At 71.6% G+C, this 57,060-nt stretch carries 46 protein-coding genes, 2 tRNA genes and 1 riboswitch (1 of these 49 only partly in view); of the genes, 27 read left to right on the plus strand and 21 right to left on the minus strand.

All coding sequences use genetic code 11. The features are described from left to right. Positions 1–159: 159 nt before the first annotated feature. The 6 genes from ABT070_RS31320 to ABT070_RS31345 form a co-directional block, all read right to left on the minus strand. Positions 160–582, minus strand: a complete 423-nt coding sequence (locus ABT070_RS31320; protein WP_351765696.1) for a hypothetical protein — start codon at positions 580–582, stop codon at positions 160–162. 270 nt (positions 583–852) lie between these two features. Then, a complete protein-coding gene (pth, locus tag ABT070_RS31325) occupies positions 853–1,455 on the minus strand; it encodes an aminoacyl-tRNA hydrolase (protein ID WP_351765489.1) in 603 nt (200 codons plus the stop codon). A gap of 71 nt (positions 1,456–1,526) precedes the next feature. Further along, positions 1,527–2,111 (minus strand): 50S ribosomal protein L25/general stress protein Ctc, encoded by a 585-nt coding sequence (locus tag ABT070_RS31330; protein ID WP_351765491.1) that lies wholly within the window; start codon positions 2,109–2,111, stop codon positions 1,527–1,529. Between the two features lie 178 nt (positions 2,112–2,289). Then, positions 2,290–3,264 (minus strand): ribose-phosphate diphosphokinase, encoded by a 975-nt coding sequence (locus ABT070_RS31335; RefSeq protein ID WP_020128448.1) that lies wholly within the window; start codon positions 3,262–3,264, stop codon positions 2,290–2,292. A gap of 135 nt (positions 3,265–3,399) precedes the next feature. After that, positions 3,400–4,848 (minus strand): bifunctional UDP-N-acetylglucosamine diphosphorylase/glucosamine-1-phosphate N-acetyltransferase GlmU, encoded by a 1,449-nt coding sequence (glmU, locus tag ABT070_RS31340; protein ID WP_351765493.1) that lies wholly within the window; start codon positions 4,846–4,848, stop codon positions 3,400–3,402. 112 nt (positions 4,849–4,960) lie between these two features. Beyond that, positions 4,961–5,035, minus strand: a tRNA-Gln gene (locus ABT070_RS31345). A 329-nt stretch (positions 5,036–5,364) separates the two neighbouring features. Between ABT070_RS31345 and ABT070_RS31350 the strand changes: the two genes are divergently transcribed. Then, entirely contained in the window at positions 5,365–6,651 is a 1,287-nt protein-coding gene (locus ABT070_RS31350; protein ID WP_351765495.1) for a sensor histidine kinase, read from the plus strand. Between the two features lie 42 nt (positions 6,652–6,693). Here the strand turns inward: ABT070_RS31350 and ABT070_RS31355 are convergent, their stop codons facing one another. Together ABT070_RS31355 and ABT070_RS31360 are read right to left on the minus strand one after the other, a co-directional pair. Further along, a complete protein-coding gene (locus tag ABT070_RS31355; protein WP_351765497.1) occupies positions 6,694–7,188 on the minus strand; it encodes an SUKH-3 domain-containing protein in 495 nt (164 codons plus the stop codon). A gap of 85 nt (positions 7,189–7,273) precedes the next feature. After that, complete coding sequence (locus ABT070_RS31360; RefSeq protein WP_351765499.1) at positions 7,274–7,873, minus strand: YwqJ-related putative deaminase; 600 nt, start codon at positions 7,871–7,873, stop codon at positions 7,274–7,276. Positions 7,874–8,180: 307 nt separating this feature from the next. Between ABT070_RS31360 and ABT070_RS31365 the strand changes: the two genes are divergently transcribed. From ABT070_RS31365 to ABT070_RS31375, 3 genes are all read left to right on the plus strand, one after another. Continuing rightward, positions 8,181–9,221, plus strand: a complete 1,041-nt coding sequence (locus tag ABT070_RS31365; protein WP_351765501.1) for an SMI1/KNR4 family protein — start codon at positions 8,181–8,183, stop codon at positions 9,219–9,221. A gap of 8 nt (positions 9,222–9,229) precedes the next feature. Further along, a complete protein-coding gene (locus tag ABT070_RS31370; RefSeq protein ID WP_351765698.1) occupies positions 9,230–12,259 on the plus strand; it encodes an SUKH-4 family immunity protein in 3,030 nt (1,009 codons plus the stop codon). Between the two features lie 197 nt (positions 12,260–12,456). After that, positions 12,457–13,341 (plus strand): coiled-coil domain-containing protein, encoded by an 885-nt coding sequence (locus ABT070_RS31375; RefSeq protein ID WP_351765504.1) that lies wholly within the window; start codon positions 12,457–12,459, stop codon positions 13,339–13,341. A gap of 182 nt (positions 13,342–13,523) precedes the next feature. Here the strand turns inward: ABT070_RS31375 and ABT070_RS31380 are convergent, their stop codons facing one another. Then, the gene (locus ABT070_RS31380) at positions 13,524–14,399 is read right to left on the minus strand and encodes an LLM class flavin-dependent oxidoreductase (protein WP_351765507.1); all 876 of its coding nucleotides are present in this window, start codon (positions 14,397–14,399) and stop codon (positions 13,524–13,526) included. A gap of 43 nt (positions 14,400–14,442) precedes the next feature. Then, on the minus strand, positions 14,443–15,462 hold the full coding sequence (locus tag ABT070_RS31385; protein WP_351765509.1) for an aldo/keto reductase: 1,020 nt from the start codon (positions 15,460–15,462) through the stop codon (positions 14,443–14,445). Positions 15,463–15,790: 328 nt separating this feature from the next. On the opposite strand from ABT070_RS31385, the gene ABT070_RS31390 reads away from it, so the two are divergent. Continuing rightward, positions 15,791–16,393, plus strand: coding sequence for a TetR/AcrR family transcriptional regulator (locus tag ABT070_RS31390; RefSeq protein WP_351765511.1), 603 nt, complete (start codon positions 15,791–15,793; stop codon positions 16,391–16,393). A gap of 42 nt (positions 16,394–16,435) precedes the next feature. Here the strand turns inward: ABT070_RS31390 and ABT070_RS31395 are convergent, their stop codons facing one another. The 3 genes from ABT070_RS31395 to ABT070_RS31405 form a co-directional block, all read right to left on the minus strand. Continuing rightward, positions 16,436–18,046 carry a sodium/solute symporter gene (locus ABT070_RS31395; RefSeq protein WP_351765513.1) on the minus strand — a complete coding sequence of 537 codons (1,611 nt, stop codon included), beginning with the start codon at positions 18,044–18,046 and terminating at the stop codon, positions 16,436–16,438. Further along, positions 18,043–18,471 (minus strand): DUF485 domain-containing protein, encoded by a 429-nt coding sequence (locus tag ABT070_RS31400; RefSeq protein WP_351765515.1) that lies wholly within the window; start codon positions 18,469–18,471, stop codon positions 18,043–18,045. Before ABT070_RS31400 ends, ABT070_RS31395 begins: the two co-directional genes overlap by 4 nt. Positions 18,472–18,902: 431 nt before the next feature. Beyond that, positions 18,903–20,480, minus strand: a complete 1,578-nt coding sequence (locus ABT070_RS31405) for an MFS transporter (protein ID WP_351765517.1) — start codon at positions 20,478–20,480, stop codon at positions 18,903–18,905. A 424-nt stretch (positions 20,481–20,904) separates the two neighbouring features. On the opposite strand from ABT070_RS31405, the gene ABT070_RS31410 reads away from it, so the two are divergent. The 3 genes from ABT070_RS31410 to mfd all read left to right on the plus strand — a co-directional run bounded on the left by ABT070_RS31410 (position 20,905) and on the right by mfd (position 28,204). Further along, the gene (locus tag ABT070_RS31410; RefSeq protein ID WP_171397724.1) at positions 20,905–21,693 is read left to right on the plus strand and encodes an ABC transporter ATP-binding protein; all 789 of its coding nucleotides are present in this window, start codon (positions 20,905–20,907) and stop codon (positions 21,691–21,693) included. Continuing rightward, entirely contained in the window at positions 21,690–24,269 is a 2,580-nt protein-coding gene (locus ABT070_RS31415; protein WP_351765520.1) for an ABC transporter permease, read from the plus strand. Before ABT070_RS31410 ends, ABT070_RS31415 begins: the two co-directional genes overlap by 4 nt. A gap of 377 nt (positions 24,270–24,646) precedes the next feature. Then, complete coding sequence (gene mfd / locus ABT070_RS31420) at positions 24,647–28,204, plus strand: transcription-repair coupling factor (RefSeq protein ID WP_351765522.1); 3,558 nt, start codon at positions 24,647–24,649, stop codon at positions 28,202–28,204. A 72-nt stretch (positions 28,205–28,276) separates the two neighbouring features. Here mfd and ABT070_RS31425 read toward each other — a convergent pair whose 3' ends face one another. The 3 genes from ABT070_RS31425 to ABT070_RS31435 all read right to left on the minus strand — a co-directional run bounded on the left by ABT070_RS31425 (position 28,277) and on the right by ABT070_RS31435 (position 30,165). After that, positions 28,277–28,651 carry a MerR family transcriptional regulator gene (locus ABT070_RS31425; RefSeq protein WP_351765700.1) on the minus strand — a complete coding sequence of 125 codons (375 nt, stop codon included), beginning with the start codon at positions 28,649–28,651 and terminating at the stop codon, positions 28,277–28,279. 86 nt (positions 28,652–28,737) lie between these two features. Further along, positions 28,738–29,496: an SDR family NAD(P)-dependent oxidoreductase gene (locus ABT070_RS31430; protein ID WP_351765524.1), complete on the minus strand. Its 759-nt coding sequence runs from the start codon at positions 29,494–29,496 to the stop codon at positions 28,738–28,740. Positions 29,497–29,559: 63 nt separating this feature from the next. Further along, a complete protein-coding gene (locus ABT070_RS31435; protein WP_351765526.1) occupies positions 29,560–30,165 on the minus strand; it encodes a TetR/AcrR family transcriptional regulator in 606 nt (201 codons plus the stop codon). 108 nt (positions 30,166–30,273) lie between these two features. On the opposite strand from ABT070_RS31435, the gene ABT070_RS31440 reads away from it, so the two are divergent. Then, a complete protein-coding gene (locus ABT070_RS31440) occupies positions 30,274–31,215 on the plus strand; it encodes an SCO6745 family protein (RefSeq protein ID WP_351765528.1) in 942 nt (313 codons plus the stop codon). Positions 31,216–31,375: 160 nt separating this feature from the next. Here the strand turns inward: ABT070_RS31440 and ABT070_RS31445 are convergent, their stop codons facing one another. Beyond that, entirely contained in the window at positions 31,376–31,561 is a 186-nt protein-coding gene (locus tag ABT070_RS31445) for an antitoxin (RefSeq protein ID WP_351765530.1), read from the minus strand. A 187-nt stretch (positions 31,562–31,748) separates the two neighbouring features. Here ABT070_RS31445 and ABT070_RS31450 point away from each other — a divergent pair, with 187 nt between their 5' ends. Continuing rightward, on the plus strand, positions 31,749–32,513 hold the full coding sequence (locus tag ABT070_RS31450) for an HNH endonuclease family protein (protein WP_351765532.1): 765 nt from the start codon (positions 31,749–31,751) through the stop codon (positions 32,511–32,513). A gap of 366 nt (positions 32,514–32,879) precedes the next feature. Continuing rightward, entirely contained in the window at positions 32,880–33,623 is a 744-nt protein-coding gene (locus ABT070_RS31455; protein WP_351765534.1) for a GNAT family N-acetyltransferase, read from the plus strand. Positions 33,624–33,703: 80 nt separating this feature from the next. Here ABT070_RS31455 and ABT070_RS31460 read toward each other — a convergent pair whose 3' ends face one another. Beyond that, positions 33,704–34,093: a hypothetical protein gene (locus ABT070_RS31460; RefSeq protein ID WP_351765536.1), complete on the minus strand. Its 390-nt coding sequence runs from the start codon at positions 34,091–34,093 to the stop codon at positions 33,704–33,706. Positions 34,094–34,372: 279 nt separating this feature from the next. Here ABT070_RS31460 and ABT070_RS31465 point away from each other — a divergent pair, with 279 nt between their 5' ends. From ABT070_RS31465 to ABT070_RS31525, 13 genes are all read left to right on the plus strand, one after another. Continuing rightward, on the plus strand, positions 34,373–35,203 hold the full coding sequence (locus ABT070_RS31465) for a glycoside hydrolase domain-containing protein (protein ID WP_351765538.1): 831 nt from the start codon (positions 34,373–34,375) through the stop codon (positions 35,201–35,203). A 200-nt stretch (positions 35,204–35,403) separates the two neighbouring features. Continuing rightward, on the plus strand, positions 35,404–36,048 hold the full coding sequence (locus ABT070_RS31470; RefSeq protein WP_351765539.1) for a SurA N-terminal domain-containing protein: 645 nt from the start codon (positions 35,404–35,406) through the stop codon (positions 36,046–36,048). A 79-nt stretch (positions 36,049–36,127) separates the two neighbouring features. After that, positions 36,128–37,123: a nucleoside triphosphate pyrophosphohydrolase gene (locus ABT070_RS31475; RefSeq protein ID WP_351765541.1), complete on the plus strand. Its 996-nt coding sequence runs from the start codon at positions 36,128–36,130 to the stop codon at positions 37,121–37,123. Between the two features lie 43 nt (positions 37,124–37,166). Beyond that, complete coding sequence (locus ABT070_RS31480) at positions 37,167–39,452, plus strand: tetratricopeptide repeat protein (protein ID WP_351765543.1); 2,286 nt, start codon at positions 37,167–37,169, stop codon at positions 39,450–39,452. Continuing rightward, on the plus strand, positions 39,449–40,744 hold the full coding sequence (locus ABT070_RS31485) for a cytochrome P450 family protein (protein ID WP_351765545.1): 1,296 nt from the start codon (positions 39,449–39,451) through the stop codon (positions 40,742–40,744). The genes ABT070_RS31480 and ABT070_RS31485 overlap by 4 nt, the downstream gene beginning before the upstream one ends. Positions 40,745–40,948: 204 nt before the next feature. Continuing rightward, positions 40,949–41,962, plus strand: coding sequence for a LysM peptidoglycan-binding domain-containing protein (locus ABT070_RS31490; protein ID WP_351765547.1), 1,014 nt, complete (start codon positions 40,949–40,951; stop codon positions 41,960–41,962). 204 nt (positions 41,963–42,166) lie between these two features. Beyond that, positions 42,167–42,353: riboswitch (cyclic di-AMP (ydaO/yuaA leader) on the plus strand. 3 nt (positions 42,354–42,356) lie between these two features. Further along, positions 42,357–43,067: a transglycosylase family protein gene (locus ABT070_RS31495; RefSeq protein ID WP_351765549.1), complete on the plus strand. Its 711-nt coding sequence runs from the start codon at positions 42,357–42,359 to the stop codon at positions 43,065–43,067. Between the two features lie 395 nt (positions 43,068–43,462). After that, on the plus strand, positions 43,463–44,749 hold the full coding sequence (gene eno / locus ABT070_RS31500) for a phosphopyruvate hydratase (RefSeq protein ID WP_351765551.1): 1,287 nt from the start codon (positions 43,463–43,465) through the stop codon (positions 44,747–44,749). A 118-nt stretch (positions 44,750–44,867) separates the two neighbouring features. Continuing rightward, positions 44,868–45,344 carry an FtsB family cell division protein gene (locus ABT070_RS31505; RefSeq protein ID WP_351765553.1) on the plus strand — a complete coding sequence of 159 codons (477 nt, stop codon included), beginning with the start codon at positions 44,868–44,870 and terminating at the stop codon, positions 45,342–45,344. Positions 45,345–45,366: 22 nt separating this feature from the next. Further along, positions 45,367–45,969: a DUF501 domain-containing protein gene (locus tag ABT070_RS31510; protein ID WP_351765555.1), complete on the plus strand. Its 603-nt coding sequence runs from the start codon at positions 45,367–45,369 to the stop codon at positions 45,967–45,969. Continuing rightward, a complete protein-coding gene (locus ABT070_RS31515; RefSeq protein WP_351765557.1) occupies positions 45,969–46,910 on the plus strand; it encodes a Ppx/GppA phosphatase family protein in 942 nt (313 codons plus the stop codon). The genes ABT070_RS31510 and ABT070_RS31515 overlap by 1 nt, the downstream gene beginning before the upstream one ends. Before the next feature lie 453 nt (positions 46,911–47,363). Continuing rightward, positions 47,364–48,758 carry an NAD(P)/FAD-dependent oxidoreductase gene (locus tag ABT070_RS31520; RefSeq protein ID WP_351765559.1) on the plus strand — a complete coding sequence of 465 codons (1,395 nt, stop codon included), beginning with the start codon at positions 47,364–47,366 and terminating at the stop codon, positions 48,756–48,758. Between the two features lie 266 nt (positions 48,759–49,024). After that, on the plus strand, positions 49,025–50,314 hold the full coding sequence (locus tag ABT070_RS31525) for a class I SAM-dependent methyltransferase (protein WP_351765561.1): 1,290 nt from the start codon (positions 49,025–49,027) through the stop codon (positions 50,312–50,314). A 105-nt stretch (positions 50,315–50,419) separates the two neighbouring features. On the opposite strand, the gene ABT070_RS31530 is transcribed toward ABT070_RS31525, so the two are convergent. Further along, a complete protein-coding gene (locus ABT070_RS31530) occupies positions 50,420–52,948 on the minus strand; it encodes an ABC transporter permease (protein WP_351765563.1) in 2,529 nt (842 codons plus the stop codon). A gap of 69 nt (positions 52,949–53,017) precedes the next feature. Further along, a complete protein-coding gene (locus tag ABT070_RS31535) occupies positions 53,018–53,788 on the minus strand; it encodes an ABC transporter ATP-binding protein (RefSeq protein ID WP_351765565.1) in 771 nt (256 codons plus the stop codon). A 391-nt stretch (positions 53,789–54,179) separates the two neighbouring features. Between ABT070_RS31535 and ABT070_RS31540 the strand changes: the two genes are divergently transcribed. The 3 genes from ABT070_RS31540 to ABT070_RS31550 all read left to right on the plus strand — a co-directional run bounded on the left by ABT070_RS31540 (position 54,180) and on the right by ABT070_RS31550 (position 56,742). Continuing rightward, positions 54,180–54,263: transfer RNA gene (locus tag ABT070_RS31540), tRNA-Leu, on the plus strand. 176 nt (positions 54,264–54,439) lie between these two features. Further along, positions 54,440–55,615 (plus strand): 4-hydroxybenzoate 3-monooxygenase, encoded by a 1,176-nt coding sequence (locus ABT070_RS31545; RefSeq protein ID WP_351765567.1) that lies wholly within the window; start codon positions 54,440–54,442, stop codon positions 55,613–55,615. A 233-nt stretch (positions 55,616–55,848) separates the two neighbouring features. Next, positions 55,849–56,742, plus strand: a complete 894-nt coding sequence (locus ABT070_RS31550; protein ID WP_351765569.1) for a Bax inhibitor-1/YccA family protein — start codon at positions 55,849–55,851, stop codon at positions 56,740–56,742. A 120-nt stretch (positions 56,743–56,862) separates the two neighbouring features. On the opposite strand, the gene ABT070_RS31555 is transcribed toward ABT070_RS31550, so the two are convergent. Further along, a protein-coding gene (locus ABT070_RS31555; RefSeq protein WP_020128488.1) for a DUF4287 domain-containing protein crosses the window boundary here: on the minus strand, positions 56,863–57,060 show its 3' portion. The gene runs 30 nt beyond the window's last position; 198 of the gene's 228 nt are visible here — the last part of the coding sequence; its start codon lies off the right edge, out of view — the gene reads right to left on this strand; its stop codon occupies positions 56,863–56,865.

Raw genomic sequence — 57,060 nt, forward strand, 5'->3', positions numbered from 1 at the left:
CGCGTCAGAACAGGACACGCGAGATGCAACTCATCCCAGAAGCCCTGGCTCGTCCCCGGTCCGTACGGACCGGGGCGCCCCTTCGTGCACGTCCTCACTTCGCTCACGCACACGGCTCACCCACGCCGCTCACGCACACGGCTCACTCACGCCGCTCACTCACACCGCGAAGAACGCCGCCGTCAGCAACGCGACGCCCGACCCGGCCAGCGCCCAGCCCACCCGCACCCGCCCCAGGCCACCCGCGACCACGATCGACGCCAGCAGCAGCGCCCCGCCCAGCGGCACCCACGCGTACAGGACCCCCGCCGGGCCGGACCGGACCACCTCGTCACTGCCCGGCTTGATCACCACGGTGTAGATCCCGCCCTTGCGCACGGCCACCGACTTCTCGATCTCCACGCGCGCGCGTGCCGTGGACCCGGCCGACAGCGGCGTGTACGGCCCCGCGCACGTGTCCTCGCCGCACCGCGTCACCTCGACCGTGCCCTGCTCCCGGCCCTTCGTCAGCATCACGTGCTGCGCGGACCCCCAGGAACCCCAGACCCCCGCGAACAGGATCAGCACGGCCACCGCACCCATCGCCACGACCCGCCCGAACCGCAACGCGGTCCCCGACGCCGAACCCCTGGCCGAGCCCTTGGCGGCGCCTCTGGCCGATTCCGAGCCCTTTCCCCGGGCCGAGCCGGCGCCCCCGGCCGGGGCCGCGCCTCCGGCCGGGCTCTTGGCCGGGCTCTTGGCCGAGCCCTTGCGGGCGTGACCCGGGCGGCGGTGGGACGAGGCTGCTGTGGCGGGCATGGCCGGGATCATTGGCCATGCCTGAACGGCCCGTCAACCTTGTGGGGCGACAAGTCAGGAGTTGTACGTGCTTTGCGCCCGCTCCAGCCCCTCCAGCACCAGGGCCTCCGCCGCGTCCGCCGCACGGTCCACGAAGTAGCCGAGCTCCTTGCGCTCGGCCGAGGAGAAGTCCTTCAGCACGAAGTCCGCCACCTGCATCCGCCCCGGCGGCCGCCCGATGCCGAACCGCACCCGGTGGTAGTCCGCGCCCATCACCTTCGTCATCGACTTCAGACCGTTGTGCCCGTTGTCCCCGCCGCCGAGCTTCAGCCGCAGCACGCCGTAGTCGATGTCCAGCTCGTCGTGGACCGCGACGATGTTCGCCACCGGCACCTTGTAGAAGTCCCGCAGCGCGTTCACCGGACCGCCCGACACGTTCATGAACGACATCGGCTTCGCCAGGACCACCCGCCGGCTCCCCGTCCCCGGCGGGCCCAGCCGCCCCTCGACGACCTGCGCCTGCGCCTTGCCCGCCCGCTTGAACCTCCCCCCGATCCGCTCGGCCAGCAGATCCGCGACCATGAAACCGACGTTGTGCCGGTTCATGGCGTACTCGGGGCCGGGATTGCCGAGACCCACGATCAGCCAGGGGGCATTGGCGTCGGTCGTCACGTCCATGTCTCCTTGATACGCGCAGACCGCCGCTCCCCGGAGGGAACGGCGGCCGACGGGATGAGGTGCCGGGGAAATCAGGCCTCGGTGGTCTCGGCCTCGGCGTCCGCCGGGGCCTCCTCCGCCTGGGCGGCCAGGACCTGGAGGACGACCGCGTCCTCGTCGGTCACCAGCGTGGTGCCCTTGGGCAGCGGGATGTCCTTGGCGAGGATCGCGGCGCCGGCCTCCAGGCCCGCGATGGAGACGGTGACCGACTCCGGGATGTGCGTGGCCTCGGCCTCGACGTTCAGCGTGCTCAGCACGTGCTCGAGCAGGTAGGCGCCCGGGGCCAGCTCGCCCTCGGTGTGCACGTAGACCTCGACGTTGACCTTCTCGCCGCGCTTCACGAGGAGCAGGTCGACGTGGTCCAGGAAGCCCTTGATCGCGTCGCGCTGCACGGCCTTCGGGATCGCCAGCTGGGTCTTGCCGTCGATCTCCAGGCTGAGCAGGACGTTCGGGGTGCGCAGCGCGAGCTGGAGCTCGTGGCCCGGCAGCGTGATGTGCACGGGGTCGGCACCGTGGCCGTAGACCACGGCGGGAACCTTGCTGTCACGGCGGATACGGCGGGCGGCGCCCTTGCCGAACTCGGTGCGGGTCTCGGCTGCGAGCTTGACCTCGGCCATGTTCACTCCTCGTAGAAAGGGGGGAAAGGTGGTCACCCGGCCAAACCGTCGGCCTGCTACGAAGAGCGCGTCGATAACGGACCGCCGTACACACATGTGTACGGCCTCCCTCGCCGAGCAACTGTGGCAGTTTACGCAGCGGGAAGGCCGTACAGGAAATCGATCTAGACGAGAACCGTCACTGCTCGTCGAAGAGGCTCGTCACCGAACCGTCCTCGAACACCTCGCGGACCGCGTTCGCGATCGTCGGCGCGATCGACAGGACCGTGATCTTGTCCACCTCGAGCTCACCCGGCGTCGGCAGGGTGTTGGTGAAGATGAACTCGCTGACCTTCGAGTTCTTGAGGCGGTCGGCCGCCGGACCCGACAGCACACCGTGCGTCGCCGTCACGATGACGTCCTCCGCGCCGTGCGCGAACAGCGCGTCCGCGGCGGCGCAGATCGTGCCACCCGTGTCGATCATGTCGTCGACGAGCACACAGACCCGGCCCTTGACCTCGCCCACGACCTCGTGGACGGTCACCTGGTTCGCCACGTCCTTGTCGCGCCGCTTGTGCACGATCGCCAGCGGCGCGCCCAGCCGGTCGCACCAGCGGTCGGCGACCCGCACCCGGCCCGCGTCCGGCGACACGACGGTCAGCTTGTCGCGGTCCACCTTGCTGCCCACGTAGTCGGCGAGCAGCGGCAGCGCGAAGAGGTGGTCCACCGGGCCGTCGAAGAAGCCCTGGATCTGGTCCGTGTGGAGGTCCACCGTCAGGATCCGGTGCGCGCCCGCCGTCTTCATCATGTCCGCGATCAGACGGGCCGAGATGGGCTCACGTCCGCGGTGCTTCTTGTCCTGACGGGCATAGCCGTAGAACGGCACGATCACGGTGATCGAACGGGCCGACGCGCGCTTCAGCGCGTCGATCATGATCAGCTGCTCCATGATCCATTTGTTGATCGGAGCCGTGTGGCTCTGGATCAGGAAGCAGTCCGCACCTCGCGCCGACTCCTGGTAGCGGACGTAGATCTCACCGTTGGCGAAATCGAAGGCCTTCGTCGGGACGACCCCGACACCCAGCTGGTGGGCGACCTCCTCGGCAAGCTCGGGGTGGGCGCGGCCGGAGAAGAACATCATCTTCTTCTCGCCGGTCGTCTTGATCCCGGTCACAGCACTGTCTCCTCAGAGGTGTCTCAGCTGGGGTGTCGAGAGACCTCGCCGCTGGGCGCGACGGGGCCGTCTCAGCTGGTGGGGTGCGGGTGTGCACCTATCACGGTACGCCGTGTCCGACGCGCCTGTTTCCGGTCAGCTTTCGCTTTCCGCCTGGCGGGAGGCCGTCTCGGCCGCCTTCGCCGCCGCGCTGCCCGGGCGCTTGCGGGCCACCCAACCCTCGATATTCCGCTGCTGACCACGGGCCACGGCCAGCGAACCGGGCGGCACGTCCTTCGTGATCACGGACCCGGCGGCGGTGTACGCGCCGTCCCCGACCGTGACGGGAGCCACAAACATGTTGTCCGAACCCGTGCGGACGTGCGACCCGACGGTGGTGTGGTGCTTGTCCTGTCCGTCGTAGTTCACGAACACGCTCGCCGCGCCGATGTTGGAGTACTCGCCGATCGTCGCGTCACCGACGTACGAGAGGTGCGGAATCTTCGTCCCCTCGCCGATGGAGGCGTTCTTGGTCTCGACGTACGTGCCGATCTTGCCCTTCGCCCCGAGGCGGGTGCCGGGACGGAGGTAGGCGTACGGCCCCACGGTCGCGTTCGGACCGATGCGGGCGTTGTCGGACACGGTGTTGTCGACCCGGGCCCCCGCGCCGACGTCGGTGTTCCTCAGCCGGCTGTTGGGGCCGACCTCGGCGCCCTCGCCGAGGTGCGTGCTGCCGTGCAGCTGCGTACCGGGGTGGACGACGGCGTCCTGCTCGAAGGTGACGGTGACGTCGATCCAGGTCGTCGCCGGGTCGACGACGGTCACGCCGGACAGCATCGCGGCGGTCAGCAGCCGGTCGTTGAGAATCCGGCGGGCCTCGCTGAGCTGCACCCGGTTGTTGATGCCGGCGATCTCGCGGTGGTCGGCGGCGACGGACGCGCCGACCCGGTGACCGGCCTCCCGGAGGATCCCGAGGACGTCGGTGAGGTACTCCTCACCCTGGCTGTTGTCCGTGCGGACCTTCTTCAGGGCGTCGGCGAGCAGCGGCCCGTCGAACGCGAAGACCCCGGAGTTGATCTCACGGATCGCGCGCACCGCGTCGTTCGCGTCCTTGTGCTCGACGATCGCGGTGACGGTACCGGAGGCGCCGTCCCGGACGATCCGCCCGTAGCCGGTCGCGTCCGGCACCTCGGCGGTGAGGACGGTGACGGCGTTCCCGTCCGCGTGGTGGGTGGCGGCGAGCGCCGCGAGGGTCGCGCCGGTGAGCAGCGGGGTGTCGCCGCAGACGACGACCACCGTGCCGTCGACGCCGCCACCGAGCTGCTCGAGCCCCATCCGGACGGCGTGCCCGGTGCCGTTCTGCTCTTCCTGTACGGCGGTGCGCACACCCGCGTCGACCTCGGCGAGGTGCGCCGTGACCTTCTCGCGTGCGTGTCCGACCACGACGACCAGGTTCTCGGGGTCCAACTCACGGGCCGCGGCCAGCACATGACCCACGAGGGAGCGGCCGCTGATCTCGTGCAGGACCTTCGGTATGGCGGACTTCATACGGGTGCCCTCACCCGCTGCGAGAACGACGACGGCTGCCGGGCGAATGGCGCTCACGGAAGTTGCCCTTCGGCTGTGGAGTGGGGTGGGACATCCGAAGGATACCGGGGCGTTTCTTCGACGACATGAGAGCGGGCCCTGACAGTGCTGTCAGGGCCCGATTCTGGTATGGCTCCCCCGCCAGGACTCGAACCCGGACAAATGGCACCAAAAGCCACGGTGCTGCCAATTACACCACGGGGGAATGATGACGACTCGACCAGACATTCAGTCAGGCCGTCGAGTGGCGAGTCCTACTATGCCGCACCACCGGCCCCCGATGCGACGGTGTGGGCCGGCGCTCCGGAGCGCGGTCGCCGGAGGGCAACCGTGGTGACCCCCGCCGGGGTTGGCGCGGGCCGAGGGCCGCTGCGCGACCCCGGGTGGAATCGTCGGTTCCGCCCTCGAACAGGCGTGGTTCGGCAGTTCGAGGGATACCGGTGGGTTTCGACGCTGTTCGGTTACGGAGTGTGGTGTCGGCCGGTCGGGGAAAGTCGCCGGAAAAGGCAGGGGTCGCGCCCGTAGGCTGGAGGCATGACCACGACGGGGGAAGAGGACACGGCGGCCCTGGGAGGGCCGTGGTGGTGGACCAGATGGCGGAGCGCGGCGTTCGACTGGAGCCTGGGGCTCGTGTCCGCCGTGGAGTGCGCGGTGGAGGGGATCCCGTTCGCGCGCGATGCCGGGATCCCGTCGGCGGCGGGGGTGGTGTTCGGACTGCTCGCGGGGTCGGTCCTCGTGGTGCGGCGGAAGTGGCCCATCGCGGTGGTGCTGGTGTCGATCGCGATCACACCGGCCCAGATGGGCTACCTGATGGGCATCGTGGGGCTGTACACGCTCGCCGCCTCCGAGCTGCCCCGCCGGATCATCGCCTCGCTCGCGGGGATGCAGCTGGTCGGGACGTTGATCGTGACGTTCGTGCGGGTCCGGCAGAGCATGGACCAGGGCCGTCTGACCATCGGTGACTGGTTCATCCCGTTCGCCGCCATCACGACCTCGCTGGGGCTCACCGCCCCGCCGCTGCTGCTCGGGATGTATGTCGGCGCACGGCGGCGGCTCATGGAGAGCCTGCGGGAGCGGGCGGACAGCCTCGAGCGGGAGTTGCAGTTGCTCGCGGAGCGGGCGGAGGAGCGGGCGGAGTGGGCGCGTGGCGAGGAGCGCACCCGGATCGCGCGGGAGATGCACGACGTGGTCGCGCATCGCGTGAGTCTGATGGTCGTCCATGCCGCGGCGCTGCAGGCCGTGGCGCGCAAGGACCCCGAGAAGGCGGTGCGGAACGCGGCGCTCGTGGGTGACATGGGGCGGCAGGCGCTGACCGAGCTGCGGGAGATGCTCGGGGTGCTGCGCAGCGGCGGTCCGACGGAGCGGGCGGCGTCGGTGCCGGTGGTGGCGGTGGGGGTGGCCGCCGCGGTGGTGGTGGAGGAGGGCGAGGGGCCGTGTCTGTCCGAGCTCGACGAGCTGGTGGGGCAGTCGGCGGCCGCGGGGATGGTCGTGGAACTGCTGGTGGAGGGGGACGTCCGGGCGTACGCGGCGGAGGTGGAGCAGACGGCGTACCGGGTGGTGCAGGAGGCGCTGACGAACGTCCACAAGCACGCGGCGGGCGCCAAGACGCATGTGCGGCTGGCGCATCGGGAGGGGGAGATCGCGATGCAGGTGGAGAACGGGCCGCCGCCGGAGGTGTCGGCGTTGTCGGCGGGGTTCCCGTCGGGGGGCAACGGGTTGGTCGGGATGAAGGAGCGGGTGGTGGCGCTGGGCGGAGTGTTCGTGTCGGGGCCGACGGAGGCGGGGGGTTTCCGGGTGTCGGCGGTGATACCGGCCTCGTAGCCCCCCGGGGGCGGGGGCGGGGGCGGGGGCCGTGCCGGCCGGTCAGCCGGCTGTGAGGCGGACGGGTTCGACGCCGGAGGCGAGGGCGCCGAGGGCTTGGTCGATGTCGGGGCCGAGGTACCAGTCGCCGGTGTGGTCGAGGGCGTAGACGCGGCCTTCGGCGTCGATGGCGAGGACACCCTGGGTGTCGGTCTCGGCGCCGAGGGGTGCCACGTCGGTGTCGAGGGCGCGGCCGAGGTCGACCAGGGTGCGGGCGAGATGGAGGCCGTGCAGGGGGTCGAGGTGGACGGTGGTGGGCGCGACCTGGCGGCCGGGGCCGGTGGGGGCGATGGTCAGGCCGCCGAATTCGGCCCAGGCCTCGACGGCGGCGGGGAAGACGGCGTGCCGGTGGCCGGCGGGTGAGGTGTGTTCGCGGAGCGTGTCGGCCCAGATCTCGGCCTGCTTGATGTCCCAGCGTCCGGGTTGCCAGCCGGCGGCGCGCAGGGCGGCGTCGACGGGGACGGGGAAGCGTGTGGTGGAGGTGCGGTCGGGGTGCATCGGCCCTTCGTTCGTCGAGCTGGTGGTGCGTGGCCCGGTGGGGCCGGTACGTCGTCCTGTGCGGGGGTGGCGGTGGGACGCGGTGTCAGTCGCCCGTGGTCGACGGGTCGACGATGCGGACGCCGAAGTGGGCGCTGAGCGCGGTGCAGGCGCGGCAGGGGGTCGCGAAGCTGCCGTGCAGGGGGTCGCCGTCCTCGCGGATGCGGCGGGTGGTGAGTTTGGCCTGCTTGAGCGTTCTGCGGGCCTCGCCGTTGGTCATGGGGCGGCGGGCGGCGCGTCTGCTGCGGGCGGCGTCGGCTGCGGTGATGTGCCGCGAGATGAGGAGCGCCTCGGCACAGCGCCCGGTGAAGCGGTCGCGCTGGGTGCTGGCGAGGGTGTCGAGGAACTCCTGGACGAGGTGGTGCAGGGACGGGGGCTGGTCGGCGCGGGCGGCGGTGCTGGTGAGAGTGGCGCCGCGGACGGAGAGGGCGGCGGCGACGGTGGGGAGTATGCCGTCCCGGCGGTGGCGCAGGACGGGCGCGTGCGGGGCCTCGGTGGCGGACCAGCCGATGCGGGGGTCGCCGGACGGACCGGTGTGCGGACCGGTGTGCGGGTCGCCGTTCCGGCCGGTGTCGTGAGCGGCCGTGTTGCCGGTGAACAGGTTGTCCGACCTGCCGGTGTGTGACCCTGTCTGCGTCGCGTTCATGATCGTTTTCCCCTCCCGTGCATCCCCCCGGACGTCACAGAGTGCCAAATGGCGTGGCGGGTGCGGAAGCTGGGGCGGTTCGACACGCCCGGGTTTGGGCGGGCTGTCACGGCGGGGTGACGGCTGGTCACGGAAGCGGAGGGCCGGTGACCGCTGTCGTCGTACCGCATAGGCTGTCGCCACCGTCGGCGCGCGGTTGACGCGCGTTGGAGATTGTTGGAGACAGTCGATACGGGGCGTGGTGGGTGGATCCGGAAGCGGAACCGGCCGCTGCGGGCCGTACAGAGTGCCGCAGGGGGCAACCGCCATGACGACAGGTCGGCTCGGGCTGGGGGCACCTCCCAGCCGCCAGGCTGGGGGACAAGCCGCGCCGCCGAACGCGGCCTATGCCGGGCAGGTCGTGCATTTCCCGGATCCGGTCCGGGCGGCGCGGCACCCGAGAGGCGTGCGGATGGACGAGCGGGGCTACCCCGACTTCTCGCCCTATGCGCGGGCGGCCGCGGAGATCGCGGATCCGCCGGAGGGCTTCGGCGTGGACGAGTTGCGGCTGACGGACTACGTGTCGGCGAACGCGGTGCTCTCGGCGTCGGGACACGAGCTCTGGGACACGGTGCCGAGTGTGGCGACGCCGCACGGCTGGACGTGGCACCACGTCGTGGGTTCGCGGCGGCTGGAGCTGGTCCCGGTCGAGGTGAAGGCGCTGCTGCGGCATCACGGCGGGGTGTCGTCGGCGGTGGTGGACCAGGCGAAGCGGGGCACGCGGCCGTTGCAGGAGACGCGTCCGGCGCACTTCGGGCTGCCGAAGTCCGGTGTGGCGGTGACGGAGCAGCAGGTCCAGGGCGTCGAGGAGGACCTCGGGTACCGGCTGCCGGGCCCGTACCGGTCGTTCGTGAAGGCGGCGGGCGGTTGTGCGCCGGTGGGCACGGCGCTGGACGCGGAGCTGGGGCTCCTGGTGGACCAGCCGTTCTTCACGGTGCGCGACGAGGCAGCCGTCAACGACCTCGTGTACGTGAACAAGTGTCTGCGCGACCATCTGACGAAGGACTACCTGGGCGTCGGGTTCGTGCAGGGCGGGTTGCTCGCCGTGAAGGTGCGGGGCGAGCGGGCCGGTTCGGTGTGGTTCTGCGCGTACGACGACGTCCGGGACGTGGATCCGGCGTGGTCGCCGGCGGAGCGCATGGAGCGGCTGCTGCTGCCCTGCGGTGAGGACTTCGACGCCTTCCTGTCGAGGCTGGCCGGCAATCCGCCGGAGTTGGAGACGGTGGCCAATCTGATGGTGGACGGCGGGTTCGCGCGTGCGGTGCCGGCGGCGGCCGCGTCTTCGGCCGCGTCTTCGGTGGGGGAGTGAGCTGGACGATGGTGACGTTCGCGCAGGCGCAGGAGCGCGCCGAAGAGTGGATCAACGGGGATGTGCCGGCGTATCAGCACCGTGAGGTGCGGGTGCGGGAGTTTGAGCTCGGGTTCGTGGTGTGGGCCGAGGACCGCGCGGAGGGGCCGCGTTCGGACGGCGGCGCGCAGCGGCTGGTGATCGCCCGGGACAGCGGGGAGGCCACGCTGTGGCCCGCGGTGCCGGTGGGCGAGGTGATCCGCCGGTACGAGGAGGAGTACGGCCGCACGGACGCCCCCGCCGATGCGGTGCCGGCGCCGGCGGCACGGGTGGATCTGAATCAGACGTCGTTCCTGTTGTCGCCGCCGGAGTGGTTGCAGGAGGCGGCGGACAGGCTGGGCATCGCGGATCGACGCGAGGCCGGCTCCGGGGCTGTCTCCGGGGCTGCCTCCGGGGCTGTCTCCGGGAACGGCGGGGCTCCTTCGACGCCGGGGTCCGCCTCGCCTTCAAGTGCGGGCGCGAGCGCGGGTGCGGGTGTGGGGTCCGGTTCGGGCGGTTCTGTCCCGGTCGGGGCGTCCGGAGCGCCCGGGGGCGGCGATCCCTCGCTTCCCCGGACCCAGGGCGGGGTACCGGGGAGCGCGCTGCCCGAGACGCAGGCGGGCGTGCCCACGGGCTCGGGTCCCGGTGGGCCGTCGGCGCCCGCCGCTCCCGTCGGGGCGACGCCGTGGGCGGGGACGGACACCAACGCCGACGCCGGTGACGACCGTTCCGTGTCACTGCCCGCGACCGTGTTCGCGCCGCCGCTGAGCGGCTCCGACGACGAGGCGGTACCGCCGGCGTCCGCGCCGGAGGCCAAGACGGCGCTGATCGCGGGCGGCAGCCGGCTTCCGCGGACGGCGGTCGCGCCCGCGCTCGACGCTCCGGGTACGGGCACCCCGGGGACGGGTGGCGTGGGCCCCGGTGGTGCGGGGGCGTCCGGGAACGCACCGGGCTCTCCGACCCCGCCGACTCCGCCGACTCCGCCTGGCGGTCCGGCCGGTCCGGCCGGATCTTCGTACGGCTATCCGCAGGGGCCCGGCGCAGGTGCGCCGGGGGCTCCGGGTGGTCCGGGGGCTCCGTCCTCGTCCCCGGCCTCGGCGGGCGGGCCGGGCACGCCGCCTCCGCCCGGCGGGTCTTCCCCCGGCTATCCGCAGGGCGCGGGCGCTCCGCCGCCCCCGGCCGGTCCGGGTACGCCCGCGCGGTCGCTCGCGCCGAACGCCGGTGACATCGCGGACGCCGCGACCAGCAAGGCGGCGCCGCCTCCGCGTCGCAACCGGGGTGGAGGGGCGCAGCCGCCGCCTCCGCCGAGCGCGCCGGGAACGCCGGGTGCGCGACCGGGGAACACGCCTCCGCCTCCGCCTTCCGGCCCGGGTGCGCCCGGTGCCCCGGCGGGCGGCTATGTGCCCACGCAGCTCGTGTCCGCCCTGGGTCCGGACGGGCCTTCGGGTCCGGCAGGTCCGGGCGGCCCGGGTGCGGGGGGTGCGCCACGGCCTCCGGGCGCGCCCGGTGCGCCCGGTGGACCGAACCCGCCCGGGGGCACGCCTCCCGGTGGCGTTCACCACGCCGCGACGATGCTTGCCGACCCCGGCCGGATGGGACCGGGCGCACCGCAGCCGCCGGGTCCCCTCGGTGGCCCGGGCGTGCCTCAGGTGCCCGGCGTGCCCGGTGCTCCGGGTACGCCCGGCGCCCCCGGCGCGCAGTCCGCTCCGGGCGCCCCCGGCGCACCGCAGGCGCCGGCTGCTCCTGTCTTCCCGGGCGCCCCGGGCAACCCCGGCCCGCCCGGTGCCGTTCACCACGCGCAGACCATGCTGGCCGGGCCCCACGCGGGTGGCCCCGGCGCGCCCCCGCCGCCGCAGGCTCCGGGTGGCCCCGGGTTCCCGGGCGCTCCCGGCGCACCCGCGGTTCCCGGGTTCCCGGGCGCCCCGGGCGCCCCGGGCATGGCTCCGGCCGCTCCCGGTATGGCTCCCGGCGCCCACCAGCCTCCGATGCCGCCGGGCGGTGTGCCGGGGCAGCCGCCCGCGTACGGGTATCCGCAGCAGCAGGGGCTGCCGACGGTCGGCCCGGGCTATCAGGCCGTGCTGCGCTTTCGCGCGCAGGACGGCTCGGAGCAGCAGCTGATCCGGCGTTCGGCGCCGGGAACCCCGCACCCGGAGTGGCAGATCTTCCACGAGCTGCGGGCGATGAACGTGCCGCCGGACCAGGTGCTGGAGCTGCACACGGAGCTGGAGTCGTGCGAGCTGCCGGGCGCGTACTGCGCGCGGATGATGCGGGAGCAGTGGCCGCAGGCCCGGATCACGAGCATCGCGCCGTACGGCACGGATCACGCGAGCCGGCAGCAGGGCATGCAGCAGTTGCTGGCGCACCAGGGCGAGTTGCACCAGGTGGCGGACGGACCGGCGCGTCCGGCGCCCGTTCGTGCGCCGTTGCCTCCGGTGCAGGCCTCGCCGCCGGTTCCGCCCGAGGCGATCGGGCAGGAGCTGACGGCCGTGTTCGGGCCGGCGGTGTTCCGCTTCGAGCAGGCCGCGGTGTCCCGGCAGGGCGTGCCGCCGGTCGTGGCGCACACCTTGGTGGTGGCGGGTCTGCCGGCGGACATGGGGCCGTTCTTCTGGGCGCAGGCCCAGCCGGGCCGGCCGGTGCCGACGCTGGCGGAGCTGGCGGCCGAACGGGGTGTGCAGCCGGCGGCGGACGCGGGCTCGTACCTCGTCATGGGCAGTGACTTCGGCAAGGCGATCTGTGTGCAGTACGGCACGGCCAACATCGTCGCCGTGCCGGTGGAGGCGGGACCGGGCGGCGCGCCCGTACCGCCGCAGTTCGTGAACACCGGGCTGCCGGAGTTCGCGCGCTGCCTGGCGCTGCTCGGGCGGATGTGGCGGCTGCGGTTCGGTCTGAACCAGGAGCAGGCTGGTCGCTGGACCGTCGACTTCCAGGCCCAGTTGGCCTCGCTCGACCCGGCGGCGCTCGGTTCGCCCGAGAGCTGGTGGTCGGTGCTGCTGGAGCAGATGTGGGACGGACTGCTGTGACGAGCGGTCACCGCGCCTCGTAGAACGCGCAGACGAAAAGGGGCCGGGCCCGGTCGGAAGATCGGGCCCGGCCCCTCGCGTTCGTGGTTGGCCGTGACCTGCGCGCGGAGTGTCGCGTTATGAACACTTGCGCCCGATCCATCAAGATATGCGCGAAATCATCATGTCGTGTCCGTCGGGTGGCGAGGGGTTACAGGATGAGCAGCGCATCGGTGTCGGCGCCGGGGTTCGTGACCGTTCGCGGCCGCGGCTACCGGCCGGAACAGGTCGAGGCGTACACCGCGGCCCTCTGCGCCGACCGCGACGCCGCGTGGGAACGGGCCGCCCGGCTCACCGTGCTCGCCAGGGAGATGGAGGCCGAGGCCGAGCAGTTGCGCGAGGTCGTGACACGGCTCGCCCCGCAGACGTACGACTCCCTCGGAGAGCGCGCGCGGCGCATTCTCCAGCTCGGGCTGGAAGAGGCGGCGGACGTCCGCGACAACGCGCGGAGCGAAGCGCGAGAGCACCTGGAGTACGCCGGGACATGCGCCCTCGATGTGCGCCGCGCGGCGCAGGAGGAGGCGGACGAGCTGCGCGCGGAGGCCGAGGAACGCGCCCGCCAGCGGCTGCTCGCGGCCCGCGCCGAGGCCGACGAGCTCCGCATCGGCACCCGGCGCGAGGTCAAGGAGTACCGGGGCGAGGCGCTGGCCGCCCTGCGCGAGGTGCGGCAGCGCACCGCGGGCATGCTCGCCGAGCTGGAGAAGGAGCACGTCGAGCGGTGGGCCGCGGCGGAGCGCGAGGCGGCCGAGCGTGCCGCGGCCCTCGACGCGGGGCATGCCCGGTCGGTGGCCCGGGCCGAGGCGGCGCTCTCCGAGGCCGAGCAGGCGTTCGCGGAGGCCCAGGAGTCGGCCCGCCTCCGTCAGGAGGAGGCACACGCGCGTGCCGCCGAGCTTCTCACCGAGGCGCGGGCCCGGGAGGAGCGTGCCGTCCACGAGACGGAGCGGGTGCTCCGGGAGCACGGCGAACGCCGGGACGACGTCCAGGCGCACATGGACCACGTACGCAACAGCCTGAGCGCCCTCACCGGCCGCACGGTCGACTAGGCCCCGTCGAGCCCGTCGGGCCCGTCGGGCCCGAACGCCCTCACCGCCCGCGCGCGTGGGCCGCACGGGTCTACGACCACGGGTGTACGGCGACCGGTCTACGGCGACGGGTGTGCGGCGACGGCCGGACGGCGGCGGGTGTGCGGCGACCGGTCTACGGCGACCGGTCCAGGACGACTCGCCTAGGACGACGGGTTGACGAGTTCGTCGGCGACCCAGCGTGCGGTGCCGGCGGGGTAGGGCGTCGGCAGTCCGAGGACGATGTGCCGGAAGCCGGCGTCGAGCACGGCGCCGATCGCGTCCCGGGTGGTGCCGGGCCGGTCGTAGGAGACGGGCAGGTGGATCGAGCGGGTGACCGAGGCGGGGTCACGGCCGATCTCGGCGCAGTAGCGGTCCAGGAGCGCGCTGCGGCGGACGACGTCGTCGAGGTCGCCGCCCGGGATGTTCCACAGGTCGGCGTGCTCGGCCGCCACGCGCAGGGTCGCGGACGAGCGGCCGCCGACGAGGATCGGCGGGTGGGGGCGCTGGACGGGCTTGGGGTTGCCGAACGCCCCGGTGAGCCGGTGGTAGGTGCCGTCGAAGTCGAACGGCTTCTCCTCGGTCCACAGCCGCCGGATCACCGTGCAGGCCTCGGCGAGGCTCCCCACGGCGTGCGCGGTGTCGTGGAAGGGCAGGCCGTGCGCCGCGTACTCGCGCCGGGCAAGGGGATGGCCGGGGCGCGAGCCGACGCCGATGCCGAAGTCGAGCCGTCCGCCGGAGACGATGTCGACGGTCGTGGCGATCTTGGCCAGCATCGCGGGCGGCCGGAAGCGGTTGCTGGTCACCATGACGCCGAGCCGCAGCCGCCGGGTGTGGGCGGCGAGCGCCGAGAGCAGGGTCCAGCCCTCGTGGGCGGGTCCGTCGGGGTCGCCGCCGATCGGCATGAGGTGGTCGAACAGCCAGGCGTGCTCTATCTCCGGGATCGCGTCCGCCTCCTGCCAGACCCTCAGGACGTCGTGGTAGTCGACCTGCATGGGGGCGGTCATGATCCCGAAACGGGGCCGGGGTGTGGGTGACATGTGGTGGTCGCCTCCTTCTGTGGGAGTAGGCCGTTCGGGGTGGTCAGCGGCGCCGCAGCGACGGGTCGAGCAGCGCGGGCGGGGTGTCGAACTTCTCGTGCGCGGCGAGGTCGGTTCCCGGGGCGACGACGGCGTCGATCGCGTCGAGCACATCGGCGGAGAGCACGGTGTCCGCGGCGGCGAGCTGCGCGCGCAGGTGGTCCGTTGTGCGGGGGCCGATGAGCGCGCTCGTCACGGCGGGATGCGCGGTCACGAAGCCGAGCGCGAGCTGGATCATGGTCAGTCCGGCCTCGTCGGCGACCGCGGCCAGCCGCTCGACGGCGTCGAGCCGGGCCCGGTTGGCGGGGACGGCGGTGTCGAAGCGCTCCGGCATGAAGGTGGAGCGGCTGGTGGTGACGGGCCGGCCCTCGCGGATCGCGCCCGTCAGCCAGCCCGAGGCCAACGGGCTCCACGCCAGGACGCCGAGCCCGTACTCCTCGGTCACGGGCAGGACGTGGGTCTCGATGCCGCGCTGGAGGATCGAGTAGCTGGGCTGTTCGGTGACGTAGCGGCTCAGGTGGTGCTCGCGGGCGGCCCACTGGGCCTGCACGATGCGGTAGGCCGGGAAGGTCGAGGAGCCGAAGTGGCGGATCTTTCCGGCGCGCTGGAGATCGGTCAGTGCCGAGAGCGTCTCCTCGTCGCCGGTGCTCGGGTCCCATCGGTGGATCTGGTAGAGGTCGACGTGGTCGACGCCGAGCCGGCGCAGGCTCGCGTCCAGCTCGGTGACGAGCCAGCGGCGCGAACTGCCCCGCCGGTTGCGCTCGTCGCCCATGGGCATGCCGGCCTTCGTGGCCAGCACGATGTCGTCGCGCCGGCCGGCGATGGCCTTGCCGACCATTTCCTCCGACTCGCCGTCGCTGTACATGTCGGCGGTGTCGATGAGATTGATCCCGGCCTCGAGTGCGGCGTCGACGAGGGCGGTGGCCTCTTCCTGGGTGGTGCGCCCGATCCTGCCGAAGTTCATCGCGCCGAGCGCGAGGGAACTGACCTGCACGCCGGTGCGGCCCAAGGTGCGGTACTGCATGTCCGTTGTCTCCTCCGTGCGGATGACGCGCGTGGCGGTACGCGTGCGTGACTTGGTCACGGGCTCGCCGCTCTGGCATGATGAGCAAACGGAACCGTGTCCCGTTTGAACATACGGAACACTGTTCCGCTTAGCAACCCGATGGATGGCATGCCTCGGGATGACATGCCTATGGGCGGCATGCCGACGGGTGGCATGCAGGCTGATGGCATGTCGGCCGGTGGCGGGCCGGGCGGCGGAGAGCGGGCCGGGCGGTGGGCCGGCAGGCAGAGACAGAGTCAGAGTCAGAGTCAGAGACAGAGTCGGAGACGGCGGAGAGGGCGGCGCAGTGAACGACGGCGACGGCGACGGCGACCGGGGCGCGGGGCACACGGCCCGGCCCCAGCGGGCGGACGCCCGGCGCAACAAGGAGACCCTGCTCGACGCGGCCGCCGCGATCTTCGTCACGGCGGGCGTGGAGGCTCCGGTGCGCGACATCGCGGCCAGGGCCGGCGTCGGGACGGCCACGATCTACCGCCACTTCCCGACGCGGGCGGACCTCATCATCGCCGTCTACCGGCACCAGGTCGACGCCTGCGCCGAGGCGGGTCCGGCCCTGCTGGCGGAAGGTCCGACCCCGCACGCCGCGCTGGGGCGGTGGATCGACCTCTTCGTGGACTTCCTGGTCACCAAGCACGGACTCGCCGCCGTGCTCCAGTCCGACAACGCGGGCTTCGAGACGCTGCACACGTACTTCCTCGACCGCCTCGTGCCCGTGTGCGGCCGTCTGCTCGACGCCGCGGCCGCCTCCGGTGAGATCCGGCCCGGCTTCCAGGCCTACGAGGTCATGCGCGGCGTCGGCAATCTGTGCGTCGGCGCGGACAACGATCCCCGCTACGACCCGCGCCGACTGGTCGAACTCCTCGTCGCGGGACTGCGCCGGCCGCACTGACCGCCGTCGGGCGGCCCGCGCGGGCCGCCCGCCCCGCCCGGCTCACCCCTCCCGGCGTACCGCGCCCGCCAGGATCCAGCCCTCGACCGCCTCGTACTGGCGGCGCTGCTCCTCCGCCTTGCGACGGCCCGAGACCACCGTGCCCAGCCAGCCGAAGGCGAAGCCCAGGGGGACGGTCACGATGCCCGTGGTGGTGAAGGGGAACCAGTTGAAGTCGGCCTCGGGGAAGGCGGAGACGGGCGAGCCCGAGACCAGGTTGGTGCCCGGCATGAGGAGCAGCACGGACAGGGTGCCGCCGATCAGGGTGGCCAGGAGGCCCGTGCGGGTGTAGCGGCGCCAGAAGAGGCTGTAGACGAGGGCGGGGGCGAGCGCCGAGGCGCCGAGGCAGAAGGAGAGGGTGACCAGGGGCTGCAGGCTGCGGTGCTGGACCTGGGCGGCGAGCAGGATCGTCGGGACGCCGACGGCCAGCGCGGACAGCCGGGCCAGGAGCATCTCGCGGCTCGCCGACATGTGCGGGTCGCGTGCCGCGAAGACGTCGTGGGCGAGGGAGTTGGCGCAGGCCAGGATCATGCCGGCGACCGAGGCAAGCACGGTGAGGAAGATGGCCGTCGTGACCGTCGTGAAGAGCAGGGTCTCGGCCGTGGACACCTCGCTGCCGAAGGCGGCCCGGGAGCCCAGCAGGTAGGCGGTGTTGCCCTGCGGGTCGGCCTGCGCGATCACCGCGCGGCCGACGATCGCCGTCGCGCCGAAGCCGACGACCGTCATGACCAGCACGAACAGCGCGACGCCGGAGACCGCCCAGGACATCGACCGGCGTACCTGACGGGCGCTGGAGGCGGTGTACATGCGCATGGTGATGTGGGGCAGACAGGCGCCGCCCAGCACGACCGACAACTGAGCGGTGATCATGTCGACGCGAGGGAAGGGACCGCCGGCGAACTCCAGCCCCGAGCGCAGGAAGGCGTCGCCGACCCCGCTGCCCTCGGCCGCCGCGTCGAAGAGGGCGCCCGGGTTCCAGTCGAAGCGGTAGAGGACGAGCAGGGCGATGACCGTGCCGGAGCCGAGCAGCATCACGATCTTCAGCATCTGGATGAGGGCGGTGCCCTTCATGCCGCCGATCGCCGCGTAGCTGATCATCAGCACGCCCATGCAGACGACGCACCCCGTCTTCACCGAGGCGCCGGAGAACCCCAGGATGAAGGCGAGCAGCTGACCGGTGCCGGCGAGCTGCACGAGCATCATCGGCAGCAGCGCGGTGAGCGTCACCGCGCACGCCGTGATGCGCACCGCCCGCCCCGGCATACGGCGGGCCAGCGCGTCGCCCATGGTGAACCGGCCCGCGTTGCGCAGCGGTTCGGCCAGCAGGAACATCAGCAGCATCAGCGAGAGGGCGGTACTGAGGGCGAGGACGACGCCGTCGTAGCCGCACAGCGCGATCACCCCGCCGGTGCCGAGGACGGTGGCCGCCGAGATGTAGTCCCCCGCGATGGCCAGGCCGTTGCGCAGCGGGGAGAGGGAGCGGTAGCCGGTGTAGAACTCGGCGAGGTCGTCGCGGTCGGGACCGGTCATCACGCACAGCAGCAGCGTGATCGTGGCGATCGCGGTGAACGCGACGAGGGACATCGTCTGCGCGTCGTCGCTGAACTCCGTCATCGTCCGGCCTCCTTGGTACGGGTTCCGCGCGCGTCCCGCTTCGCGTCGATCTCGGAGAGTTTGCGGATGCGGTCCGCGAGCGGGTCCACATGGCGGCGGGCGGTCCGCTCGTACAGGACGATCGCCAGACAGGTGACCGGGAGCTGGAGCAGGGCGAGCAGCAGACCCGCGGGGATACCGGTGGCGACCCTGCCGGTCATCAGGGACGGCGCGAACGCCGACAGGACCAGGAAGACGACGAAGTAGCCGAGCGCGGTGAGTGTGGCCACCCGCCGCTGGCGGCGGTAGGCGCCGCGCAGGACCCGCAGGTCGCTGTGGCGGCCCAGCGGGCCGTGGTCGGCCGGCCGGCGCCGAGGCGGTTCGGGCGGCCGGGGTGGCGGCTGCCATGGGTAGGTCGGGCCGGGGTGTGACGGGTCGTGTGACATCCCGTGCTCCTTGCGTGGCTCGGGTCCGTGGCGGCGGACCGCAGGGAGTGGGGGGTGGTGCGAGGGCGCACGTTACTCGGGAGTACGGCGGCTGCGAAGAGTTTTCACCAAACTGAGTGGTCGGTATGCGCTTACTGCACGAAATACCGCCTGACCTGGGGTGTTACCCGCGTTAACCCCACGGCTGTGTGGCTTCTGTGGGCGTTGTGGCGATCATCTGCACAGAATCGTGGTGAGGCCATCGACCCATCGACCCATCGGTCCATCGACCCATCGGTCCATCGGTCCATCGGCCCATCGACCCGTCGGCCGGTCGGCCGGTCGGCCGGTCGGCCGGTGAGTCCGCCGGGCCGTCACCGATCGGGCCGTCACCGGTGGGTCCGCCGGCCGGTCAGTCGGTCAGCCGGCCGGTCCGCCGGTCGGCCGGTCCGTCAGTCCGTCAGTACGGGGAACCTTCGTGGGGCCACGCACAGCAGCACCAGGAAGGCGAGTGCCGCCGCGCAGGCCGCGCCCAGATAGACGGCGTGCACGGCGCTCGCGACGGCGTCCCGGACGGTTTCGGGCGCCGCGTCGGCGGCCAGGGCGCGGTTGACGGAGTCCAGGTCGCCCGCGCCGCCCAGCCGGGCCGCCAGCACCCCGTTGGCGACCGCGCCGAACACCGACGCGCCGATCGTCTGCCCGGTCTGGCGGCAGAACAGCACGGACGCGGTCGTGGTGCCGCGTTCCGACCAGCCCACGGTCGACTGCACACCGACCAGGAGCGGGAGCTGGAAGAGGCCCAGCGCGGCGCCGAGCAGCAGCATCAGCAGGGCCGGCTGCCAGGCTTCGCCGGGATACGGCAGGAACGGGAACGCGAACAGGATCAGCGTGGCCGCGCCGATGCCCAGCAACGCCGTGTCGCGGAAGCCGATGCGCCGGTAGACGTGCTGGCTGAGGGCGGCGGAGAGCGGCCAGCTCAGGGTCCAGACGGAGAGGACGAACCCGGCGGCCACGGGCTCCAGGCCCAGCACCGACTGGGCGTACGTCGGCAGGAACACCGTCGGGGCCACCATCAGCAGACCCAGCGCGCCCAGCGCGAGGTTGACCGCCGCGATCGTGCGGCGGCGCCACACCCAGCCAGGGATGATCGGTTCCGCGGCCCGGCGTTCGATGACGACGACGAGCCCGGCCAGCGCCAGCCCGGTACCGAACAGGGCGAGCGACGGCCCCGACAGCCACGGCCACGCCACTCCGCCCTGCACCAGCGCGGTCAGCAGCACCCCGCCGCACGCGAACACCGTCAGCGCGCCCGCCCAGTCGACACGCGCGCGTGTACGCGACGCGCCACCCGTCGCGCGCACCCACGACCGTACCCACGACCCGCCACGCGCGCGTGGCGGCGGTTCCTGCCCGGCCGGCGACGACTGCCGTTGGGGCTCGTGCAGATGACGGACGATCAGCCACAACGCCACCGCGCCGATCGGCAGGTTGACGAGGAAGATCCAGCGCCAGTCCGCGTAGGCGGCCAGAAGCCCGCCGATGCCGGGCCCCGCGACCGCCGACACCGCCCACACCGTGGACAGTTTCGACTGGATCTTCGGCCGCTCCTTCAGCGGATACAGGTCGGCGGCGAGTGTCTGCACCGTGCCCTGCAACGCCCCGCCGCCCAGACCCTGCACGATGCGGAACGCGATCAGCGCCCCCATGTTCCAGGCCAGGGCGCACAGCAGCGAGCCGAGCAGGAAGAGGGCCGCCCCGGCGACCAGCACCGGCTTGCGGCCGAAGGTGTCGGACAGCTTGCCGTAGACGGGCAGGGTGACGGTCACGGCGAGCAGATAGCCGGAGAACAGCCAGGAGAAGACGGAGAACCCGCCCAGGTCGCCGACGATCTGCGGGACGGCCGTGGAGACCACGGTGGAGTCGAGGGCGGCCAGTGCCATGGAGAGCATGAGAGCGGCGACGACCGCTCCCCGTCTGTGCGGTGCGGTCGGCCGCGCGGCCTCGCGTGTCGCCGGCTGGATGTCCCCCACCTGATGTCCTCCCCGTGTCTCCCGTGCCCCTTGCATCCAACTGCCGGAGCTCAGCTTCCCACTTGACCCTCGCGTAGCGGGAGGGCGGAGCCTGACGGGGCCGGAGGGTGGAGACGACCCCGAAGGACCTCCACCTCGCGGTGGACGGCCCCTAGGGGTACCTCCGTACTACGGCTCGGGGAGGGTTCGTACTGCCGGAGGAGGAGAAGGGCGGGGTCCCGTCCTTAACCTGGCTTTACGCCGCTGGGGGGCGGCCGGCACCACTTCCGGGGGGTGGGGTTAACCCCCCGGAAAGACGGGCCCGAGCACCAGCGCGGGAGACCCCCTCCCGCCGACAGACTCTTCGACGTAGCGCCTCGCACCATCCCTTGATCGTCCGATGCGCCGCGCATCCGCTTCTGACATCCGACATAGGAGACGTACCGTGACTTCGGCTGTGACCATTCCCAGGCACGGGGGCACTGGAGGGCGTACGGCCGTAGCCGCGCGAGCGCGGCAGGTCGTCAAGGCGTACGGGTCCGGTGAGACCCGCGTCGTCGCCCTGGACCACGTCGACGTGGACATCGCCCGCGGCCAGTTCACCGCGATCATGGGCCCCTCGGGGTCCGGCAAGTCCACGCTGATGCACTGCCTCGCCGGTCTCGACACCGTCTCGTCCGGGCAGATCTACCTGGACGAGACCGAGATCACCGGGCTCAAGGACAAGAAGCTCACCAAGCTGCGCCGGGACCGCATCGGGTTCATCTTCCAGGCGTTCAACCTGCTGCCCACGCTCAACGCGATAGAGAACATCACGCTGCCGATGGACATCGCCGGCCGCAAGCCGGACAAGGCGTGGCTGAACCAGGTCGTGGAGACCGTCGGGCTCGCCGACCGCCTCAGGCACCGGCCCACCCAGCTCTCCGGCGGTCAGCAGCAGCGCGTCGCCGTGGCCCGCGCCCTCGCCGCCCGCCCGGAGATCATCTTCGGGGACGAGCCCACCGGGAACCTCGACTCGCGCGCGGGCGCCGAGGTCCTGGGCTTCCTGCGCCGCTCGGTGGACGACCTGGGCCAGACCATCGTCATGGTCACGCACGACCCGGTGGCGGCCTCGTACGCGGACCGGGTGCTGTACCTCGCGGACGGCCGGATCGTCGACGAGATGTTCAAGCCGACCGCCGAGACCGTCCTGGACCGGATGAAGGACTTCGACGCGCGGGGGCGTACGTCATGACCGTCATGAAGACCTCGATGCGCAACTTCTACGCGCACAAGGGGCGCATGGCCCTGTCGGCCGTGGCGGTCCTGCTGTCGGTGGCGTTCGTCTGCGGGACGCTCGTCTTCACCGACACGATGAACACCACCTTCGACAAACTCTTCGCCAGCACCTCCTCCGATGTGACGGTGAGCGCGAAGAGCGCCTCGGACACCGGTGAGACGACCTCCGACAACGGCAAGCCGCCGGTCATGCCGGCCTCCGTGCTCGGTGACGTCCGCAAGGCGGACGGGGTGAAGTCGGCGGAGGGGACCGTCTTCTCGACCTCCGCGACCGTCGTCGACGCCGACAAGGACAGCCTGTCGCCCTCCAGCGGCGCGCCCACCATCGTCGGCAACTGGAACGGCAACGACGCCCGCACCATGGAGATCACCGACGGCGCGGCGCCCAAGGGCTCCGACCAGGTGATGGTGGACGCGGACACCGCCGACAAGCACCACCTGAAGCTCGGCGACGAGATCGGCGTGATCACCGCGGTCGGCACGCACACCGCGAAGGTCTCCGGCATCGCCGCCTTCCAGGTCACCAACCCCGGCGCGGCGATCTTCTACCTGGACACGAAGACCGCCCAGCAGGCCCTGGTCGGCGAGTCGAACGTCTACACGAACGTCAATGTGACGGCCGCGTCCGGGGTGAGCGACGCGCAGCTCAAGAAGAACGTGGCTGCCGCGATCGGCGCCGACTACAAGGTGCAGACGGCCAAGGAGACCGCCGACGCCAACCGGGACAGCGTCGGGGGCTTCCTGGACGTGATGAAGTACGCGATGCTCGGCTTCGCCGGGATCGCCTTCCTCGTCGGCATCTTCCTGATCATCAACACCTTCTCCATGCTGGTCGCGCAGCGCACCCGTGAGATCGGCCTGATGCGGGCCATCGGCTCCAGCCGCAAGCAGGTCAACCGGTCCGTGCTCGCGGAGGCCCTGCTGCTGGGCGTGGTCGGCTCGCTCCTCGGCGTCGGCGCGGGCGTCGGCATCGCGGTCGGCCTGATGAAGCTCATGGGCATGACCGGCATGAACCTGTCCACGGACGACCTGACGGTCGCCTGGACGACCCCCGTGGTCGGCATGGTCCTCGGCGTCGTCGTCACGGTGCTGGCGGCCTACCTCCCGGCCCGCCGGGCCGGCAAGGTCTCCCCGATGGCCGCGCTGCGCGACGCGGGCGCCCCCGCCGACGCCAAGGCGGGCGCCGTACGGGCCCTCATCGGCCTGGTCCTCACCGGCGCCGGAGGTTTCGGCCTCTACCTCGCCTCCGTCGCCGACAAGGCCGCCGAGGGCTCCCTCTGGCTGGGCCTGGGCGTGGTGCTGAGCCTGATCGGCTTCGTGGTGATCGGCCCGCTGCTGGCGGGCGTGGTGGTCCGGGTGCTGGGCGCCGTCGTGCTGCGGGCCTTCGGCCCGGTCGGACGGATGGCGGAGCGCAACGCGCTGCGCAACCCGCGCCGCACCGGCGCCACGGGCGCGGCCCTGATGATCGGCCTCGCGCTGGTCGCCTGTCTGTCGGTGGTCGGCTCCTCCATGGTCGCCTCCGCCACGGAGGAGCTCGACAAGAGCGTCGGCACGGACTTCATCATCCAGAGCGACGGCGGTCAGCTGATGACCCCGCAGGCGGTGCAGGCCATCAAGGCGACCCCGGGCCTGGAGCGGGTCACCGAGTACAAGTGGACCCAGGCCGACTTCACCACGCCCGACGGCAAGAAGCTCGACAAGACGGCGATCACGGCGGCCGACCCGACCTACGCGACCGACCTCCGCGTCGAGACCGTCGCCGGCGACCTGACCGACGCCTACCGTCCCGACTCGATGTCCGTCCACGAGAAGTTCGCCAAGGACCACAAGATCACCCTCGGCTCCGAGATCTCCGTGGCCTTCAAGAACGGATCCACGGCCCGACTGACGGTCCGCGCGATCACCAGCAGTGACGTCGTCATCGACCAGGGCGCGATGTACACCTCCATCGCCACCCTCAAGAAGTACGTCCCGGCCGACAAGCTGCCGCTCGACGACCTGGTCTTCGCCACGGCGAAGGACGGGCAGCAGGACGCCGCGTACACGTCCCTGAAGGCGGCGCTGCACGACTACCCGCAGTACACCGTCCGCGATCAGACCGACTACAAGCAGGAGCTGAAGGACCAGATCGGGCAGCTGCTGAACCTGATCTACGGCCTGCTCGCCCTCGCGATCATCGTCGCCGTCCTGGGCGTGGTGAACACCCTCGCCCTGTCGGTGGTGGAGCGCACGAGGGAGATCGGCCTGATGCGGGCGATCGGTCTCTCCCGCCGCCAGCTGCGCCGCATGATCCGCATGGAGTCGGTCGTCATCGCCCTCTTCGGTGCCCTGCTGGGCCTCGGCCTGGGCATGGGCTGGGGAGCCACCGCCCAGCAGCTCCTCGCGCTCCAGGGCCTCGACGTCCTCGAGATCCCGTGGCCGACGATCATCGGCGTGTTCATCGGCTCCGCCTTCGTGGGCCTGTTCGCCGCCCTGATCCCGGCGTTCCGCGCGGGCCGCATGAACGTCCTGAACGCGATCGCGACGGACTAGCCCCTCCCGAACCAGCCCCTCCCGAACCAGCCCGGCACCGAGAAGAACGGGGGTCTTCTCGGTGCCGGGCTCATTCGTGTCCGCCGGCCGGTCCGGCGCTCGAGGACGAGGCCGTTCGGGCCGGAGGCGGGGGTCCTGGGCGGCGGTCCCCGGGGCCGGAGAGGGAAGGGGCGGCGGGGGCGAGGGGCGTCGCGCGCGGCCCCCACCGCCCCCCGGGTTGTCCACAGCCCCCGACGGACACCCCCGCCCCGACGTACGCTGGACACCCCCGGCCCGTGACACGCGTCGGGCCCTTCGCGTTGCCCACCCCGGACCCCGGTACGCCCGCATCCCCGAAGAACGCCGCGTACCCGGGCCCCTCGGACGGAAAGCCCCCCATGAGCCTGCACGGTCTGCTCGACGCCGTCGTCAAGGACAGCGCCCTCGCGGAAGCGATCCCCGCGGCCGCCGACGGCAACCGCATGCACGTCGACCTCGTCGGCCCCCCGGCGGCCCGCCCCTTCGCCATCGCCGCCCTCGCCCGCGAGACCGGCCGCACGGTCCTCGCGGTGACGGCCACCGGCCGCGAGGCCGAGGACCTGGCGGCCGCCCTGCGCTCGCTGCTGCCGGCGGACGGCGTGGTGGAGTACCCGTCCTGGGAGACGCTCCCGCACGAGCGCCTCAGCCCGCGCAGCGACACCGTCGGCCGCCGTCTCGCCGTTCTGCGCCGTCTGGCCCACCCGCGCCCCGACGACCCGGAGACCGGCCCGGTCTCGGTCGTCGTGGCGCCGGTCCGCTCGGTGCTCCAGCCGCAGGTCAAAGGCCTCGGCGAGCTGGAACCCGTGGCTCTGCGCACGGGCCGTACGGCCGACCTGAACGAGATCGTCGAAGCCCTCGCCGCAGCCGCCTACGCGCGCGTGGAGCTCGTCGAGAAGCGCGGCGAGTTCGCCGTACGGGGCGGCATCCTGGACGTGTTCCCGCCGACCGAGGAACACCCCCTGCGCGTCGAGTTCTGGGGCGACGAGGTGGAGGAGATCCGCTACTTCAAGGTCGCCGACCAGCGCTCACTGGAGGTCGCCGAACACGGCCTGTGGGCCCCGCCGTGCCGTGAACTCCTGTTGACGCAGGACGTGCGCACGCGTGCGCGTGCCCTCGCCGAGGAGCACCCCGAGCTCGGCGAACTGCTCGGCAGGATCGCCGAGGGCATCGCCGTCGAGGGCATGGAGTCCCTGGCCCCGGTGCTGGTCGACGACATGGAGCTGCTGATCGACGTCCTGCCCGAGGGCGCGATGGCCGTCGTCTGCGACCCGGAGCGGGTACGCACGCGTGCCACCGACCTCGTGGCGACGTCCCAGGAGTTCCTCCAGGCGTCCTGGGCGGCCACCGCCGGCGGCGGTGAGGCACCCATCGACGTCGACGCGGCCTCCCTGTGGTCCATCGCGGACGTCCGCGACCACGCGCGCGAGCTGGACATGATGTGGTGGTCGGTGTCGCCGTTCGCGGCCGACGAGTCGTTCACCCATGCCGCTGACGCGGCGGGGTCCGCCGACACGCTGAAGCTCGGCATGCACGCCCCCGAGACCTACCGCGGCGACACCGCCAAGGCCCTGGCCGACACCAAGGGCTGGCTGGCCGACGGCTGGAGCGTCGCCTTCGTCACCGAGGCGCACGGCCCGGCGGCCCGCACCGTCGAGGTGCTCGGCGGCGAGGGCGTCGCGGCCCGCCTGGACGCCGACCTGGCCGAGCTCGGCCCGTCCCTGGTGCACGTCTCCTGTGGCTCGATCGACTACGGCTTCGTCGACCCGGTGCTCCGTCTCGCCGTCCTCACGGAGACCGACCTGACCGGCCAGAAGGCGGCCGGCAAGGACGGCGCCCGGATGCCCGCGCGCCGCAGGAAGACCATCGATCCGCTCACCCTGGAGGCGGGCGACTACATCGTCCACGAGCAGCACGGCGTGGGCCGCTACATCGAGATGGTGCAGCGCACGGTCCAGGCCGCCACGCGCGAGTACCTCGTCGTGGAGTACGCGCCCGCCAAGCGCGGCCAGCCCGGCGACCGTCTCTACATCCCGACCGACCAGCTGGAGCAGATCACCAAGTACGTCGGCGGCGAGGCCCCCACGCTGCACCGGCTCGGGGGCGCCGACTGGACGAAGACCAAGGCGCGCGCGAAGAAGGCGGTCAAGGAGATCGCCGCCGACCTGATCAAGCTGTACAGCGCGCGGATGGCGGCCCCCGGTCACGCCTTCGGCGCGGACACCCCCTGGCAGCGCGAGCTGGAGGACGCCTTCCCCTACGTGGAGACGCCCGACCAGCTGACCACCATCGCCGAGGTCAAGGACGACATGGAGAAGACGGTTCCGATGGACCGCCTGATCTGCGGCGACGTCGGCTACGGCAAGACGGAGATCGCCGTCCGGGCCGCCTTCAAGGCCGTCCAGGACGGCAAGCAGGTCGCCGTCCTGGTGCCCACCACCCTCCTCGTGCAGCAGCACTTCGGGACGTTCAGCGAGCGGTACGCGCAGTTCCCGGTGAACGTCAGGGCGCTGTCCCGCTTCCAGACGGACACGGAGGCGAAGGCCACCCTGGAGGGGCTGCGCGAGGGCGCGGTGGACATCGTCATCGGCACCCACCGCCTGTTCTCCTCCGAGACCAAGTTCAAGGACCTCGGCCTCGTCATCGTCGACGAGGAGCAGCGCTTCGGCGTCGAGCACAAGGAGCAGCTGAAGAAGCTGCGCGCGAACGTGGACGTCCTGACGATGTCGGCGACCCCGATCCCCAGGACCCTGGAGATGGCGGTGACGGGCATCCGCGAGATGTCGACGATCACCACGCCCCCGGAGGAGCGCCACCCGGTGCTCACCTTCGTCGGCCCGTACGAGCAGAAGCAGATCGGCGCCGCCATCCGCCGCGAACTGCTGCGCGAGGGCCAGGTCTTCTACATCCACAACCGGGTCGAGTCGATCGACCGCGCGGCGGCGAAACTGCGCGAGATCGTGCCCGAGGCGCGCATCGCCACCGCCCACGGCCAGATGTCGGAGACGGCGCTGGAGCAGGTCGTCGTCGACTTCTGGGAGAAGAAGTTCGATGTGCTCGTCTCGACGACGATCGTCGAGTCCGGCATCGACATCTCCAACGCGAACACGCTGATCGTGGAGCGCGGAGACACCTTCGGGCTGTCCCAGCTGCACCAGCTGCGCGGCCGGGTCGGACGAGGGCGCGAGCGGGGCTACTCGTACTTCCTCTACCCCCCGGAGAAGCCCCTCACGGAGACCGCCCACGAGCGTCTCGCCACGATCGCCCAGCACACCGAGATGGGCGCGGGCATGTACGTGGCGATGAAGGACCTGGAGATCCGGGGCGCCGGAAACCTGCTCGGCGGCGAGCAGTCCGGTCATATCGCGGGCGTCGGCTTCGACCTGTACGTCCGGATGGTCGGCGAGGCCGTCGCGGACTACCGGCGTCAGCTGGAGTCCGGCGGGGTCGAGGAGGAGCCGCCGCTCGAGGTCAAGGTCGAGCTGCCCGTCGACGCGCACGTCCCGCACGACTACGCGCCGGGCGAGCGGCTGCGCCTCCAGGCCTACCGGTCCATCGCCTCCGCCAACTCGGAGGAGGACGTCAAGGCGGTCCGCGAGGAACTCGTCGACCGCTACGGCAAGTTGCCGGAGCCGGTGGAGAACCTGCTGCTGGTGGCGGGACTGCGGATGCTGGCACGCGCGTGTGGCGTCGGCGAGATCGTGCTCCAGGGCGCCAACATCCGCTTCGCGCCGGTGGAGTTGCGCGAGTCCCAGGAGCTGCGCCTCAAGCGGCTCTACCCCGGGACCGTCCTGAAGCCGGCCGCGCACCAGATCCTGGTGCCCCGTCCGAAGACCGCGAAGGTCGGCGGCAAGCCGCTGGTCGGACGGGAACTGCTGGGCTGGGTAGGCGAGCTGCTGGCATCGGTCCTGGGGTCGTAGGGCGAGCCACCGGGCCACCGTCGCGGTCGCGGTCGTTGTAGCCGTCGTGGTCGTGGTCGTGGTCGTGTTCGGTCATCGGGCCACCGGTCGGATCCGTCCGCCGGTGGCCTCGGCCAGGGCCGACGCGAGACGGTTGCGGACGGCGACCTGGGCCGCGATGCGCTCGTCCATGACCGCGAGGCGCCGCAGCGCGACCCGCAGATTGCGGCCGCTCGGCGGCGACGCCGTGACGTCCCGGTCCAGGCACGGCAGGAAGACGCGTGCGTCGTCCAGGGTGAGTCCCGCGTCCACCAGATGACGGATGTTGCGGACACGGACGACGACGCAGGGGTCGTAGAGCCGGTAGCCGTTGGCGGCCCGCTCGGAGTCGATGAGTCCCGCCTGTTCGTAGTGCCGCAGGGCGCGCGGTGAGACTCCGGTGGCCCTGCCGACCTCGCCGATGCGCAGGGGGCGTCCGGGCGGACGGGAGGGATCCTCACGCGGGCGGAGGCGGTCGTCGTCGTCCGGGCCGGGCTGCTGCATGCGCGCCAGTCTCATGCGACCACCGCTCCGCCGTCCACCGGGAGGATCACGCCCGTGATGAACGACGCCTGGGGTGAGGCCAGTTGGGTGATCGCCCAGGCGATCTCCGGCGGCCGGCCGACCCGGCCGAGCGGGGTGTGCGCGAGCTGCCACTCGCGGATCGCCACCCGCTGCTCGGGGGTGTGGCCGCTGTGGTCGGCGATCGGCGTCTCGACCGCGCCGGGCGCCACCGCGGCGACGCGGATCCCGAGCGGCGCGAGCTCGACCGCCCAGCTGCGCGTGAGCACTTCGAGGGCCGCCTTGCCCGCCGCGTACAGGGAGTTGCCGGGCCAGCCGCGCTGTCCGACGGCCGTCGTCACGTTCACGACGACGCCCCGGGTGTTCGTGAGGGCGGGCAGCGCGGCCTGGGTGAGCAGGACGGGGGCGATCAGGTTCGTCGCGAGCTGGGGCCGGACGGAGTCCCGCGTGTAGGTGCGCAGGGACTTGGTGTCGACGACCGCCGCGTTGTTGACCAGGACGTCGACACGGCCGCCGCCCCGCTCCAGGGCCGTACCGACGACGGTGGCCGGTCCGTCCTCCGCGGTGATGTCCACGGCGAGCGGGACGATGCGGTCCCGGTCGTACGCGGCGGTCTCGGCGAGGGGTGCCGGGCGCCGGCCCACGGCGATCACGCGCGCTCCCTGCGCGGCGAAGGCATGGGCGGTGGCGCGGCCGATCCCGGTGCCGGCGCCGGTGACGATGACGGTACGGCTGCTGTTCTGCTGGCTCATGGGGCGATCGTCGGACCCTGACACCGGCGTCAGGGTCAAGCGCGCGCCGGGACCCCGCCGGCCTCAGGCGGAGGGGAACAGGTTCATGGGCAGCGCGCGGAACACCTCCTCGGGGTCCTCGTCGCCCAGGAGGCCGTCGAGGTTGTGGCCGAGCAGGAGGGTGGCGAAGCCGTGGGCCAGGGACCAGACCGCGATACGGGCCCGCCGGGCGTCCGTGCCGTCCCCGGCGGGTGCGGGTGCGGGTGCGGGTGCGGATGTGGATGTGGGTGGGGGTGCCGTGGTGGCGATGGCGTCGGTCAGGGCGGCGGCGGACAGGGCGCGGGCCGTGGTCAGCTCCAGGTCGTCGGCGCGCAGCAGCCCGGGCGAGAACATCACCTGGAAGTGCGCCGGGTGCTCGCGCGCGAAGCGGACGTAGCGCGCGCCCGCCTCCCGTAGGTCCGCCGCCTCCGCCAGCGCGGTGGCCAGCAGACCGTGTCCCTCCGCCGCGATCGCCGTCAGCAGACCCGTGCGGTCCCGGAAGTGGTGGGCCGGCGCCGCGTGCGAGACGCCGGCGCGGCGGGCCAGGTCGCGCAGGCTCAGGCCGGTGGGGCCGTCGGTGGCGATGACGTCGAGGGCGGCGGTCAGGATGGCGCGCCGCAGGTCACCGTGGTGGTAGGGGCGGTCGTTCATGGGCAGCAGCGTACGCGGTATCTAGTCATTGACAAGTTCGCGAGGCTCGGGCAATCTTGTCAGTGTCAAGTTGTGGCCGATGTCCGAACGCGACGAGGGGGAGACGTCATGTCCGAGAATCGCGAGAACCAGGTGACCGAACAGGCCGAGCGAGGCGAGCGGGGCGAACAGGCCGAGCGGGGCGAACAGGTCGCGCCCGGCCAGGCCCGTCGGCTCTGGCATCTGCTGGAGCCGCTGCACGCGGTGATGTACTACGCGCCGGAGGTCTTCGAGGAGGCCGGCGCGCTCGGCTACTCGACCGAGGACCGCTGGGGGAGCTACTTCCCGCTCCGTGCGGCCCCGTTGGGACCGGTGAGCGCCGAGGCGGTGACCTCGGCCTTCTACAGCTTCCGGCCCGGCATGGTCGCCCGGCATGTCGAGGGCGCCTGGAAGGTCGCCGCCCCCGAAGCCGCCCTGGCGGCGAGACTGAGAGGCATCGACCGGCTGTACCGCAAGCTGTTCGGTGACCTGGTGGACAGCCCCGAGCTGGCCGAGGCCGCCGCCCTCGCCCGCCGCGCCGCCGAGGCGGCGGACACGGCGGGGCGTCCGCTCGCCGCGGCCAACGCCGCGCTGGACTGGCCGAGCGAGCCCCACCTCCAGCTCTGGCAGGCGGCGACCGTCCTGCGTGAGCACCGCGGGGACGGTCACCTCGCCGCCCTGCTCCTCGCCGGCCTCGACCCGACCGAGGCGCTCGTCTCCTTCGCCGCGATAGGCGCCGCGTCCGTCGAACGCTTCGAGAGCCGCGGCTGGACCCACGAGGAGTGGACGGCGGCGAGCGAGCGGCTGACGTCCAGAGGGCTGCTGGAGACGGACGGTACGGCGACGGAGGCGGGCCGCGACCTGCGCCGCCGCATCGAACAGGACACCGACCGGCTGGCCCTCGGCCCCTGGCAGGCTCTCGGCCCGCAGTCCACGGAGCGTCTGGCCGCGCTTCTCGGCGACTACTGGGTCGCGGTGCTGGGATCCGGCCTGCTGCCCTCGGAGTCGACGCTCGGCATCGGGAGGGTGTGAGCGGCGCCGCCGCCGCGGGTGGCAGGGCGAAGCCGCCCGCGGCGGGTTGGCTCTGCGCGGGCGGCCTCATGTGCCGGGTGATGTCGGTGGCTCGGCCCCCATGAGTCTTCGGGCCGGGCTGCGGCCGAATCTGCGGCCGGGTCCGGGGCGATTCTGCGGGCTAGGGCTGTTCGGGCCGTTCCTCGTCCATGCCGAGCCGCTCGTGCAGCTTCTGCTGCCCGGAGTCGACCTGGGACTCGTACTTGTTGCCCGTCTTCTCGTTCGCCTTCCGCTCCGCGGCGTCGGACATGTTCCTGGCCTTGTCCTGCGCCGCCTTGTTGCTCTTGAACCTGTCGAGGATGCCCATCCAGAGCTCCTTCCGGAGGTGTCTCCATCGACGATATTCCCGACAAGTACGAGATGCCCACTTGGGTCGCGGGTGGTCTGGACCTCCCGACTGCCCCCGAGCGCCCCCTCGCTACCGTGTGTGCCAGTCCCCGTCAGGGGAAAGCGCCCTGTGCGGGGTGGTGTCGGGCAGGCAAGGGGAGGGGCGCGTGAGGCGTCTGAGGGGCGGGGCGGCGGTTGCCGCTGTGCTGATGTGTGCCGTTTCGGTGGCCGGATGCAAGGAGCAGGTGACCGGCTCGGACTCCGGTTCCGGCGCGGGTTCGGCTTCCGGTGGTGCGGGAGCGACGGCGGGCGGTGGTGCGGGGAGCGGCGGAGCGGCCCTCGCGGCGGCCGAGTCGCTGACGGTGAAGGGGAGAGCACCCAAGACCGGCTACGACCGGGAGAAGTTCGGCTCCGCCTGGGCGGACACCGACTCGAACAGCTGCGACACCCGCGACGACATCCTCAAGCGCGATCTGGAGGAGGTGAAGTTCACCGGCGGCGTGTGCAAGGTGTCCTACGGCGTACTGGAGTCGGACCCGTACTCCGGGAAGGACGTGACGTACCGGCGTGGCAGCAGCAAGGTCGACATCGACCATGTGGTCGCCCTGTCCGACGCCTGGCAGAAGGGCGCCAAGTACTGGGACGCCGGCAAGCGGATAGCTCTCGCCAACGATCCGCTCAACCTCCTGGCCGTCGACGCGAGCACCAACCGTTCCAAGGGGGACGGCGACACGGCGACCTGGCTGCCGCCCAACAAGGCCTACCGGTGCACCTATGTCGCGGCGCAGGTCGCCGTGAAGAAGAAGTACGAACTGTGGGTCACCGCGGCGGAGAAGTCCGCGATGGAGAAGGTCCTGGAGACCTGCCCCGCCCAGAAACTCCCCACCGGGGGCAACCCCACGAAGGCACCGGAGCGTTTCCACGCGGGGTGAGCAGGCCGGCAGTGCGCCTGCGGCCCTATGACGACCCCACGGCAGCCCCGGTGCTCCAGGTGCCTCGGCGGCTGCCGAAGTCGCTCAGCTCGCCGAGGCGCCTGGGACAGCCGAAGCCGCCGAGCTCGCCGAAGCACCGGGGGCGGCCGAAGCCGCCGAGGCGCCCGAAGCGTCTGGGGCCGCCAAGAGGCCGCCGGGGCCGCCGATCCCGCCGAAGCACCCAGGGCGGCTGAAACGACCGAGGGGGCCCGGGGCGCCGAAACTGCCGAGGCCGCCGAGGCCGCCAAGGCCGTCGAGGCCGTCGAGGCCGTCGAGGCCGCTGAAAATCCGGTCCCGGCTGGTCGTCTCCTCGCCTACCGTGACCGCATGGAACTGAAGGTGTCCAGCCTCGCCGATCGTCCCGACATGCTCGGTCCGGTCCAGGACATGCCCGATACCTGGCCGGAGTTCGCGACACAGGACCTGGTGGGCAACGGGCACTACGGCCGGATCCCGGTCGAGTTCCCGGAGTATGTGCTGTTCGCGCAGGACGAGCAGGAGCAGGTCGTCGCCCATGCCTACAGCGTGCCGTTCGCCCTGCACGCCGACGGTCGTGGCGGGTTGCCCGCCCGGGGCTGGGACCAGGTGCTCGTCTGGGCCTTCGCCGATCGGCGGAGCGGGGTGCGGCCCGACACGGTGAGCGCGATCTCGATCGTCATCGCCCCGCACGCGCAGGGCCTCGGCCTGTCCGGGCGGATGCTGGCGGCGATGAGGGACAGTGCCCGGGCGAAGGGCTTCACCGAGGTCGTGGCCCCGGTCCGGCCGAACGCCAAGCATCTCGAGCCGCGCACTCCGATCGAGGAGTACGCGCACCGGGTCCGGGAGGACGGGCTGCCGTACGACCCGTGGCTGCGGGTGCACGTGCGGGCGGGCGCGAGCATCGAGCGGGTCGCGCCGGCGTCGATGACGGTGGCGGGCTCGCTGGCGGAGTGGCGGCGCTGGACCGGGCTGCCCTTCGACACCCGGGGCGACATCGAGGTGCCCGGCGCGCTGGTCCCCGTGCGGTGCGAGCCGGAGCGGGACCACGCGGTGTACGTCGAGCCCAACGTGTGGATGCGGCACCCTCTGTGAGGGAGACGCGCGGTGTCACCGGCAGGTGGCGCCCACGGGGTCACCTCGCGCCGAGCCCCCAGGTCTGTCGCGCGCGGGCCCTACCGCCCGTAGGGGTACCCCTGCTGATACGGCTGGCCCTGAGGGGCCATGGGCGCCCCGTACGCGGGCTGGGCGGCCGGGATCTTCTTGTCGAACACCGCGGACAGCAGCAGCACCGTCGCCGTCAGCAGGGTCACCAGTATGGCGATGCCGAAGAAGGCGTCCCCGTCGCCGTCGGGCGTGATCACCGCCCACGGCAGGATCACGCACTCGTACAGCGCGAACGAGCCGAAGGCCACCCAGTCCGAGGAGAGGCCGCGGCGGGTCGCCACGTACAGGAAGGGCACCCAGACCAGGAAGCCCAGTGAGCACCAGACCAGGACCACCCAGGCGAGCCGCTGGAACCAGCCGGCCGTCAGCCGTCTCTCCGCGCCCGCCCCGGTCGTCATCGTCGGCATTGTCATGTCGCCCCCCAAGTCACCTGGGGCAAGCGTAGGACACGGACAGGCCGCTTCAGGTCATCGCTTCTTTACTGTGACATGAGCGAATCTTGTGGCGATGAGGGCGCTGTGTTTCCCGACCGGTGAGAGGCCGCGGGTTACCGTGCGATCCGTCCGGTGCTGGACGTCGAGCCGAGGCCGTATCGTCGCACCGAATCAGGGGACTTCAGCCAGACACGACCGTACGCAGCGACAACGCCGTACGCGAAGACGAACGATGGGGTGGGGATGGCCGAGCACCGGCAGTCCAGAAAGCGCAGATACATCACGTGGGGCGTGGCCGGAGCGGCCGTCCTCGCGGGGGCGGGGATAGCGGCGCAGACCTCGATGGCGGCCACCACCTGGCCCGCCCAGAAGACGTACACCGGCCGTGCCTTCGACGCCTGCACCGCGCCCTCCCTGGCCGCGATGAAGGCCTGGAAGACCGACGGCTACTACGGGGGCGCCGCCGTCTACGTCGGTGGCAAGAACCGCGGCTGCGCGCAGCCCAACCTGACCGCCTCCTGGGTGAAGTCGGTCAACACGGCCGGCTGGAAGCTGATCCCGATCTACGTGGGCGCCCAGCCGTCCTGCCAGACCGGCTCCAGCCCCGAGAAGCTCACCGCCGCCACGGCCGCCTCCCTCGGCGCGACCGACGGCGCGGACGCGGTCGCCAAGGCCTCGGCGCTCGGCATGAAGGCCGGCAGCCCGGTCTACCTCGACATGGAGCCCTACGACATCACCGACAAGGCGTGCAACGACGCCGTGTTGACGTATGTGCGCTCCTTCACCAAGACGCTGCGCGCCAAGGTCTACCGGGCCGGCTACTACGGCTTCAGCAGTTCCAGCGCCAAGGCCGTCGCCACCGCGACGAACAAGACGGACCTGCCGGGCAACCTCTGGTACGCGCTGTGGGACAAGAAGGACACCACGACGACCGACTGGCCGTGGGGCGCCACCCAGTACACCGGCCACAGCCGCGGTCACCAGTACATGGTCAACAGCAAGGAGACCCGCGGCGGCTACACGATCACCGTGGACCGCGACGCGTGGGACGCCCCGGTCGCCATCGTCGGCTGAACCGGATCGGCCTCGCCAGGGGCGCCCCGCGCGCGTGGGGCTGAGCCCTCGCACCGAAGAGCGGGCGACGAGCGGGCGCGGCGGTGCCCGAAGTCCTGGTGAATCGTTGGTCGAATGGGTTGGCCCCAGCCGTCCCACTGCCTAACATCGATCACCGCAAGACTTTGTGCACCGTCGCACAATCTCCTCGGGAGGTTTCCTTGCACCGCCGTCGTCGCACCGCGCTCCTGCTGTCCGCCGCGATCGTGGCGGCCCCGCTCCTCGCCGCCTGTGGGAACGACGCGCATCCCGGCGCGGCGGCCGTGGTCGGCGACCAGCGGATCACCGTCGCCCAGCTGGAGAGCCGGGTGAACGAGGTGCGCACGGCCCAGCGGGCCGCGGTCACCGACGACGCCCAGTACGCGCAGGCCGTCGCCCAGACCGGTTCCCTCGCCCGGGACACCCTGCACGGCATGGTCCTCGACAAGGTGCTGCACCGCGCCGCGCAGGACGCGGGCATCACCGTCAGCCGTCGGGAGGTCCAGGAGATGCGGGCCGGCCTGGAGCAGCAGGCGGGCGGCGCGCAGGGCCTGGAGGCGGCATGGCTCCAGCAGTACGGCATTCCGCCGCAGCGCCTCGACGAGAACCTCCGCCTCCAGCTGGAGGCCCAGAAACTCGCCACCGAGCTCGGCACGAACACCAGCCAGCCGGCCTTCTGGAACGCGCTGTCCAAGGCGTCCAAGGCGCTCGACGTCGACCTCAACCCGCGCTACGGGAACTGGGACGCGCAGAAGGTCGCCCGCGTCGACGCGAAGACGCCCTGGGTACGGGAGATCTCGGCGGCGGGAACGCAGCAGCCGACGTGACCATGTGATCGTACGACCGGCCGGTCCTCCCTGTGGATAACTCGCGAGGGCGCTGACGGGCGTGGGTTACGTTCGGGGTGTGAACGCCATCAGCTCCGCCGCCGCTCCCACCGAGGCCGAGGCCCCCGGCCGCGTCGTCCTGCTCACCACCAGCCACCGGGTCGCCCCCGGTCTGCTGTCCTGGCCCGCCTGGCAGGCCCTGCGCACGGCGGACCGGGTGCTGTGCGCGGACGGCGCGCATCCGCAGCTGCCCTATCTGCGGGACGCGGGCATCACCGTCGAGGAGACCTCCCCGGCCGCCGAGGAACTGCTCGCCGCCTGCGCCGGCGGCCGCACGGTCGTGGTCGTGGCCACCGGCGAGGGCGAACCGGCCCTCACCGACGGCCTGGCCCGCCTGGCCGGCTCCGGCCGTGTGTCCATGCCCGACCTGGAACTGCTCCCCGCCTCCTACGACCTCCCGGGAGCCCGGCTCCTCGACCTCGTCCAGGTCATGGACCGCATCCGCGCCGAATGCCCGTGGTCCTCCCGGCAGACCCACAAGGGCCTGGCGAAGTACGCGGTCGAGGAGTCGTACGAACTGGTCGAGGCGATCGAGGACGGCGACCACGACGAACTCCGCGAGGAACTGGGAGACGTGCTGCTCCAGGTCGTCTTCCACGCCCGCATCGCCGAGGAGGACGAGGAGTCCCCGTTCTCCGTCGACGACGTGGCGGGCACGATCGTCGCCAAGCTCATCCACCGCCACCCCCATGTCTTCGGCGACGCCACCGCCACCACCCCGGAGGAGGTGAAGGAGCACTGGCTCCGCACGAAGGCGGCGGAGAAGCGGCGGGAGTCGGTGACGGACGGCGTACCCCTCCACCAGCCCGGACTGGCCCTCGCGGCGAAGCTGGTGTCCCGGGCCCGCACGGCACGGCTCGAGGTACCGCTGCCGACGGCCGAGGGCATCGGCTACGAACTGCTCGCCCTGGCGGCGCGAGCCGAATCGGAGGGCGTCGACCCGGAGGCGGCCCTGCGCGCGGCGGCCAGGGCGTACCGGGACGCGATCCGGGGTGTCGAGGGGGTGGATGGTTAGTACGGTGAGTTCCTGATCCGGTTCGTGGGGTGCGGGGGCTTGTATGGAACGGGAGTCGGAGGAGCTGGCGGCCTGGGCCGCGGAGGTGCTCAACAGGGGGCTGCTGTCGGAGAACCGGGAGGAGATCCGGCGGGCGTTCGTCGCGTGGTTCGCGCGCCACGGGGGAGCCGGGGCGGTCCCGGTACAGATCACCCTTCCGTCCGACGGCCTGGAAGAGACGCTCATTGCGGTCGAGGGCCGGCACTTCGAGGCCGCGCTCCTGTCCGGCGAGGAAGGATCGCTCACCGGCCTGTTCGAGCTGATCGACCGCTTCGAGCAGGCTCCGCGGCCCCCCGAGCCCGCTGCCCGGCCCTCTTCCGGCGACACCGTCGGCTACTACGGCGGCACCTACCACGGCCAGGTGGTGGGCGTCCTGAACCAGCACACCTACGCACCGCCGCCCGGCGTCTTCGCGGTGCCCGACCCCGGCAGCTGGCCCACGGTGGCGGACGCCGACCTGGTGACCCTGGGCGTGCGGCCCGCCGGGCGGCACTCGGCGGACCCGGCGCTGCCGCCGTACGTCCCCCGCGACATCGACGAGACGCTGCGGGGCTGGACCGCGCGGGACAGACTGCTGGTGATCACGGGCGGGCCGCTCACCGGCAAGTCGAGGACGGCCTGGGCGGCCGTCGTCCGCGAGACGGACCCCCGGACCCGGGTGTACGCGCCCGCTCCCGGCACGGACCTGCGCGGACTGCCCGCCCTGCTGCGCGGCCGGGACGGCGGGTACGTGCTCTGGCTGGACGAACTGGAGGGCCACCTCGGCGAGCACGGGCTGACCGTGGTCCTGCTGGCCGACCTGAGGACGCTGGGTGTCCCGGTGGTGGCCACGATGGGCGACGACCTGTACGACGCGCACCGCTTCGGCGGTGGACCCGCGTCCCGGCTGATGACGCTGGCACGGTCGGAGCGGGTGAGTTCGCGCTGGAGCGAGCAGGAGGTCGAGCGGCTGACCGCCCTGCGCGACGACCTGCTCGGCGAGGCACTCGACCGGCGCGGCGCCACCGGTGTCACCCAGTACCTGGCCATCGGCGCGGAACTCCGGGCGCAGTGGCAGCGGGCCGGGTACTCCAACAGCCGCCATCCGTACGGTCACCTGCTGATCCGGGCCGCGACGGACCTCGCCCGCTGTGGCGTCACCGGGGACATCCCCCGCCGGCTGCTGGAGGAGGCGTGCCGCACTCACGGCGCGCACCGGCCGGCGGGGCGGGCGCAGCCGGAGTCGTTCCAGGAGGCCGTCGACTGGGCCGTCCAGCCGCTGCACGGGGTCACCGGGATGCTGGTACCGGGAGCGCCGCTTCGGGTGGGGGAGAGCGAGGAGACCTGGCGGCCGTACGGCTCACTGGTCGTCGACGCCGAGCAGGAGACCGCGAGGGCCGTCCCGGACGCCGTCTGGCGCTGCGCGCTGGAGGGGACGAAGTACGACACCGGGGTGCACCTCAACGTCCGTGCCACCGCCGACGTCGTCTTCTCGGCCAGGGCGCAGGAGGGTGACGCCGGGGCGATGCACCTGCTGAGCCTGCTCTCCGAGAACGAGGCCACGGCACTGGACTGGCTGCGCAGGGCCGTGGACGCGGGGAGGACGGAGCTGGCGGGGCAGGTCGGCGAGCGGCTCCTCGGACGGGGGGAGGCGGAGGAGGCGCTGCCTTATCTGCGGACGGCGGCCGAGGCGAAGCCCGATGGTCCGGAGGCGCGGCTGCTCGGGGAGGCGCATCTGGCGCTGGCCGAGCAGTGGCTGCGCAAGGCGGCGGCCGGCCGTGACATGGCGGCGGCACACCGGCTGGGTGACCTGCTGCTCGGACGCGGCGACCTCAGCGAGGCGATGGACTGTTACATCGGCGCCGAGATGCAGGGCTACGCCCCCGTCGCCCGGAGCGCGGCCGTGTCCTTTCTGCTGAGCCACGAGGAGGAGGCGGCCGAGGTACTGCTGGCCCGCGCCGCCGCCGACGGCGACGAGGGGGCCGCGGAGTTGCTGGCCGACATCCGCAAACCGCGACAGAGCCTGGGCGACGCGGCGGACTACTTCGCCGGCGAGGGGCGGCTGGATGCCACGCACCAGGCCGTCGTGGCGGAGAAGACGGGGTCCCTGGAAGATGCCCGCAAGGGGTACGAGCAGGGCTACGCCCAAGGCGACGCCTATGCCGCCTACCGGCTCGCCCTCCTCCTCGGCAAACAGGACAACCCCGCCGAAGCCATCCTCTGGTATCGCAGGGCCGCCGACATGGGGCACCCCGGCGCGCGCAAGGCCCTCGCGGAACAGGTCGAGGACACCGCTACGGTCGAGGAGTGACCGAGCAGCCCGACACAGACCACCCGGACCGCACCGCTCCCGAACTCTTCACCTGGGAGTTCGCGACCGACCCCTACCCCGCCTACGCCTGGCTGCGCGAGCACGCGCCCGTGCACCGCACCGTGTTGCCCAGCGGTGTCGAGGCCTGGCTGGTCACCCGGTACGCCGACGCGAAACAGGCCCTCGCCGACCAGCGGCTCTCCAAGAACCCGGCGCATCATGACGAACCGGCGCACGCCAAGGGCAAGACCGGCATCCCCGGTGAGCGCAAGGCCGAGCTGATGACGCATCTGCTCAACATCGACCCGCCGGACCACACCCGGCTGCGACGGCTCGTCAGCAAGGCCTTCACGCCCCGCCGGGTCGCCGAGTTCGCGCCGCGCGTCCAGGAGCTGACGGATCAGCTCATCGACCGGTTCGCTGCCGAGGGCGGGGCCGACCTCATCCACGACTTCGCCTTCCCTCTCCCCATCTACGCGATCTGCGACCTCCTGGGCGTGCCCCGCGAGGACCAGGACGACTTCCGCGACTGGGCGGGGATGATGATCCGGCACGGCGGGGGTCCGCGGGGCGGGGTCGCGCGGTCGGTGAAGAAGATGCGCGGCTACCTGCTGGAGCTCATCCACCGCAAGCGCGCGGAGCTCCCCGCCGACCCGGCTCCCGGCGAGGACCTCATCTCCGGCCTGATCCGCGCCTCGGACCACGGCGAGCACCTCACCGAGAACGAGGCCGCCGCCATGGCCTTCATCCTGCTGTTCGCCGGCTTCGAGACGACCGTCAATCTCATCGGCAACGGCACCTACGCCCTCCTCACCCATCCCGAGCAGCGTGAACGTCTCCAGCGGTCGCTCACCGGGGACGACGGCGACCGCGGCCTCCTCGAAACCGGCGTCGAGGAACTCCTGCGCTACGACGGCCCCGTGGAACTCGCCACCTGGCGGTTCGCGACCGAGCCGCTGAGCGTCGGGGGGCAGGACATCGCGCCGGGCGATCCCGTTCTCGTCGTGCTGGCGGCCGCCGACCGTGACCCGGCGCGTTTCTCGGATCCCGACACCCTCGACCTGTCCCGCCGCGACAACCAGCACCTCGGCTACGGCCACGGCATCCACTACTGCCTGGGCGCCCCGCTGGCCCGGCTGGAGGGCCAGACCGCGCTGGCCACCCTTCTCACCCGGCTGCCCGATCTCCGACTGGCCGTGGATCCGGCCGAGTTGAGGTGGCGCGGTGGGCTCATCATGCGCGGACTGCGTACGCTGCCGGTCGAGTTCACTCCGGTGCATTCCGGCTCATAAGCGGTCCATGTCTGACCGGATGTCAGCCGGAGTGTGACCGTTCGGCGGAGCAAAGGTGACCAACACTCAAGTCTGTGATCTTCACGTGATCTGCGCGGCATTAACTTGTGACAAGTGATCGTCTGCCGATACGTTCACTCGTCAGCGCGGAGCATCGGTCTCACCGCCGCGCCGGTCAGTGCTGTCCAGAGAAAGGCCCCTCGCATGCTCTCCGGGAACGGTCGTCACCGTCGCCCCCGCCAGGCCCCGGCCCTCCTTGTCGCGGCCGGAGTGACGGGCTCCGCCATCGCCATCCCGCTGCTCGCCGCCTCCGGCGCGAGCGCGGCCGACGGCACGGTGTGGGACAAGGTGGCGCAGTGCGAGACCGGCGCCTCGTGGAGCGCCGACGACGGTGACGGCGAGTACGGCGGCCTGAACCTCACCCAGAAGGACTGGGAGGCGTACGGCGGCCTCGACTACGCGACGAGCGCCGACCTGGCCAGCCGCAGCCAGCAGATCGCCGTGGCACAGAAGGTGCTCGCGGCCGACGGGATCGGCGCGTGGGGCACCTGCGGGCTGACCTCCGGGCTCACCCAGGAGAACGGCGCGCTGAACGTGGACACCGGCGTGGCGGACGACTCGTCCGACTCGTCCGACTCATCTGGGTCTTCCGGATTGTCCGACCTGTCCAGGGGGTTGTCCGGATCCTCGGGCTCCTCGACGAGTGACGACTCCTCGACCGGATCGTCCGACTCGTCCGCCGATTCCTCCGGTTCGCCCTCGGCGTCCGCTTCCTCCCCTTCGTCCTCTTCCTCCGCCGCCACGGACGACTCCGGCACGTCCGGCGGTTCCGGCGGCCGGAGCGGGTCGACGGGCGACGACTCGCCCACGGCGACCCCGGAAGCGGACGACTCAGACAATTCAGGCCAGGACGAGGGTTCTTGGAGCCTCGTCGACACCAGCTCCCTCGGCTCCGGCCGCCACCGTGGCGCCACCGCCGACGAGCCGGCGACCAAGAGCGCGACCGACACCGGCGTGGGCGGCACCACCACCGCCTCCGCCGGCCGGCACGCCGCGGCCACCTATGTGGTCCAGGAGGGCGACTCCCTCGCGTCCATCGCCGACTCCCTTGGCCTCGACGGCGGATGGCGCGCCCTCTACGCCGAGAACAGGGACCTCATCGGCGTCGACCCGAGCAACATCGCCGCCGGTCAGACCCTCGACACAGGGGTCCAATAGGGCGCAAAGCCCAAGAAAAACAGCGGGAGTTCACGTCACGCTTCGCGCCGAATGTCCGATTTGGTGAAAGTGTGGGATGAGTCTCAGAAGCCCTGATCGTCTTTGAAATTCCGCCGATCGCGTGTCTACGGTCGAGGCCGCTCGGCAACCCGAGCCCCGGCCGTCGCAACGCCGAATCCTGCCAGCGACGACCCGGGAACAGTCGTCGCGCAAGCGCCGTAGGCAGGAGCGGGGGACCCAAGGTAAGTGCCGCGCCGGTCGGTTGACCGGAACGGCTCGGGGTGAAGCCACACCTCCCACGGAGCAGCGCTCCGGCGGACGAGGAAGTGGCCGGGCAACTCACACGGCCCGAACCCGACAGCTCACCTCGCAGGCGTCGGTGAGGGGATCCACCATGCTGTTTTCCGGTAAGGGCAAGCACCGCCGTCCCTCCAAGGTCACCCGTGTCGCCACGCTCGCCGGTGTCACCGGCGTCGCCATCGCCGCCCCGCTGATGGCGGCCGGCAACGCCTCCGCCGCCACCGCCTCCGAGTGGGACGCGGTCGCCCAGTGCGAGTCCGGTGGCAACTGGTCCATCAACACCGGCAACGGCTACTACGGCGGCCTCCAGTTCTCCGCCTCCACCTGGGCCGCGTACGGCGGCACCGCCTACGCCTCGCAGGCCGACCAGGCCTCCAAGACCCAGCAGATAGCCATCGGCGAGAAGGTCCTCGCGGGCCAGGGCAAGGGCGCCTGGCCGGTCTGCGGCACCGGCCTGTCCGGCGCCGCCTACAACGGCGGCAGCGCCGCGGGCTCCGGCTCGTCCAGCTCGTCCGGCTCCTCCGGCTCGTCGGACAGCGGCAGCACCACCAGCCGCTCGACCGAGGAGCAGAGCGCCTCCCGCTCGACCGACCGCCCGGCCGCCTCCAAGACGGTCACCACCCCGACCGGCAAGAAGGTCAAGAAGGGCGACGGCGAGTACAAGGTCGTCAAGGGCGACACCCTCAGCTCCATCGCCGAGAAGCACAAGGTCAAGGGCGGCTGGGCGAAGCTGTTCGAGCTGAACAAGGACATCGTCGTCGACGCGGACCTCATCTACCCGGGCCAGCAGCTGCACCTGAAGTGACGCTGGGCGCGCGGTGACGCGGCGTCCGAAGTGACGCTGCGCCCGAAGTGACACCTGGCCCCCAGAGAAGCCACAGCGCCCTCACATCCGAGGTCGGCACACTGAAGAGACCTCGTGAGGGTCACCCCCCGTCCCCACGGGCTCCCCGCTCCGGTGCGTGTTCCCCCGTACGCACCGGAGCGGGGTTTCTCTTTGCCCGTTCGTCACTTCCTGTCGGCCTTTCTCGGCCACCCCCTTTGTTCCGGGCGGAAACAATAGGTACGGTCTCCCTGTCCACGGGACGGTCGGTCGGCTGCCGACGGCTCCGGGGCGGTTAGGCTCTAGTCGCAAGGCTCAGCAAGGGATCGTCACGGTCCCTGGGCCCCGCACAACCAGCGTCACATCCCAAGAAGGAGATGCTCGTGCCGTCCATCGACGTCGTCGTAGCCCGGGAAATCCTGGACTCCCGAGGCAACCCCACGGTCGAGGTCGAGGTCGGCCTCGACGACGGCAGCACGGGTCGTGCCGCCGTTCCGTCCGGCGCCTCCACCGGTGCCTTCGAGGCCATCGAGCTCCGCGACGGTGACCCCAACCGCTACCTCGGCAAGGGTGTCGAGAAGGCCGTCCTCGCCGTCATCGAGCAGATCGGCCCGGAGCTCGTCGGCTACGACGCCACCGAGCAGCGCCTGATCGACCAGGCCATGTTCGACCTGGACGCCACCGACAACAAGGGCTCGCTCGGCGCCAACGCCATCCTCGGCGTCTCGCTCGCCGTCGCCCACGCCGCCTCCGAGGCCAGCGACCTGCCGCTGTTCCGCTACCTGGGCGGCCCCAACGCGCACCTGCTCCCGGTGCCGATGATGAACATCCTGAACGGCGGCTCGCACGCCGACTCCAACGTGGACATCCAGGAGTTCATGATCGCCCCGATCGGCGCGGAGACCTTCTCCGAGGCCCTGCGCTGGGGCGCCGAGGTCTACCACACCCTCAAGAAGGTGCTGAAGACCAAGGGTCTGTCCACCGGCCTCGGCGACGAGGGCGGCTTCGCCCCGAACCTGGAGTCCAACCGCGCCGCGCTCGACCTCATCCTCGAGGCCATCAAGCAGGCCGGTTACGTGCCCGGCGAGCAGATCGCGCTCGCGCTCGACGTCGCCGCGTCCGAGTTCTACAAGGACGGCAAGTACGAGTTCGAGGGCAAGTCCCGCTCGGCCGCCGAGATGACCGAGTACTACGAGGAGCTCGTCTCCGCGTACCCGCTCGTCTCCATCGAGGACCCGCTGTACGAGGACGACTGGGCCGGCTGGAACGTCATCACCCAGAAGCTGGGCGACAAGGTCCAGATCGTCGGCGACGACCTCTTCGTCACCAACCCCGAGCGTCTGGCCCGTGGCATCGAGGAGGGCTCCGCCAACGCCCTGCTCGTCAAGGTCAACCAGATCGGTTCGCTGACCGAGACCCTGGACGCCGTCGAGATGGCCCAGCGCAACGGCTTCAAGTGCATGATGTCCCACCGCTCCGGCGAGACCGAGGACGTCACCATCGCCGACCTCGCGGTCGCGGTGAACTGCGGTCAGATCAAGACCGGCGCCCCGGCCCGCTCGGACCGCGTCGCCAAGTACAACCAGCTGCTGCGCATCGAGGAGATCCTCGACGACGCCGCGGTGTACGCCGGCCGCTCGGCGTTCCCCCGCTTCAAGGGCTGACCCGTGCCGGGTTGACCCATACCGGGTCAAGCCTTAGCCAGTCGTACGTACGTCCCCGTACCCGGTCCCGTACCGTGTGCGGGGACGTACGCACGTGTGAGACGGGAGGCGGGAAGCAGTGGCCGTGAAGGACCGGGACCGTTTCTCCACCGCGACCAGGATCAAGCTGCTCGGCGAGCAGACCGCGGCCCGGGTCTACCGCTCCCAGACCAAGCGCCAGGCCCGCCGCTCCCGGCTCACCGGCCGCGCCGCGCTCCTCGCGCTCGTCCTGTGCACCCTGATCGTGGCCCTGGCCTATCCGATGCGCCAGTACGTCTCCCAGCGTGCCGACATCGCCGATCTGGAGCGCGAGAAGCAGCAGGCCGCCGAACGCGTCGAGCAGCTGCGGGACCTCAAGGCGCGCTGGCAGGACGACGCCTACGCCGAGCAGCAGATCCGGCAGCGGCTGCACTACGTGCTGCCGGGGGAGACCGGGTTCGTCGTGATCGACCCGGACGCGGCCAAGCAGTCCCGCGCCGACCTCGGGGCGACCGACCGGCCCTGGTACTCGAACGTCTGGGACGGCGTCGACAAGTCCGACGCCTCCGACCAGTGAACCGACCGATAGAAAGACAGGCATGGAATCGCCCCCGCCGACCACCCCGCGCACCGAGCCCACCGACGCGGACGTCGAGGCCTTCAAGCAGCAGCTCGGCCGGCCGCCGCGCGGTCTGCGCGCGATCGCGCACCGCTGCCCGTGCGGGCAGCCGGACGTCGTGGAGACGGCCCCCCGCCTGCCCGACGGCACTCCCTTCCCGACGCTGTACTACCTGACGTGCCCGAAGGCCAACTCGGCCATCGGCACGCTCGAGGCGAACGGCGTGATGAAGGAGATGACGGAGCGGCTGCAGGCCGACCCGGAGCTGGCGGCCTCCTACCGTGCCGCGCACGAGGACTACGTCCGGCGCCGGGACGAGATCGAGGAACTGAAGAACTTCCCCAGTGCGGGCGGCATGCCGGACCGGGTGAAGTGCCTGCACGTGCTCGTCGCGCACTCCCTGGCCGCCGGTCCGGGCGTGAACCCGCTCGGCGACGAGGCCCTGGGGATGCTCCCGCAGTGGTGGAGCAAGGGCACCTGCGTGGTGTCGCCCCAGCCGCCGTCCGGTGACGGCCGGCAGGGGGAGACGCCCGAGGACGGGTCGGGCCGCTTCGCTGTCAAGCCGGCCGAGGGGAACGCCTGATGACCCGCGTCGCCGCCGTCGACTGCGGCACGAACTCGATCCGCCTCCTCGTCGCCGACGCCGACCCGGCAACCGGTGAGCTGGTCGACCTGGACCGCCGGATGACGATCGTCCGCCTCGGCCAGGGCGTCGACCGCACCGGACGGCTCGCCCCCGAGGCGCTGGAGCGGACCTTCGCGGCCTGCCGGGAGTACGCGGCCGCCATCAAGGAGTACGGCGCGCAGCGGCTGCGCTTCGTCGCCACCTCCGCCTCCCGGGACGCGGAGAACCGGGACGAGTTCGTGCGCGGGGTGCTGGACATCCTCGGCGTCGAGCCCGAGGTCATCACCGGCGACCAGGAGGCCGAGTTCTCCTTCACCGGCGCCACGAAGGAACTCGTCGGGCGCGCCGACCTGGCCAAGCCCTTCCTGGTGGTGGACATCGGCGGCGGCTCGACCGAGTTCGTGGTCGGCGACGACCGGGTCCGCGCCGCGCGCTCCGTCGACGTGGGCTGTGTACGGATGACGGAGCGGCACCTGGTCGTGGACGGGAAGGTCACCGACCCGCCCACCGCCGGGCAGATCGCGGCGATGCGCGCCGACATCGAGGCCGCTCTCGACCTCGCCGAGCGGACGGTCCCGCTGCGCGAGGCGCACACCCTGGTCGGCCTGGCCGGCTCGGTGACGACGGTCGCGGCGATCGCCCTGGGACTGGAGGCGTACGACTCCACGAAGATCCACCACGCGCGGATCGGTGTCGACCGGGTCAGGAGCATCAGCGACGACCTGCTCAAGGCGACCCACGAACAGCGCGCGGCCCATCCGGCGATGCACCCGGGCCGGGTGGACGTGATCGCGGCGGGCGCGCTCGTCCTGCTGGCGATCATGGAGCGGATCGGTGCGGAGGAGGTCGTCGTGAGCGAGCACGACATCCTCGACGGCATCGCCTGGTCGATCGCGTGACCTTGGCCGGCCCGCTACTTGCACTCTGCTGAGCAGGCAGGATGCCCGTATGAGCAGTCCCGAGGGGCCCTTGGCGGCCCCTCGGACGCGTTCCGGAGGCACCCCCTCGGGAAAGTTCGTGAAGTTCTTCACAAGGAATTCGGCCCTGTCGGAGGACAGATGCGTCTCCGTTGACCCTTCCGGGGGCCCAACACCCGTGTGAACGTGTTCAAAAGAGGCGCGCGCGGACGTATCGCGGAGGTCCCGTGAGGGTCCCCCGCGCGGCCCTCACGGAGCCCTTCCGGGGCCGGAGAGGCAGCTCACGCGGCATTGACAACGTCACGCCCTACACGCTGGTTCCCCCTCCGCGCCATGACGTGGATCACGCGAGCCGCGGAGGATAGCACACACCCCCGGGAAGCTTGTGAAGGGGCGCACGAGCGACCCCCCTCGAGCGGGTGGATACTCGATGGCATGAGCACCACGGAGCGTCCCAGGATCCTCGTAGTAGGCGGTGGGTACGTAGGCCTGTACGCAGCTCGGCGCATCATGAAGAAGATGCGCTACGGCGAGGCGACCGTCACGGTCGTCGACCCCCGGTCGTACATGACCTACCAGCCCTTCCTCCCCGAAACCGCCGCCGGCAACATCTCCCCGCGCCATGTCGTCGTCCCGCTGCGACGCGTGCTGCCCAAGGCGGAGGTCCTCACCGGCCGGGTCACCACCATCGACCAGGACCGCAAGGTCGCCACGATCGCCCCGCTGGTCGGCGAGGCGTACGAGCTGCCCTTCGACTACCTGGTGATCGCGCTCGGCGCGGTCTCCCGCACCTTCCCGATCCCCGGCCTCGCCGAACAGGGCATCGGCATGAAGGGTGTCGAGGAGGCCATCGGCCTGCGCAACCACGTCCTCGAGCAGCTCGACAAGGCCGACTCCACGACCGACGAGGAGATCCGCCGCAAGGCGCTCACCTTCGTCTTCATCGGCGGCGGTTTCGCCGGCGCGGAGACCATCGGTGAGGTCGAGGACCTGGCCCGGGACGCGGCCAAGTACTACAAGACGGTGTCCCGCGAGGACATGCGCTTCATCCTCGTCGACGCCGCCGACAAGATCCTTCCCGAGGTCGGCCCCAAGCTGGGCCAGTACGGCAAGGAGCACCTCGAGGGCCGCGGTGTGGAGATCTACCTCTCCACCTCCATGGACTCCTGCGTCGACGGCCACGTGGTGCTGAAGAACGGCCTCGAGGTCGACTCCAACACCATCGTGTGGACGGCGGGCGTCAAGCCCAACCCGGTGCTGGCCCGCTACGGCCTGCCGCTGGGCCCCCGCGGTCACGTCGACACCGCCCCGACCCTCCAGGTCCAGGGCACCGACTACATCTGGGCCGCCGGCGACAACGCGCAGGTCCCGGACGTCGCCGCCCGCAAGGCCGGCGTCGAGAACGCCTGGTGCCCGCCGAACGCGCAGCACGCGCTGCGGCAGGCCAAGGTCCTCGGCGACAACGTGATCTCCGGTATGCGGGGCTTCCCGCAGAAGGAGTACTCGCACGCCAACAAGGGTGCGGTGGCGGGCCTCGGCCTCCACAAGGGCGTCGCGATGATCGTCATGGGCAAGGTGAAGATCAAGGTCAAGGGCCGTCTCGCCTGGTACATGCACCGCGGCTACCACGGCCTGGCGATGCCGACGTGGAACCGTAAGATCCGCGTCTTCGCCGACTGGACGCTCGGCATGTTCCTCAAGCGCGAGGTCGTGGCTCTCGGCGCGCTGGAGTCCCCGCGCGAGGAGTTCTACGAGGCCGCGAAGCCGGCGCCGGTCGCCGCGAAGCCGGCCGCCGAGAAGACCGAGAACGAGAAGGCCAAGGCCTCCTGACCTCCGGTCACCGAAACACCCCCGAAGGGGCCGTCCGCCATCCGTGGTGCGGACGGCCCCTTCGGCGTTCGCCCCCGGCCCGCGCCCCCGGCCCGCGCTGCCGGCCCGCGCTGCCGGCCCGCGTCGGCCCCGTCGCCGGCCCGGACGCATGCCGTGTACATGTATTTTGCCGAGTCGTGACGGCCGCGCGGGACTGGACCGCGCGCTCTTCCGTGTTTACGTGGTGTCAGGACATTGCGGGATCACCCGTCACGGAGGTGTGCATCATGGCTGACGCCGCGCCGCGGCTCCATGCCCTCGTCGAACAGTTGCTGGGAGCCCCCTTCCCGGTGCGCGTCCGCGCCTGGGACGGTTCGCAGGCGGGTCCGCCCGATGCGCCGACCCTGGTCGTACGCAATCGCCGGGCCCTGCGCCGGCTCCTCTTCAAGCCCGGTGAACTCGGCCTCGCCCGCGCCTGGGTGGCCGGCGACCTGGGGATCGAGGGGGACCTGTACACCGCCCTCGATCTGCTCTCCGGCCTGATCTGGGAGCGCGGCGAGGACGCCCGTACGCTCGCTCAGGCGCTGCGCGACCCCGCGTTCCGGTCGGCGGTGCGCGGCCTGCTCAGGCTCGCCGGACCGCCGTTGCCGCCCGCCCCGCCGCGTGAGGAGGTCCGCCGGACCGGCCACCTCCACACCCGCGGCACCGACCGGCGCGCCATCAGCCACCACTACGACGTCGGCAACGACTTCTACGCGCTCGTCCTCGGCCCGTCCATGGTCTACTCGTGCGCCTACTGGGAGTCCGGCGACAGCACCCTCGAACTCGCCCAGCACGACAAGCTCGAACTCGTCTGCCGCAAGCTGGAGCTGAGACCGGGGTCGCGGCTGCTCGACGTCGGCTGCGGCTGGGGCTCCCTCGCCATCCACGCGGCCCGCGAGCACGGTGCGACCGTCGTCGGGGTCACCCTGTCCCAGGAGCAGGCGGCGTTCGCCCGCAAGCGCGTCGCCGACGCCGGGCTCACCGACAAGGTCGAGATCCGCGTCCAGGACTACCGGGACGTCACCGACGGTCCGTTCGACGCGGTCTCCTCCATCGGCATGGCGGAACACGTCGGCTCCGAGAGGTATCTGGAGTACGCGCACGCCCTGTTCGCGTTGCTGCGGCCCGGCGGCCGGCTGCTCAACCACCAGATCGCCCGACGTCCGCACCGCGACGAGTCGGCGTACGGCGTGGACGCGTTCATCGACGCCTATGTCTTCCCGGACGGCGAACTCGCCCCCGTCGGCACCACGGTCACCCAGCTCGAACGCGCGGGCTTCGAGGTGCGTGACGTCGAGTCGATCCGCGAGCACTACGCCCTCACCCTGCGCCGCTGGGTCGCCCGCCTGGAGGCCGACTGGGAGCGGGCCGTCCACCTCACCAGCCCCGGCCGGGCCCGGGTCTGGCGGCTCTACATGGCGGCCTCCGCCGTCGCCTTCGAACGCAACCAGATCGGCGTCAACCAGGTCCTGGCCGTCCGCACCCCCGGGTCGGGCGACTCCGGGATGCCGCTGCGCGCCCGCACCTGGAACTGACCGCCGCGCGACGCACGAGGGGCCCCGCCGCGTCGCGCGGCGGGGCCCCGACCGGGCCCGCGTTCCTCGGGCCTGAACTCCTCGGGCCCGTCCTGTTCGGACGGCCTACTCGGACTTGATCGCGGCCAGCATGTTCAGGCGTGACGCCCGCCGGGCCGGCCACAGCGCGGCCAGGATGCCCACCCCGGCGGCCAGCAGCAGGAAGACGGCCATCCGGGCCCACGGCAGGACCAGTTCGTACGTCGGCATGCTGGTGCCGAGCAGCTCACCGGCCGCCCAGCCGAAGAACACGCCCAGTCCGATGCCGAGCACCCCGCCGAAGAGCGAGATCACCAGGGACTCCAGCCGGACCATCCGCTTGACCGAGCGCCGGTCCAGGCCGATGGCCCGCAGCATGCCGATCTCCTGGGAACGCTCGAAGACCGACATCGCGAGGGTGTTGATGACGCCGAGGACCGCGACGATCACGGCCATCGCGAGCAGCCCGTAGAGCATGTTCAGCATCAGCGTGAACATCTGCGCGATCTCGTCGGAGAGGTCCTGCTTGCTCTGGACCTTGATGGCCGGGTTGGAGCCGAGCGCCTTCTCCAGCCGGTCCTTGGTGGCGTCCGAGGTGCCGCCGGACGTCTTGACCATGACCCGCATGTCGGTCGGGTCCGCCAGATGCGGGGTGAGGGCCGCGTTGTCCAGCAGGATGCCCTCGATCAGCTCGTTGCCCTCGTAGACCCCGGAGACCGTCAGCTGCTGCTTCCTGCCGTCCTCGTAGTTCACCGTGAAGGACGAACCGGCCTTCCAGCCATGGGACTCGGCGGTGGAGTCGTCGACGACGACCTGTCCGCCGGCCACCTCGAAGGAGCCGTCGTCGACCTTGAGGTCGGTCAGCGCGCCGATGGTGGAGCCGGTGACGCCGGTGAGGTACTCGGTCGTGCCGTCGATCCGGCCGGGCGCGTTGCGCATCGGGCTGGTGGCGGTCACCCCGTCGGTGGCCCTCAGCTTCTCGTCGATGTCTGCGGAGAGCTCGTTGCCGTTCGCCATCGACACGACGTAGTCGGCCCTGATCGCGGAGGACGCCATCTTGTCGATGGACTTCTGGAGACTGCCCGCCATCACCGTCATACCGGTGATCAGGGTCAGGCCGATCATCAGCGCGGAGGCCGTGGCCGCCGTGCGGCGCGGGTTGCGCACCGAGTTCTGCCGGGCCAGCTTGCCGGACACCCCGAAGATCCGCAGGATGGGCGCGGCGGCCGCGATGAGCGGGCGGGACAGCAGCGGGGTCAGGATGAAGATGCCGAGGATCAGCAGGACCGCGCCGATGCCCATGGGGGCCTGGCCGTCGGAACCGCTCATCGACGTCGCGGCCAGGACCACGGCGACGCCCGCCGCCGAGAACAGCGCGCCCAGCGTGTTGCGCAGCACCAGCGACTTGGTGCTCGCGGTGGCGTGCACGCTGCTCATCGCGGCGACCGGCGGGATCTTCGCGGCCCGGCGGCCGGGCAGCCAGGCGGCCAGCATGGTGATGACGACGCCGACGACGAGGGCGGCGGCGATCGTGCCGCCCGAGACGACGAGCGGTCCGTCGGGGACGGTCGCGCCCAGCGTCCCGAGCAGCGAGCGCAGCCCGGCCCCGATGCCGATACCCGCGACCAGACCGGTCACCCCGGCGACCGTGCCGACGACGAACGCCTCGATCAGCACCGACCGGGTGACCTGCCGGCGGGAGGCGCCCACGGCCCGCATCAGCGCGAGTTCCTTGGTGCGCTGGGCGACCAGCATGGTGAAGGTGTTGGCGATGATGAAGGTGCCGACGAACAGCGCGATCCCGGCGAAGACCAGCAGCCCCTGCTTCATCCCGCTCATCGAGGCGGAGATCGCCTCCGCCTGGTCGTCGGCGAGTTGCTCACCGGTGACGGTCTCGACCTCGCCCTTCGGCAGGGCGGCGTCCAGCGCGGACTTCAGCGCGCTCTGCGAGGTTCCGGCGGCGGCCCGGACGTCGATCTCGTCGTAGGTGCCGGTCTTGCCGAAGAGCGTCTGGGCGGTCGCCGTGTCGAACAGGGCGAGGCTGCCGCCGGCCGCGACATTGCCGTCGTCGGTGGTGAAGATGCCGGTGATCTTCGGGGCGAGGACGGGGCCGTCGACGGAGATCCGTACGGTGTCGCCGACCTCGTACCCGGCCCGCTCGGCCGTCCTGGAGTCGATGACGACCTCGCCGGAGCCGCTCGGGGCGTGCCCGGTGGCGAGCGGGTACCGGGTGTCCTCGGCGCCCCAGTAGTTGCCGCCCTGCGACTGGAAGCCGCCGCCGATGAGCTTGCCGTCCTTGTCGGCGATGGCGGTGAAGCCGTTGACGACGCCGATGGCGGACGCGGCGCCCGGCACCTTCGCGCTCCGCTCCAGCAGCGCCTGGGTCAGCTCGGGCGTCTTGACGATGCGGTCGCCGACGTCGTCCTGGACCTCGGCGGTGACGGCGACGTCGACCTGGTCGAAGCCCTTGGCGGAGCTCTTCTGGAGAGCGCCGGAGAGGGTGTTGGTGAAGACCAGGGTCCCCGACACGAAGGCCACGCCGAGCATCACGGCGAGCACGGTCATCAGGAGCCGGGCCTTGTGCGCGAGCACGTTGCGCAAGGCGGTACGGAACATGGGTGTTGTCTTCTCAGTCCTGCTCGTCGTCGAGCGGTCGGTCCCGGGCGGAGATCGGCTGGTCGGGGATCAGGTGGTGCGGCCCTTGGAGTCGAACTGCTTCATGCGGTCGAGCACCGAGTCGGCCGTCGGGCCGTACACCTCGTCGACGACCCGGCCGTCCGCGAGGAAGATCACCCGGTCCGCGTAGGCCGCCGCCACCGGGTCGTGGGTCACCATCACCACCGTCTGGCCCAGCTCCCGCACCGAGTTGCGCAGGAAGCCGAGCACCTCGGCGCCCGAACGCGAGTCGAGGTTTCCGGTCGGCTCGTCGCCGAAGATGATGTCGGGCCGGGAGGCGAGGGCGCGGGCGACGGCGACCCGCTGCTGCTGACCGCCGGAGAGCTGCGAGGGCCGGTGGCTCAGCCGGTCGGCGAGCCCCACCATCCGGATGACCTTTTCCAGCCACTCCTTGTCCGGCTTGCGACCGGCGATGTCCATCGGGAGCGTGATGTTCTCGATCGCCGTCAGCGTCGGCAGCAGGTTGAACGCCTGGAAGATGAACCCGATCTTGTCCCGGCGCAACTTGGTGAGCTGCTTGTCCTTCAGCGCGCCGAGCTCGGTGTCGCCGATGCGCACGGAGCCGGAGGAGAAGCTGTCGAGGCCCGCCACGCAGTGCATCAGCGTGGACTTGCCGGAGCCGGACGGCCCCATGATCGCGGTGAACTCGGCCTGCCGGAAGTCGACCGAGACCCGGTCCAGAGCGACCACCTGAGTCTCGCCCTGTCCGTAGATCTTCGACAGGTCCGTGGCGCGTGCGGCGACGGCGGTGGTCCGGTCTGCGAGGGGGCTGGTGGTCACGGGCGTGGCTCCTGACGGGACGACGACATGTCTGGGGGACATGAACCATCGTCCTGGCCGCCGACGGCCGTGTAGTCACCCGCTGTTCCGGTTCCGAGGGCAGCCTCGGGTCGGACGGTGGACCGCCGTGTCATACCTGGGGATGACCCCCGTCCCTGAGGGCCGGGTCGTCAAGAACCGGTGGAGCAACCTCGTTCGGACGGTGAAATTCCGTCATTCCGCATACGTAAGCGGTTGCCACGCGCGAGGCTACTGGCAAGTGCAGATGGCGAGTTCCAGGTGCTGATGCACCCTCAGACGTCAATAAAATAAGACAACATCGGTCCGCTGTTCCGCTGTTCGAGGGACGGATCCCGATAGGGTCGGAAGCTCAAGCGGAGCCCTCAGGCCTGCCCAGATGGTGGAATGCAGACACGGCGAGCTTAAACCTCGCTGCCCCTTCGCGGGCGTGCCGGTTCAAGTCCGGCTCTGGGCACTTCCGACGTCTCGGCGATCGCTGCATCCTCCATCGAGGCATTGACCGCCGTGGCGGCCGGCTCCCGGCCGCGTCTCCACGTCTCGACCGTTGACACCCGGTGGGCAGGGGCGCAAACTCACGTTTTAAGACAGTGAAGAAAACTTCACTGTGCGAACAGTGAAGGGAAACGCCCGATGCGCACCACCGTCGGCATCGTCGGCGCCGGCCCGGCCGGCCTCCTCCTCGCCCGTCTGCTCCACGTCGCGGGCATCGACTCCGTCGTGCTGGAGAGCCGCGACCGGGCCTACGTCGAGCAGCGCCAGCGCGCCGGGATCCTGGAGCAGGGCACGGTGGACGTGCTGCGCGCGGCCGGCGCCGGGGAGCGCATGGACCGTGCGGGGCTGCGCCACGACGGCATAGAGCTGCGGTTCGCCAGGCAGCGGCACCGCGTCGACTTCCCCGCCCTCACCGGCGGCCGGTCGGTGACGGTCTACGCGCAGACCGAGGTGTGCAAGGACCTCATCGCCCTCCAGCTCGAGGACGGCGGCCCGCTGCTGTTCGAGGCGGAGGCGCTGGCCGTCGAGGACGCCGGCACCGACCACCCGCGGGTCCGCTTCCGCCACGAGGGCGTCGAGGACGTCCTCGAGTGCGACTACGTCGTCGGCTGCGACGGCTTCTGGGGTGTCGCCCGGCAGGCGATCCCGGCCGCGTCGACCCGGACCTTCGAGCGGACGTACCCCTTCGGCTGGCTCGGCATCCTCGCCGACGTGCCGCCCTCGCACGACGAGCTGGTCTACGCCCGCCACGACCGCGGCTTCGCGCTGCTGTCCATGCGCTCCCCGGCCGTCTCCCGCCTCTACCTCCAGGTGCCCGAGGGCACGGACGCGCAGGCGTGGGCGGACGAGGAGATCTGGGACGAGCTGGAGCGCCGCTTCGAGACCGACGACGACTGGAAGCTGGAGCGCGGGGCGATCACCCAGAAGTCGGTCACGCCCATGCGCTCCTACGTGCACGAGCCCATGCGGCACGGCCGGCTCTTCCTCGCCGGGGACGCCGCCCACATCGTGCCGCCGACCGGGGCGAAGGGGCTGAACCTCGCCGTCGGGGACGTCGTCACCTTCGCGCGGGCGCTCACCCACCTGAGGGAGACGGGCTCCGCCGCTCTCCTGGACGCCTACTCCGAGACCTGTCTGCGGCGCGTGTGGCAGGCCGAGCGGTTCTCGTACGACATGACCACCCTCCTGCACCGCGCCCCCGACGCCACCCCCTTCGAGGACCGGCTCCAGCTGGCCCGGCTGGAGCGCATCGCCTCCTCGCGGGCCGCCGAGACCGACCTGGCCGAGGCGTACACCGGCTTCTCGTTCGGGTGACCGGACGGCGGGCCCCGTCAAGGGCGCGCCGGGGCCCGTCCGGTCTCCGCGCGGTACCGGACATGTCGCGGCTCGGTCATGAATACGGCCCTCCTGTGCCGGGAATCACGACGCCACGTAGCGTGTTGGGCAGCAGGAAGAGGGAAAGATCCTCCCCAAGCACTAGGGTCAATCCTTTGCCTACCCATTACCCTTGAGCTCAAGGCCGCGCAGTGTGGCCACGGAGGAGTGCAATGAGGAGCAGAAACCCGGTCTTCTCGCGACGGGGGTTCAGCCGCGACAACGGCTACGCGGGCTTCAACGCCGCGCCGCAGGCCGGGGGACCCGCAGTCGGCACGCAGCAGGGCAACCCGTACGCCCAGCAGGCCGGCAACCCGTACGCGCAGAACCCTTACGCCCAGCAGGACCTCTCGCACGGCGCCCCGCCGCAGGCCCCGGCCGCCACCGGCCGGATGACCATGGACGACGTCGTCGCGCGCACCGCGACCACGCTCGGCACCGTGGTCGTCACCGCGGTGCTGTCCTGGGTGCTGCTGCCCGTCGACGAGGCCAACATCGGCAAGTCGTACGGCATCGCCGTCGGCGCCGGTCTGGTCGCGATGGTGCTGGCCCTGATCCAGTCGTTCAAGCGCCGCGCGGCCCCCGCGCTGATCCTGTCGTACGCCGCCCTCGAGGGCGTCTTCCTCGGCGTGATCTCCAGCGCGGTCTCCACGTACATCGCGGACGGCGTCGTCGCCCAGGCGGTGATGGGCACCATGGCGGTCTTCGCCGGCGTGCTCGTGGCGTACAAGGCCGGCTGGATCCGCGTCAACCGCCGCTTCTACGGCTTCGTGATGGCCGCGGCGCTCGGCTTCGTGCTGCTGATGGCCGTGAACCTGCTGTTCACCGTCTTCGGCGGCGGCGACGGCCTCGGCTTCCGCAGCGGGCCGCTCGGCATCGTGTTCGGTGTCATCGGCATCCTGCTCGGCGCCTGCTTCCTGGCCCTGGACTTCAAGCAGGTCGAGGACGGCATCGCGTACGGCGCCCCGCGCGAGGAGGCCTGGCTCGCCGCCTTCGGCCTCACGCTGACGCTGGTGTGGATCTACATGGAGTTCCTGCGACTCCTCTCGATCCTCAACAGCGACTGAGCGAGCGCGACCGAGCTACCGGGCGGCCGAAACCGCCCGGACGGCGACACCGAGAAGGGCCCCGGGATTCCGATCCCGGGGCCCTTCTCCGTGTCCGTAGGGTGGTGTGTCGCGTGCGCGCTAGAGGAGTTTGCGCGCGGCCCTCCTCAGGTCGTACTCGTGGATGATCGCCTTGGCGTGGCCGTACGCGAGGTTGTGCTCGGCGCGCAGCCAGCTGACCTTCTCCTCGAAGCGGAGAGCGGGGCCTTCGTCGACGGTGCGCAGCCAGTCGGCGACTTCACGACCGGTGCAATGGGGGATGCGGGCCAGTATGTTGCG

The organism is Streptomyces sp. NPDC002884 (assembly GCF_040295245.1).
In the GTDB taxonomy this organism is placed as follows: Bacteria; Actinomycetota; Actinomycetes; order Streptomycetales; family Streptomycetaceae; genus Streptomyces.

What these genes read in the sequence shown, in the direction of transcription:
- ABT070_RS31465 (WP_351765538.1), top strand. Translation starts at nt 34,373, where the DNA reads ATGGCCGAGCACCGGCAGTCCAGAAAGCGCAGATACATCACGTGGGGC.
- mfd (WP_351765522.1), top strand. Translation starts at nt 24,647, where the DNA reads ATGAGCCTGCACGGTCTGCTCGACGCCGTCGTCAAGGACAGCGCCCTC.
- ABT070_RS31415 (WP_351765520.1), top strand. Translation starts at nt 21,690, where the DNA reads ATGACCGTCATGAAGACCTCGATGCGCAACTTCTACGCGCACAAGGGG.
- ABT070_RS31545 (WP_351765567.1), top strand. Translation starts at nt 54,440, where the DNA reads ATGCGCACCACCGTCGGCATCGTCGGCGCCGGCCCGGCCGGCCTCCTC.
- ABT070_RS31395 (WP_351765513.1), bottom strand. Translation starts at nt 18,046, where the DNA reads ATGACGGAGTTCAGCGACGACGCGCAGACGATGTCCCTCGTCGCGTTC.
- ABT070_RS31440 (WP_351765528.1), top strand. Translation starts at nt 30,274, where the DNA reads ATGTCCGAGAATCGCGAGAACCAGGTGACCGAACAGGCCGAGCGAGGC.
- ABT070_RS31400 (WP_351765515.1), bottom strand. Translation starts at nt 18,471, where the DNA reads ATGTCACACGACCCGTCACACCCCGGCCCGACCTACCCATGGCAGCCG.
- ABT070_RS31350 (WP_351765495.1), top strand. Translation starts at nt 5,365, where the DNA reads ATGACCACGACGGGGGAAGAGGACACGGCGGCCCTGGGAGGGCCGTGG.
- ABT070_RS31520 (WP_351765559.1), top strand. Translation starts at nt 47,364, where the DNA reads ATGAGCACCACGGAGCGTCCCAGGATCCTCGTAGTAGGCGGTGGGTAC.
- ABT070_RS31385 (WP_351765509.1), bottom strand. Translation starts at nt 15,462, where the DNA reads ATGCAGTACCGCACCTTGGGCCGCACCGGCGTGCAGGTCAGTTCCCTC.
- ABT070_RS31550 (WP_351765569.1), top strand. Translation starts at nt 55,849, where the DNA reads ATGAGGAGCAGAAACCCGGTCTTCTCGCGACGGGGGTTCAGCCGCGAC.
- ABT070_RS31355 (WP_351765497.1), bottom strand. Translation starts at nt 7,188, where the DNA reads ATGCACCCCGACCGCACCTCCACCACACGCTTCCCCGTCCCCGTCGAC.
- ABT070_RS31370 (WP_351765698.1), top strand. Translation starts at nt 9,230, where the DNA reads ATGGTGACGTTCGCGCAGGCGCAGGAGCGCGCCGAAGAGTGGATCAAC.
- ABT070_RS31525 (WP_351765561.1), top strand. Translation starts at nt 49,025, where the DNA reads ATGGCTGACGCCGCGCCGCGGCTCCATGCCCTCGTCGAACAGTTGCTG.
- ABT070_RS31365 (WP_351765501.1), top strand. Translation starts at nt 8,181, where the DNA reads ATGACGACAGGTCGGCTCGGGCTGGGGGCACCTCCCAGCCGCCAGGCT.
- pth (WP_351765489.1), bottom strand. Translation starts at nt 1,455, where the DNA reads ATGGACGTGACGACCGACGCCAATGCCCCCTGGCTGATCGTGGGTCTC.
- ABT070_RS31445 (WP_351765530.1), bottom strand. Translation starts at nt 31,561, where the DNA reads ATGGGCATCCTCGACAGGTTCAAGAGCAACAAGGCGGCGCAGGACAAG.
- ABT070_RS31375 (WP_351765504.1), top strand. Translation starts at nt 12,457, where the DNA reads ATGAGCAGCGCATCGGTGTCGGCGCCGGGGTTCGTGACCGTTCGCGGC.
- ABT070_RS31490 (WP_351765547.1), top strand. Translation starts at nt 40,949, where the DNA reads ATGCTCTCCGGGAACGGTCGTCACCGTCGCCCCCGCCAGGCCCCGGCC.
- ABT070_RS31330 (WP_351765491.1), bottom strand. Translation starts at nt 2,111, where the DNA reads ATGGCCGAGGTCAAGCTCGCAGCCGAGACCCGCACCGAGTTCGGCAAG.
- ABT070_RS31530 (WP_351765563.1), bottom strand. Translation starts at nt 52,948, where the DNA reads ATGTTCCGTACCGCCTTGCGCAACGTGCTCGCGCACAAGGCCCGGCTC.
- ABT070_RS31515 (WP_351765557.1), top strand. Translation starts at nt 45,969, where the DNA reads ATGACCCGCGTCGCCGCCGTCGACTGCGGCACGAACTCGATCCGCCTC.
- ABT070_RS31380 (WP_351765507.1), bottom strand. Translation starts at nt 14,399, where the DNA reads ATGTCACCCACACCCCGGCCCCGTTTCGGGATCATGACCGCCCCCATG.
- eno (WP_351765551.1), top strand. Translation starts at nt 43,463, where the DNA reads ATGCTCGTGCCGTCCATCGACGTCGTCGTAGCCCGGGAAATCCTGGAC.
- ABT070_RS31495 (WP_351765549.1), top strand. Translation starts at nt 42,357, where the DNA reads ATGCTGTTTTCCGGTAAGGGCAAGCACCGCCGTCCCTCCAAGGTCACC.
- ABT070_RS31320 (WP_351765696.1), bottom strand. Translation starts at nt 582, where the DNA reads ATGGGTGCGGTGGCCGTGCTGATCCTGTTCGCGGGGGTCTGGGGTTCC.
- ABT070_RS31360 (WP_351765499.1), bottom strand. Translation starts at nt 7,873, where the DNA reads ATGAACGCGACGCAGACAGGGTCACACACCGGCAGGTCGGACAACCTG.
- ABT070_RS31455 (WP_351765534.1), top strand. Translation starts at nt 32,880, where the DNA reads ATGGAACTGAAGGTGTCCAGCCTCGCCGATCGTCCCGACATGCTCGGT.
- ABT070_RS31480 (WP_351765543.1), top strand. Translation starts at nt 37,167, where the DNA reads ATGGAACGGGAGTCGGAGGAGCTGGCGGCCTGGGCCGCGGAGGTGCTC.
- ABT070_RS31430 (WP_351765524.1), bottom strand. Translation starts at nt 29,496, where the DNA reads ATGAGCCAGCAGAACAGCAGCCGTACCGTCATCGTCACCGGCGCCGGC.
- ABT070_RS31510 (WP_351765555.1), top strand. Translation starts at nt 45,367, where the DNA reads ATGGAATCGCCCCCGCCGACCACCCCGCGCACCGAGCCCACCGACGCG.
- ABT070_RS31435 (WP_351765526.1), bottom strand. Translation starts at nt 30,165, where the DNA reads ATGAACGACCGCCCCTACCACCACGGTGACCTGCGGCGCGCCATCCTG.
- ABT070_RS31460 (WP_351765536.1), bottom strand. Translation starts at nt 34,093, where the DNA reads ATGACGACCGGGGCGGGCGCGGAGAGACGGCTGACGGCCGGCTGGTTC.